We start from the raw sequence: 49690 nt of genomic DNA, 5'->3' as shown, positions 1-49690 counted from the left end.
ATACCGGGAATCTCGTTCATTTGTTTGGTTTCGTTTCAATTCTCTGGAAATCGTACTCGGACTTCTTCCAAGTTGCTTCGCTATTTCACGAATCGATACGTCAGAAGAAGCAAGTAAAGATATGACTGTTCTCTCATTTATATTAAGATGGTTGTAGTTCATGGGATTCTCCTTGATAAATGTTTGTTTTGTCACTCACATTTTATCATTGAACCCATGGACTTTTTTATTCTTATAGGCTGTTGCACTTATTATGATAATTTATCTATGGATAAAGATTTAGAAGGTACTTTCTATATTCCAAGTTCTGAAGCAGAAATGAATGAACATTATCAATTGGTTTCTACCGATGGTAAGCCTCTGATTTATAAGATCAACTATCAAAAATCGACATTCACACCAAATAAAGTAACGATCATCATGGATCTGGATCTTTCCAAGATGACTGCTTTGGCGAATGCGTATTCATCTGCCGATGCCAGTCATAAACAAATATATGGTGAAGGCAATACGATTGAAAATTTCAATCATACAGAAGATGAATATGGTGTAGCTTATCAAACCAGCGTGTTTGGTAATTTGAAAAATTTGATCAACAACAGTGCACAAAGTATGGCTATGTTCATCAAAGATATTGTGATCAATGATGCACATCGAGCTACCGATGATGCCAAAGTTCGAAATGGGTCATTCTATGGAACTTTGACTGGATATTTTAAAGCTCAAGCGGGTCATGGTTTGTTGAAGACACCAGTATCCTTTGTTTGGGGTGCTATGCATATGGCTGATGGCAAAGATTCAACACAAAAAGAAGGCGATCATTCAATTTCGTTGACAGTTCATGTGAAAGATGAACCAAATCAACCAGAAAAACAAACAGCAGCTGCACAAACACCTAATCAAGTTGCAAGCCAACAAGTACAGAACCAAGGTGTACAAACAGGTGTAGAAGATGGACTCGTCAGTCCAGCAATCGCTATGATGGCAGCAAGTGCTGGTATTATGACTCTTCTAAAGAAACGAAAAGATCAAGAATAAATCAATAAAGAGGCGTACATGAGATGTAGCCTCTTTTTTCATTTATAAGTGATCGTGAATATGGAGCCAATAGGAATAGATACAAGGAATCAATGTCATCAAAAGAATCAGTCCAATCATAAGATATACATTATGCAAGCCTAAAAATGATTGCACTACAATGATAAGTCCACAAAGAATCCATACATAACCTGCCAAACGATGTGTACGATTCCAATTTTCTACATTATCCAAAGTCCAGGGAACTTTGATGCCAATGGTATAATTCTGTCTTGTCTTTGGCAAATAATTGCCAATGATCAGAAATAGGAAACCTAAAAATCCTTCTGTCCATGTTTTTACATGCAATGGATAGCCCATGTTGTATGAATAGATCAATAAACCCGTATATAAAGAAAGAATGGGTAATATCCAAAGAATAATAGTAAATATTTTTGGGCTGATATTTTGTTTGCGTGGATCAGCGGATATGATAAAGACACTGAACCAATGAATCGCCAATATAAAAAGGGGTAAAAACAAAATGGCAAAGGGTTTGGATGAAAAGCCATCCGCATCACCATGGATACCAAAATGTGTAGCCATGGTATCCGGTAGTTGATTCCATAGAACCAATCCAATACATAATGGCAATACAATGATTAGACTGGTAAGCAACAAGGTGCGTTTATTTGTTTTGATCATGGTCGTCTCCTTTTAAAATTGCAATCCAAAGCAAGATTTCTTCCAACACACTCGTGTTCAATTGATAGTAGATATAGTTTTTTTCATGCGTTTCAAAAATTAAATCCGCTTGTTTGAGAATTTTTAGATGATACGATACAGTCGCATTGGTCAAATGAAATTGGGAACTGATTTGACCAGCACACATTGGGCCATCTTTTAATATTTCTAGGATCTTCCTTCGAATAGGATCAGAAAGAGCTTTGAACGTTAAACTTTTCATAGGCTATCTATCTCTCTATTTGTATTATGGTCAATAAAATGAGTGGAGTCAACAACTATTTAGATAAATGTCTAAATAGTTGATGCTCCCAAGGATAGAGATATTGATGTATCTGCGTTATAATAAGAACCAATGGGGAGATGTAATATGTACGGAGCAAAAAAAATGAATGAATTCGGTACGTCGATCTTTACCGAATTGAAGATCATGAAGCAAGAATATACCAAAAAAACAGGGAAAGATACGATTGATTTTTCGATTGGATCACCGAATATTCCACCAGTTGATTCGATCGTTCAAAAAATGGTTGATACGATTCAGCAACCAGAAAATTTCAAATATGCGATTAGTGAATTACCAGAAATGTTGACCACCGTACAAACGTGGTATCACGATCGTTATGGTGTCAATTTGGATACGGATCAAATCATTTGTACATCGGGTTCGCAAGAAGCGTTGAGTACGATTTGTCTGGCATTATGTGATCCAGGTGATTTGGTCTTAGTACCCGATCCGTGTTATCCGGTCTTTCAAGATGGACCAAAAATTGCTTCTTGCCAAGTGGCGTATATGCCATTGAAAGAAGAAAAAGGCTTTGTGTTGGATTTCAATGATATTGATCCGGAAGTTGCGAAAAAAGCGAAGATGTTGGTGATTTCTTATCCGAACAATCCAACCTGTGCCATTGCGCCGGATTCTTTCTATCAAGAATTGATTGCTTTCGCAAAGAAATACGATTTGATCGTTTTACATGATAATGCTTATAGTGAATTGGTGTTTGATGGTAAAGTAGGTAAAAGCTTTTTAGCCTTTGATGGAGCCATGAATGTGGGAATTGAATTGAATTCTTTATCCAAAACGTTTGGTCTAGCTGGAGCACGTTTGGGCTTTGTGGTCGGAAACAAAAAAATTGTGGCTTTGTATCGTAAATTAAAATCCAATATGGACTATGGGGTTTTCTTACCGGTGCAATATGCAGGTATTGAAGCGTTGAGTCATTGTCAAGATTCCATTCCGGTTACGCGACAAGCTTATGAAGATCGTCGAAATGCGTTGGTGAAATACTTTGGGCAAGCGGGTTGGACCATTCCTGCATCGGCTGGAACGATGTTTGCGTGGGCTAGAATTCCGGATGCCTATGAAGATTCCAATGCGTTTGTGAAAGATTTGTTAAAGAAAACCGGTATTGTCGTAACACCGGGTCAATCGTTTGGTCAACAGGGATTGCGTTATGTACGACTGGCGTTGGTTGAAGATATTGATCGTATTCAAGAAGCAGGAAAACGTTTAGCGGCTTCTGGTATTTGGGGGTAATCATGAAAGAGTTATTGAAAGAAAATGTTTCCATTGAAACGGAACCTAAATCAAAAACGGTCATCATTCAGGAATTGGGAAATCGTCTATGCCAAAGTGGCTATACCGATTCAAGTTATACCGAAGCCATGTTGACAACCGAAAAGACGTATGAAACGGTTGTTGGTTTTGGCTTGGCCATTCCCCATGGACAGGCCGATTTGGTTCATCATTCTGGTATGGCCATCATGGCTTTTCCCCAGGGGACGATCTGGGATGATCAAATTGTGAAAATGGTCATTGCCCTAGCGGCCAAAGAGGAAGATCATTTGCGCATGTTGACCGATATTGCCCTGGTTTGTCCAGGTCAAGAAGAAGTCAATCGGTTGGCTTGCAGCTCGATCGATACGATCGCACAAGCATTTACGGCAAAAGAATGATATCATAAGCGTATGAAAGCGTATCCGAGTTGGCAAGCATTTCAAGATCATTTGCCCTTACGGAATCGAATGACTTCGGATATCCATTGCCAAGAAGAGTATATTTATTATCATGATGTCCATATGCATGTGGATATTTACCAACCCCGCTACTTTAAAGGAACGATCATTATCCTCCATGGCTTGATTGCGAATGGCCGGATGTTGTCTTTTTTAGCGGTCCCTTTTTATCGCCTGGGATATCGGGTGATTTGTCCGGATCTACCTTTTTTTGGTCAGTCCAATGTCAAACAAGCGACTTATGAAGACTGGTTGGCTTGTTGTCAAAAATTGATCGAACAGACAGAAATTGAAAATACCTTTTTGATGGGATTGGGTTTGTCCGGCATGTTGGCGTATCAATTGGGGACTCTTTGTCCTCAAATTCGAGGTGTCATCGTGACTCATTTGTTGGATCTCAATGATAAAAACGTAGAGAATGATGTCTGGCTCGATCCGGTTTTTGAAAATCATGCACGTCTATTGCGATGGCGAGCTTTGAAGATCAAACGCGTGATTGATACAAGAACGATTTCGAACAATCCCGCGGTTTGTCAGCTATTGAGTGAAGATGAACAATCTGCAGGTGCAAAAGTCACACAGGAATTCTTACACACTCTGGCGCATCCTACTTTGTGTCCGCCCGAAGACTATCGAGTACCGATCCTCTGGGTACAGCCAGAAATGGATCAATGGATCGATCCGGCGGATTCTATGTCCTTTTATGAACGGATCGGGGCCGACAAATATCATGTTCTTTTAGAAGGAGCTGGCCATTTGCCCATCGAGGTCATTGGTTTGAATCAACTTCAAAAGATGGTTGTCTTATTTATTCGAAAGTATAGGTTATAAAATGGAAATACGAAAATTTAAAAAAGCAGATACAAAAGCAGTCGTAGACATATGGAATGAAGTCGTCAAACAAGGCGTGGCCTTTCCCCAAAAAGATCTCTTGGATGAAAAAGAGGGCTATACTTTCTTTTCATCACAAAGCTATACGGGTGTAGCCGTTGATGATGGCCAAATTGTCGGTATGTATATTTTGCATCCGAATAATGTAGGGCGTTGTGGTCATATTTGTAACGCATCGTATGCGGTCAAGACAGATCAGCGAGGAAAACATATTGGTAAGCAATTGGTCCATGATTGTATGGACCAAGCCAAGCGACTGGGCTTTCGCATCTTACAATTCAATGCGGTTGTTGCCACCAATGCTGTCGCTTTGCACCTCTATCAGGAATTGGGCTTTGTCCAATTGGGTGTGATACCCTCCGGTTTTGCATTGGATGATGGGACCTATGAAGACATCATCGTCCACTATAAAACGTTATAGTTAGAAAAGAGGCCGTCATGATCATCAATACGGGCAATCGTACCGATATTCCGGCTTTCTATGCGTCTTGGTTCTATCATCGTATTGAGGCTGGCTATGTTTTGAGTCGTAGTCCCTATGATCCTCATAAAATTTATCGATATGACCTTCATCCCGAAGTGGTCGATCTGCTTTGTTTCTGTACCAAGAATCCGCGTCCCATGTTCCAACAGTTTGAAAAATTATCATCGTATCGCATGTATTGGATGGTGACTTTGACCCCTTATGGGAAAGAGATTGAACCGAATATTCAAAATAAACGATGGGTCTTACAATCGATGCGCGAATTATCGGATAGGATTGGAAGCGAGCATATGGCTTGGCGTTATGATCCCATCTTGTTGAATGAAACCTATACGGTGGAATTCCATATACGTTCGTTTGAACAGCTGTGTAAAGCCTTGTCGGGCTATACCCATCATGTGATCATTAGTTTTATTGATCTCTATGCGAAGACCAAACGCAATTTTCCCAATATTCAGGAAGTATCTCTGGATGATCAAAAAAGGATCAGCCAAGCTTTTGTATCCATCGCTTCCTCATACGATATGAAAGTATATGCTTGTATGGAAAAGGGATTATCGAAGTATGGCATTGATACATCCGGATGTATGAGTCAGGCTGTATTGGAGGATGCATTTCATATTGGTTTGAAACCGCCAACGACCTATGCACGGAAAGGCTGTCGGTGTCTGCTCCAAAATGATATTGGTGCCTATAATACATGTGGACATGGATGTTTATATTGTTATGCGAATGAAAATCAAACGTTGGTCAAACAAAATCGGGCTCTCCATGATTCGAATTCACCGTTATTGATTGGTCATGTACAATCAAATGATACGATTATTGAGGTGGATCCTCATTCGATCTTGTCCAATCAATTGCGTTTGTTTTGAAAGGGAAAGGTATGAAAGAATACAGTAAAGCCAAAAAAATGGGTGAAAAAAATCGGAAACAAGGGCAGTTGCCGGTTTTGGATGAAACGGTAGATCGTATCGATCGATTGGATCGGTCCTATTTGGGTTGTATCGATATTCCAACCAATCGAATCGTCGGTACGAAAACACGGGGTCGTGTCTCTGCTTTTGCCCCGGGCTTTATGCCTATTTTGTCAGAAGATAGCGAATTTGCGATGAAGTGGGAAAATCTCTATGATTCCCAATTGGCAGAAGGCATTCGTGATCCGATTCAGGTGTTTGAATATCGTCGGCTTTTTTATGTTCAGGAAGGGAATAAACGAGTCTCGATCGCAAAATATGTGGGTATGCCTTCCATGCGTGCTCATGTGACTCGTATCTTGCCGGAAAAGAAAGATGAAACTCAAATTGATCATGAATATGTTGATTTTTACGCTGTCACCCAGATCAATGATCTCTATTTTACTCAGGTTGGTAGTTATATCGCTTTTGCCAAGTGTTTGAATAAAGATCTTACACATCCATGGGATCTTGAAACCATTGCGCATGTGCGTAGTGCATTTCATCTCTTTTGTTCCTTGTATCCAGCTAGCTATGATGTGCAATCCGATGTCTTTTTATTGGCTTGTCAACTTTATGGTCTGGATGGGGCCAAAGACAAAGAAAAGATCCAGCGTCTACTTTCTGGGCAATCGGTCCAGCAAGAATGGATTGATAAACCGGAAATGCATCGAAAAGTCTCTTTATTTAATAAAAAGTATAGTGTGAGCTATCCATTACGGATTGCTTTTATTGCCGATTCGTCGATGGAATCATCCACTTGGATCCATGATCATGAATTGGGTCGATTGTATATGGAAACCTATTTTGGGGGCGTGGTCAAGACCCACATGTATGATGGAAAGATGGAAGATATTGTACCCACGATTGCCAAACAAATCGATATCGTGATCAGTATCAGTCCGCGACAATTACTTTCCACATATAAACTTTCTTTGGAGTATCCATCGATTCATTTTATGAATTGTTCCGTCTTGCTCCAAAAGACCAATGTGCATACTTTCTATTCTCGCTTGTATGAAGCCAAGTTCTTATTGGGCATGATTGCGGCTTCGATGTCCCAGACCCATTGTATTCTCTATCAATCGGAATATCCGATATATGGCGATATTCCAAACATCAATGCGTTTGCGATTGGAGCGGGCATGATCGATCCCCACGTCAAAGTGTACTTGGATTGGAACTATGCATCGAAGGAGGTCTTGGCGGATGTGATTTCGGGACCGGATTCCATTTGTTGGGACAATACATCCCGTGAATTTGGCATCTATCAAAAACAAGGCGATACGATCGTCAATTTGGCAATGCCAATCGTGCATTGGGGCAAATATTATGTTTTATTGATCCAACATATCTTGGATCGTGGTGAAAAAGCGGTGCGTGGCCACAACAATTGGTGGGGCATGGACAGTGGTATCATCGATTTGATCATTTCGGAGCATGTGCCATATCCTACGCAAAATCTAATTTATGATTTAAAACAAGCTATGATTAAAGGGGACATTCATCCCTTTGATGGGGAGATCCATAGTCAAAAGGGATTGATTCGTCATCGACAAGATGCGCGATGGAGTCAAGATGAAATCATTCAAATGCATTGGCTCAATGAAAATGTGATCGGAGGGATTCCACAATGACTCGTATTTTAGTGATTTCAGATATGGAGTCGCCTGCGTTGTGGAATGCCACATCCTTTCGTCAAACACATCCGATTGATTTGATTCTTTCTTGTGGGGATCTGCATGCATCCTATTTGGAATATTTGGTCACGATGTTTTCACGTCCATTGTATTATGTGCATGGCAACCATGATCTCGGAAAAGAACCAGAAGGTTGTATCTGTTTGGATGATGACATCATTCAAACACATGGTTTACGGATTGCTGGATTGGGTGGTGCTTTTGGCTTGTATGAACAGGAATGGTTGTTTGATGAAAAGGAAATGGAAAAGCGAATCAAAAAGCTGCGTCGAAAGATTCGTAAACAGAAAGGCATCGATATCTTTGTGAGTCATGCACCTTGTATGGGATATGGCGATTTGGAAGATATGATGCATCAAGGTTTTGCCTGTTTTAATGATTTTTTAGATCAATATCATCCGACTTATATGTTTTATGGACATTGTCATCTGGAATATGGTTCTTTTGAACGGGTTCGACATCATCCATCGGGAACGACATTGATCAATGGATATGGATATACGATCGTAGAAATTTAATTTTCTACGATTTTTTTTATTTTCTTATTGATTTTTGGAAACGTTTACAATACTATAGAGATAGAAAATGTAAACGTTAACGGAAACGATTACAGAAACGTAGAGAGTATGAGGAGGAAGATCATGAAAAACGTATTGAAAAAGTTTATGTGTGGAGCTCTTTCCGTTGCTATGTTTGCGGGTGCAAGTGCTGGAGTTTCAACGCCAGTACAAGCCAAATCATCTTCAAAAGGAGAAGTTTATTATTTGAACTTCAAACCGGAAGCTGATAAGCAATGGAAAGAATTAGCGAAGTTGTACACCAAAAAGACAGGTGTCAAAGTAACGGTGTTAACGGCAGCGAGTGGTCAGTATGAATCAACATTGAAGTCGGAAATGGCCAAAAAGAAGATGCCAACGTTATTCCAAGTCAATGGACCTGTTGGATTGGCTAGCTGGAAAGATTATTGTTACGACTTGAGTGGATCCAAGATTGCAAAACAATTGACCAGCAAAGATTATGCTTTGATGGATGGCGATAAGATGGCTGGTATTGGTTATGTAACCGAATCTTATGGCTTGATCGTCAATAAGAAATTGTTGAAAAAAGCAGGCTATTCTGTAAGTGATATCAAAGATTATGATTCTTTGAAAAAGGTTGCGGAAGATATCACAAAACATAAAAAGAAATTGGGATTCAGCGCCTTTACTTCAGCTGGTATGGATAAATCGAGTGATTGGCGTTTCAAGACACATTTAGCTAATTTACCTATTTACTATGAATACAAGCAAGATGGTATTTCCAATACAGATGCCATTAAGGGTACATATTTAGATAACTATCGTAATTTGTGGGATCTTTACATCAATAATGCCACTTGCAAGCCAACACAATTGTCAAGCAAGACGGGTGATGATGCAACGGCTGAATTCGTAACCAATAAAGCTGTATTCTATCAAAATGGTACTTGGGCTTATAACGATATCAAAGATATCGGGGATGAGAACTTAGCGATGATTCCTATTTACTTTGGTGTTGATGATAAGAACGAAGGATTATGTACAGGAACAGAAAACTACTGGTGTGTAAATAGTAAAGCAAGTCAAGAAGATATCGATGCAACGTTGGATTTCATGAATTGGTGTGTTACTTCTAAGACTGGTCTAAAAGCATTATGTGGTGGCGATAAAGCAATGCCAAGTGGAAAAGATGGCATGGGATTCAATATTCCATTCAAGAAGAACTTAAAATCTTCGAATTACTTGGTAAACTGTGCAGCTAAATATGACAAGAAAGGTAAGGCGCCTGTAACTTGGAACTTTACGACAATGCCTAGTGAAGAATGGAAAAATGGCGTTGGTTCTGCGTTGACAACGTATGCTGCTAAGCAAACGGATGAAAACTGGAACAAAGTCGTATCTGCTTTCGTTGATGGATGGAAGACAGAAGCTGCAGCTACAAAGGATAGCGAATAATAACACGATAGCGGTAAGTGATGTTCAATCGCTTGCCGCTTTTTAAAAAGAAAGGAGACACTATGGGAAGAAACATTAAAAAGTATTGGCCGATCTTTGTGTTACCAACCATGGCTGCTTTTGCGATTGGATTTGTGATTCCCTTTATCATGGGTATCTATTTGTCTTTTTGTAAGTTTACAACGGTGACAGATGCTAGATTCATTGGTTTAAGCAATTACGCAAAAGCATTTGGTGATAAGATCTTTCAACATTCCTTCTGGTTGACTTGTGCATTCGCCATTGTAACGTTGGTCATCATCAATGTGGTTGCTTTTGCGTTGGCCATGGCCTTGACCCAGAAATTGAAGGGAACCAATATTTTCCGTACGATATTTTTTATGCCAAACTTGATTGGTGGTATTGTTTTGGGTTATATTTGGCAATTGATTTTTGCAGGTATTTTATCGAAATATGATATGGCTTTGAATTTGGATGCACGTCTAGGCTTCTGGGGCTTGGTCATCTTGGTATGTTGGCAACAAATTGGATATATGATGATCATCTATATTGCTGGTTTGCAGTCGATTCCAGGGGATGTCTTGGAAGCAGCTGAAATTGATGGAGCAACCAATCGACAAAAATTGTTTAAAGTTACCATTCCTATGATGATGCCATCCATTACGATTTGTACGTTCTTATCGATCACCAATGGTTTCAAATTGTTTGATCAAAACTTAGCTTTGACAGCTGGTGAACCCGGCAAGATGAGTGAATTGATGGCTTTGAACATCTTCAATACATTCTATGGACGAAGTGGATTCGAAGGTGTAGGTCAAGCCAAAGCTGTGATCTTCTTTATCATTGTGGTTGGTATTGGTTTGATCCAATTGCGTGCAACCCGCAGCAAGGAGGTGCAACAATAATATGAGCAAGAAAGCCAAAAGTTATTTAGGTACGGGTATTCTTACTTTCATTTCGATTTGGTGGGTCATGCCAGTATTGATCGTCTTATTCAACTCGTTCAAGAATAAAGTATGGATCTCACAAGAACCATTTTCACTACCAAATGTGGATAACTTTATCGGTTTGGAAAACTATCAAGAAGCCATTACATCCTATGACTTACTCAAAGCTGTCGGTTGGACCGTGTTTATCACCGTAGGCAGTGTTCTTGTGATCCTGATTTGCACAAGTATGTGTGCTTGGTTCATTACGCGTGTAACCAATCGCATCACCAAATCTATTTATATTTTATGCGTATTCTCGATGGTCGTACCTTTCCAAATGGTCATGTTTACATTAAGTAAAATTGCCAATATTTTAGGTTTGGTTACGCCTTGGGGCATCATCATTATATATTTAGGTTTTGGCGCCGGTTTGGCTGTCTTTATGTTCTGTGGATTCGTAAAATCCATTCCTATCGAAATTGAAGAAGCCGCGATGATTGATGGATGCACGCCACTACAGACCTTCTTTAAGATCGTATTGCCAATCATGAAACCAACGTATATTTCGGTTGGCATTTTGGAAACGATGTGGATCTGGAATGATTTCCTATTACCATATTTGGTTTTGGATCTGAATCGATTCAAAACATTATCGATTGCGATTCAGTATATGAAGGGAAGTTATGGTCGAGTCGACATGGGAGCCATCATGGCATCGTTGATCTTGGCTGTTATTCCAGTGATTATTTTCTATTTGAGTGCACAGAAATATATTATTAAAGGCGTTGCCGCTGGTGCTGTTAAAGGTTAAAATGTACTTTTAAGGAGGCAGACATATGGCGACAATCAAAGATATTGCGAAATTAAGTGGTTACAGTATTGGCACGGTTTCTCGTGTAATCAATCATCATCCGGATGTTTCAGATAAAGCGAAAGATGCGATTAAAAAGGTGATCGAACAAGAAAAGTATCAACCCAATACGAACGCAAAATTAATGAAATTAAAATCGAGCAATATCATTGCCATCATCATTAAAGGATATGCGAACATGTTCTTTTCCGAGCTCTTAGAGCAACTGCAATCCAGCTTAGATGCGGCCGAACAAGAAGTTTCTATCTATTATTTGGATGAAGATGGCGACGAGGTCGAAACGGCCTATCGAGTGTATATCGAAAAAAAACCAAAAGGATTCATCTTTTTAGGAGGTAGTTTGGAGCATTATGATCAATATTTTAAAGATGCCGATGTCCCTTCGGTCTTATTGACCAATGATGCCAAACATGTTCAAAATCCTTATGTTTCTTCCTATACGACTGATAATTTAAGTGCAGGTGCTTTTGCAATCCAATATTTGATCGATCATGGCCACACCCAGATTGGTGTGATTGGTGGAAATCCACATTCACATACTGCCAATGATCGATTGGCCGGGGCGGCTAAGCAAATGCAGAAACAAAACATTTATTTTGATGAAACGTTCTATGAACCGGGGCGGTATTCGTTTGATGGTGGCTATACAGCCATGAACACTTTATTGACCCGTCATCCAGATATCACGGCCGTCTTTGCCTTGGCAGATACCATTGCGATTGGGGCTTTGCGATGCATCAAAGACCATCAATTGGATGTGCCAAAGGATATTTCGGTCATTGGTTTTGATGGTATTGATTTGGGTCAATATTGTATTCCCCGATTAACAACTATTTATCAAGATATCGAAAAAATGTCGAAAAATGCGGCAGAAAATATTTTATTGCGAATGAACTATCATAAAGCAGCTGAACATGAATGTATTCCCTTTGAGATCATTCAAGGAAAAACAGTTGCGAATCGAAAATAAACTTTCGTTAGAAAGGGGTGCTTATGAAACGAAGTGCTGGAATTTTATGTCCGATCTTCTCTTTACCAAGTCCTTATGGAATTGGTACGTTAGGACAAGCAGCCAGAGACTTCATTGATTTTTTAGAACAAACCAAACAATCCTATTGGCAAATCTTACCAATCGGACCTACAAGTTATGGAGATTCTCCTTATCAATCCTTTTCTTCTTATGCAGGCAATCCTTATTTCATCGATTTGGATACGTTGAAAGATCAGGGACTTTTGCTGCAAGAGGAATATGATTCGTTGGATTGGGGAAATGATCCACATCGAATCGAATATGCTAAATTATTTAATCATCGTTTTGAAGTTTTAAAAAAAGCCGTCACTCGATTGGATGATCCTGCCTTTGATGTTTTCTGCCAAGCAGAAGCGGCTTGGTTAGATGATTATGCCTTATTCATGACCATCAAAGATTTACATGAGGGAAGATCTTTTTTGACATGGCCAGCCAAGCTGCGTAATCGAGAGCCACAAGCGTTAGAACAAATCCAGAAAGAGCATACATCGGCCATTCGTACTTGGAAAGGCATTCAATATTTCTTTTTTCAACAATATGCCACAATGAAAGCCTATGCCAATCTGCATCATGTGCAGATCATTGGGGATATTCCGATTTATGTGTCAATGGATAGTGTCGATGTTTGGAGCCATCCGGAACAGTTCTTGTTGAATGAAACTGGCAAGCCCGATTTTGTTGCCGGCTGTCCACCCGATGCTTTTAGTGAAGATGGACAATTATGGGGTAACCCATTATTTGATTGGGAGCGAATGAAAAAAGATGGCTATCAATGGTGGATCGATCGCATTGCGCATCAAATGCGTTTTGTGGATGTCTTGCGCATTGATCATTTCCGTGGTTTTGCGGGCTATTATGCGATTCCCGCAAAGGATCAGACTGCACGCAATGGCCATTGGGAAAAAGGACCAGGTATTGGTTTATTTGATGCCATTCATGATGTGTTAGGTAATCTAAATATCATTGCCGAAGACCTCGGCTTTTTGACGCCAGATGTGTATGAACTGGTCCAACAAGTGGGATATCCAGGCATGAAGATCTTGCAGTTTGCGTTTGATGATCGCGATACAGGAAATGGATATTACCCTCATTCTTATACAAGGCATTGTGTTGTCTATCCGGGCACACACGATAATGATACCGTGCTGGGTTGGATGCATTCGGCAAGTTATGAAAATGTGCAACAAGCCATTGATTATCTCCATTTGGATGAAAAGGAAGGCTACAATTGGGGCATGATTCGTGGTTGTTTTGGAAGCGTAGCGGATTGGGCCATCATTCCCATGGCCGATATTTTAGGATTGGATAATCAAGGCCGAATCAATGTACCGAGTACATTGGGAAACAATTGGGTATGGCGGTTTGAAGAAAAAGAACTCAATGAATCTATTATAAAGAAGTTGAAAAAAATGACCAATTTATATGGTCGAAATAGAAAGTGGAAGGAAGAGTCACATGTCGACAGTGAATTTAAAACATATTGAAAAAGTATATCCTGCTGGAAAGAAGAGTAAGAAAAAACATAATTTAAAAGTGACCGATGAAGGGGTATTTGCGGTACAAGATTTTAACTTAGATATTGATGATCAAGAATTCATCGTTTTGGTTGGTCCTTCGGGATGTGGTAAATCTACGACCTTACGTATGGTTGCCGGTTTGGAAGAAATTACGCGTGGTGATTTATTTATCGATGGAAAACGTATGAATGATGTAGCTCCAAATGAACGTGATATTGCGATGGTGTTCCAAAGTTATGCGCTCTATCCTCATATGACCGTTCGTCAAAATCTAGAGTTTCCGTTAAAGATGCGTAAAATGGATCAAGCAAGCATCGATAAAAAAGTCAATGAAACGGCGGAGATCTTAGATATCACTCAATTTTTGGATCGGAAGCCCAAAGCTTTATCGGGTGGACAAAGACAACGTGTAGCGATTGGTCGTGCCATTGTCCGTGAGCCAAAGGTCTTATTGATGGATGAACCATTAAGTAATTTGGATGCGAAATTACGTAATCAAATGCGTGCAGAAATCATCAAATTAAGAAAACGAATCAAGACGACCTTTATTTATGTTACCCATGATCAGACCGAAGCCATGACTTTGGGTGATCGCATCGTCATTATGAAAGATGGAGTCATTCAACAAGTGGGTCGACCACAGGAAGTCTATGATAATCCATACAATTTATTTGTAGCTGGTTTTATTGGTGTTCCAGCCATGAATCAATACAACGGAAAGCTACTTTGTGATAAAGATACATACAGTGTGCAAGTGGGCGATATCATCATGCCATTATCGAAAGAGAAATCGGCGAATTTGGCACGCAACCATGTAACCGAACAAGATGTGATCGTTGGTGTTCGTCCGGAACATATCACCTTAGAAGGGGATCCATCCAAGATGATTCATGGAACGGTGGATGTTTCCGAGATGATGGGAAGTGCAATCCATTTACATGTCAATGCATTGGGAAAAGACAGTGTGATCATCGTGCCAACGATTGATTTGCAGGCAGGCAATGACTATAGTATGGGCAGTGACATTCAATTCACATTCTCAAGCCATGCGATCCATGTCTTTGATCCTGTCTCTACTTTAAATTTGGAATATAATAAATAATTACGATTACCTTCCACGGGCTCAGATAAGCCAATGCTTATCTGGGCTTTTTTACGCTTTCGCGTTCAATGATTGAGAAGGGAACAATGATCTTGGTTGCCACCAGAAAGGGATTATCAATATGTTTGATCAATTGACTGGCGGCTTCCATTCCCAATTGTTGGGCATGGATATCAATGGTAGTTAAAGGCGGAATGGATTGATTGCCAATTAATGAGTGATTGAAAGCAATCACAGATATATCTTCCGGAATTTGAAGGTGACATGTATGACAAAGATGCTCTAATTTTAAGGCAATCAAATCATCGCAACATACCCATGCGGTTGGATGTTCTGGATTTTTCATCAAAGCAAGAAGCGTCTCTTCTTGGAAGGTATCAAAGATATATTCGGGACGGGATTCGATTTGTTCCTGTAATAAAGCTTGCATATATCCTACTTTGCGTTCAATCGAAAAGATGGCTTCACTGCCTGCACCAATAAACCCAATTCGTTTGTGGTGATATTTTAATAGATATTGAGTGGCTACCTTTCCAGCTTCTACATTGTCGGTATCGACATACAAGGAGCTATTGTTGGAGTGACTAGGTTTGCCAATGATCACAAAAGGAGTCTTATGTTTTTGCATCATCGCAATAAGATGCTTACTATTTTCTGAATACAGAAAGATGTAACCTTGGGCATGGGAAATGTTGATGGCAGCTTCTAATTCGGCATCGTTCGATCCGGTGATGAGATGGATCCGAAAGTTTTGTTGGAGACAGATCTTGCCAATGCCTTGCACACTTTCTAGATAAAAGGGGTTTTCTAAAGAGTCTTGGCTTGTCTTTGGAAAAATGACACCAATGGATCGGACTTCGAGACGATTGGCATCGGTATAGCCCATTTCTTCCATCACTTTGCGTACTTTTTGCTTAGTTTGTTCACTGATCGAGTAATGATCATGCAGTGTCCGGGAAACGGTAGAAACGGATACACCGGCTTTTTGGGCAATGTCTTTTAAGGTATAACTCATATCTATACGATACTGTCTTATGCAAGGAAATGCAAATTTTTGCATACAAGTTTCTTTATTTTTGAGTAGAAAGGGCGGAAATAAAGGTATAATAAAGTTGCAAATGGAAACGTTTACAGGAGGAATGTATGCAAGTATCCGAACAATTAGAACATATTGTGGCTGCACAATATGAAAAGACATTGGATGAATGTACCAATGAAGAAATTTATGGGGCTTTACTACAATTAACCAAAGAGCGAATTCAGCATTGTTCGCATCCGCAATCGCAACGGAAGCTGTATTATATTTCAGCGGAATTCTTGATTGGCAAATTGTTGTCGAATAACTTGATCAATTTAGGCATCTATGAGGATGTTAAAACGTGTCTATCCAGCATAGGGAAACAATTAAGTGATATCGAAGAATTGGAATTCGAACCATCGTTAGGCAATGGTGGTCTGGGTCGTTTGGCAGCTTGCTTCATGGATAGTTTAGCGACTTTGGGCCTGAATGGAGATGGCATTGGCTTGAACTATCATTTTGGTTTATTTCACCAATTGTTCAAAAATCTCAAGCAATATGAAACCAAAGATCCATGGCTGAAACAACCCTCTTGGTTAGAAGATACCGGTATTTCTTTTTCGGTTGAGTTTGGGCATAGTCGCGTTACTTCCCATCTTTATGATCTAGATGTGGTAGGGTATGAAAGTGGTGTGAATACCTTGCATTTATTTGATCTCGATGGTGTGGATGAAAGCTTGGTCAAAGAAGGCATTGACTTTGATGAGAGCCTAGTTGATCGCAATTTGACGCTATTCTTATATCCGGATGATAGTACGGAGGCTGGACGTAGATTGCGGGTGTATCAAGAATATTTCATGGTATCCAATGCCGCTCAATATATATTATGGGAACAAAAGAAGTTAGGGCATGATCTTCATCATTTGGATCAATATGTATGTATCCAGATCAATGATACCCATCCTTCCATGATCATTCCGGAATTGATTCGGCGTTTGATGTTTGAAGGGGTGCGTCTAAAAGAAGCCATCAAAATTGTGTCTCATACGTGTGCGTATACCAATCATACGATTTTGGCGGAAGCCTTGGAAACATGGCCTTACGATACGTTGGCGGATATTGTACCGCAATTGATGCCAATCATTGAAGTCTTGCATATGGAAGCACCGCAAAAGGCAGGTACGGAAATTATCGATGCCAATCAAATGGTTCATATGGCAAGCATGGATATCCATTATGGATATAGTATCAATGGGGTAGCGGCGTTACATACGGAAATCTTAAAGACAAGTGAGTTGAAAAATTTTTATGAATTATATCCTGATAAATTTAACAATAAGACCAATGGCATCACGTTCCGTCGTTGGCTTCTATACACCAACCCAGACTTATCCGCATGGATCGAAAAACGTATTGGTCCTGGCTTTAAAAAGAATGCCGATGAATTAACCAAACTGGCTGCATTTGATCATGCAGAAGATCTGGCTGCATTGAAAGCCATCAAGGATCGGAATAAACAAAGATTGTGTGCGTATATGGAAAAGAGCCAAGGTATTCAAATGGATCCGCATAGTATCTTTGATATCCAGATCAAGCGGTTGCATGAATACAAACGCCAACAAATGAATCTGCTTTATATCATTTGGTTGATCGAACAGATTCGTGCAGGTTATCGTCCGGATCAGAAGGTCACGTTCATTTTTGGGGCCAAGGCAGCACCTGCCTATATTTTAGCCAAAGATATCATTCATGCGATCTTATGTGTAGAAACTATTATTGAACAGGATGACCTATTGAAGCAATATATCCAAGTGGTCATGGTAGAAAATTATAATGTCACAAAAGCCGAAAAGTTGATTCCGGCAGCGGATATTTCGGAACAAATTTCTTTGGCATCCAAAGAAGCAAGCGGTACTGGTAACATGAAACTGATGTTGAATGGAGCCGTTACGCTTGGTACGATGGATGGTGCCAATGTGGAAATTGCGAATTTAGTGGGCAAAGAGAACATCTATATTTTTGGTCAATCCAGTGAAACGGTCATTGCGCATTATGCCCATGGGGATTATCATCCGCAAGATTATATCGATGAAGAAGTCAAAACAATATTGGATTTCTTGGTTTCCGATGAAATGGTAACGATTGGCGATGCAACATGTCTGCAACGGTTGTATCAAGATCTGAATCATAAAGATTGGTTCATGGCATTGTTGGATCTGAAATCATATATTACGACCAAGAATCAGATGATCAAGGATTATCAAGATACGGAAAGTTGGATGAAAAAATCACTTGTGAATATTTCCAAGGCTGGTTTTTTCTCCAGTGATCGTACGATCGAGCAATACAATCACGATATTTGGAAATTGGATTAGTGCCATCTCTTTCTCCTATTTCATTCAAAAACTAATTCAATCCCATATAAGAAATATACAGGCGGCTGCCTGTATATTTTTATCCATTCGAGATTGATGGATAAGACATACAGTTGAGCTAATTTTTGGTATAATAAAACAAGAGACAGAAAGAGGAACAGTATGAAAAAATTTTTTAAGATCATCGGAATACTGCTTCTTTTGTGCATCGTCGTTGTACTTGGCTATTTTATTTATGTTTATGCAACGTATTATCGTGTGGCAGATCATCAACAATTATCCATTAGTCAGTTCGCAACAACCAAAACGTTGAAAACCGATACACAATATCGTATTTCGAGTGCCAATATTGGTTTTGGCGCGTATAGCGATGATTATTCATTCTTCATGGATGGGGGAAAGTATAGTCGTGCTCGTTCAAAAGAAGAGGTCAAGACCAATGTCGAAGGGGAGATTGCGACGATTCAATCGTTAAAACCAGATTTTGCGATGTTTCAAGAAGTAGATATCGATGGAACCCGAAGTTATCATGTGAATGAGTATCAAATGTTGGAAGTTGGACTAAAAGACGATACATCGGTGTTTGCCCAGAATTATGATAGTCCATATTTGTTGTATCCTTTGAATTCACCGCATGGAAAAAATAAAGCGGGCATGGCAACTTTTTCAGATGTGCAGTCAACGATGGCTACAAGACGTTCATTACCCATTGAAACTGGATTTAGTAAATTTATGGATCTGGATCGTTGTTACATCAAACAAGTGTTTGAGGTGGACAATGGCAAACGTTTTATTGTGTATAATATTCATTTATCCGCCTATACCACCAAAGGCGATACAGCTACAAAACAATTAAAGATGTTATTTACGGACATGGATCAAGAAGCACAAAAGGGTGCATATGTGATTGCGGGTGGTGATTTCAACAAGGATCTATTAAAAGATTCGTATGCCATTTTTAAACAAGGTGATAAAAATGTGGGGGATTGGGCCAAACCAATCGATACCTCTTTGATGCCAAGTTCGTTAGAATTGGTGGCCCCTTTTGATAAAACGAATCCGGTGCCTTCGTGTCGCAATGCGGATCGACCGTATTCAAAAGATGATTTTGTCTTGACCGTCGATGGTTTTATCGTATCGAAGAATGTCCAGGTCAAAGAAGCAAAGGTCGTGGATGCCAAATTCAAACATAGTGATCATAATCCAGTTTATTTGAATTTTTCATTGAATCAATAAGGGAGGAATGTCTATGTCAATCAAACAAGTTGTGATTCATTCGGATCTTCGTCGTCCGAATCAAATTTATCAAGCCAGTGATGAGGTGGAACAAAAATTGACGATTCAAAGAGATGGAACCGTACGATTGGATGCCATTAGTCATGAAGGCTATCCTTGTTGGAAAGAGGAAAAAGAAATTGATGAAGAACTGGCCATCGAGATCTTGGATCTGTTGGAGCAATATGCCAAACAACCAGCCGAACTCTCGCAGGCCGATGCCAGTGAATGGGAAATGCATATCGTTTATGATGATGATTCCCAACAAAAACTCAAAGGTCCTATGATTGGTAAGGTCTATGCAGGAGATGTCGATCTGACCGATTTTATTCGCAATCATCTGCCCTTCATGTCCTTGGGTGTCTTTGACAGAACCGATTCTCTATGATATAAAGGTCCATTTATATGAGTGGACCTTTTTAATATGTTTTTACTTATTTTTTTTATTCATTTTAAGCAATTTATTTTCGATCATGTGTTCAATCTATCCTGGATTGGACAGATTGACTGGAATGAAGGGTTTAGAACCCTTCTTTTTTGTTGTATAATCAAAAATATTATAAAAAGGAGGGAAATATTGAAAGCAGAAAAACGAAACTTGGTTCTGTTTATCATCAGCTATGTGATCAATAATTTAGCCAGTGGCGTTTTATACGATACGTATGTCAATTATCTTCAAGATGTGCAGCTATCGATAGCAACTTCATTTTGGGCCTTTTATGGCTATGCAACCTTTGTTGCGGCCGGCTTGTTGTTGCTGGCACCGAAACTTGGATATAAGAAGTTATTATATTTTTGTTCGTTGGGTACCGCCTTTGCGTTCTTTGGCGTTGTCTATGTAGGCAATCCAGCCATTTTGTATGTGGCCACGCTTTTGGCATTGACAGGAGTGCAACTGCACTTCATCATGTTGAGTCCATTTGTGGCAGCCAATACCGAAGATCTAAAAGACGATAGTATCCGGTGGTATACACGTACGTATTATATGGGCTATATTGGTTATTTGATTGCAACCTATGCTGGGGGTGCCTTGGTGGTGCAATTGTTTGCGATGTTGGAGCATATTTCTTTTGGTGCTGCACAAGAAGCAACACGCTATATCGTCCAAATGAGTCCATCGATGCATATGCTCTATCTACAAGCCAATCGTTTGGTATTGATCGTTGTTGGCATCATTGCTTTGGCATCCATTGTTCCGGTAGCGATGATCAAAGAGACTAAGTCAGTTCAACCAAAGAAGAAAGGCATTTCCATGAAAGAAAAGATGTCACAGGTACGAACGGTCTTTTTCAATCGATATGCACGAGCCTATTTGATCTATTGGGCCTTGATTTCCTTTGCGATGGGATTGTTCACATCGTATTATACGGTTTATTTAAATCGAAATCTGCATATTGATAAGGCCACCAGTTCTTTGATGGTTTCCATTTCGTATGTGGCCATTGTCTTATTTATGTTCTTTACGCCAAAATGTGTAAAGAAATTTGGAAAAGTCGGTACCATCTTTTTTACCGTGGTCTTGTCGGTTCCATTTATGTTGATCATTGGTCATGGTGATTTGTTTGGTGCTTGGGTCGTGCCTGTGGTAGGAACGGCGCTATTCATTCGGGCGGGCCTTGCCAATTTGTCCAGTCCAGCCGATAGTGCCTTATCAATGGATGTGGTGCCAAAGACCATGCGGCCTGTCTTTACTTCATTGGTGAATTTTATTGCTGGTATTGTCAGCATATTATCCGGTCGATTTACGGGTAGTTATTTATTTTTGCATCAATCGGGCTATCAAAGAGCCTATGACATTGCGGCGGTCTTATATTTGATTGCTGGATTTGTCTTGTATTTTGGTATACGCAAGTATAACCATAAGGAAGAAGAAATTGTGAGGGAAAATCTATGAATACATTTTTAAAGAAATTAGGTATGGGGCAGAAATTAGCGAAGAACTTCTGGGCCATCCTTATTGTTGCGTTTAGTGGAGCCATCATTTATGGCTTACCTTATTTTCGTTTTGATTATTATGATGCCTACTTAAAGACCTATCATTTGACCAATACCCAAATGGGTGTGTTTGGTAGTATCTTAGGTATCTTTGGTATGATCTCCTATTTGTTTGGTGGCGTGGTTGCGGACCGTTTCTCAACGCGTATGATCTTGACGGTATCCTTGATTGGTACGGGTTTGGGTGGCTTTGTACATCTATTGCCATTGAATTATTATCAGTTGGTTTGTCTCTATGCCTTCTGGGGTGTTTCGAGCTTATTTGCGTTCTGGCCAGCTTGTGTTAAAGCGGTACGTATCTTATCCGGATCGGATGATCAAGGAAAAGCCTATGGCTTCTTTGAGGGAGGTCGTGGTGTCGGTGCTGCCTTGATGGCCATGGGAGCTGTTGCCGCTTTCCGTTATGGCATTGGTCGCATCAATAATGAAGTAGCTGGTATGAAAGCCGTGATCTTATATTATTCCATCTTGACCATTGCGATGGGAATCTTCTGTTTCTTTACGGTCAAAGATGAAAAAATGGACCCAAGTGATCGTATTTCATTTAAAGGCATTGGGGAAGTCCTAAAGATGCCTGCTGTATGGATCATTGGATTTGTGACTTTCTGTAACTATGTATTTACGTTGTCTTTGTATTATTTTACGCCATATGCAACGAGTATTCTAGGTGCAACTGTTACGTTTGGTGCGATGTTAGCCGCCATGAAACGTTGGTTTAGTTTGTTTGGAAATATTGGTGGCGGTTATTTCTCCGATAAGTTTGGTACGAGCAAAGCTTTGCTGATCAGCTTTATCGTGATGATCGTTGGTACAGCTGCCATTTTGATCTTGCCTTTGAACAAATCCAGCATTGTGCCATTTACCATTTTGTTCATCGTGATCTATGTTTTCTATAATGTCAATTATGCCCAAACATGGGCGATGATGGATGAAGGTGCCGTTCCGGAAAAGTATTCTGGAACCGCTGCAGGTATCATTTCAACCATTGGCTATTTACCAGAAATCTTTGTTTCTTTATTGGCTGGTATCATGATTGATCAACATCCAGGTGTTGCAGGTTATCGACAATTCTTCGGTTTCTTGATTGTTATGTTGATTTTGGGTGCAATCTTTGTTGTGATCTGGAAAGCTTATTTGAAAAAACATGCCACAGCCAAAGCCAACTAAATTTGAAAAAGTCTATGTGGAAACGCCTGTAGATACCGATGGGGATGGGAAGCGGGATTTGATTGCGGTCTATATCAAACGACCGCTTGTATCCCATCCTGTACCCGCTGTGTATGTGGCCAATCCCTATATGCTTCATTGTAACGAAGATTGGTATACGCTTTATGATGTCAACACCAATATCAAAGCCTATCCCACCCAGGATATCGATGAAAAGGATATTCAATATATCTATGTTCCGAAAACCTTGGAGCATCGTCCGATTCATGGTCAAGCGGATGAAAACACCATGCCGGAACCGTCACCGAATCAATACGAATGCATTTCCGATCTATATGATCATTTGATCGATCGGGGCTATGCTGCCATATTTTGTGGCGGATTGGGAACCAAAGGCAGTGATGGCATCACTCTGACAGGATCACACGAAGAAATTCTTGCTTTTAAATCGGTCATTGATTGGTTGAATGGAAATGCTCTTGCCTTTACCAATCGTGAAGATGGAATCCAGATCAAGGCACATTGGTGCAGTGGGAATGTGGCCATGTCGGCTCGTTCCTATTTGGGAACCATGGCCATTGGGGTAGCCACAACGGGTGTACCTGGATTAAAGACCATCATTCCAGAAGCGGGTATTTCCAATTGGTATGAATATTATCGACACAATGGATTGACTTTGCCAGCCATGGATTGGCAAGGGGATGATTTAGATATCTTAGCGCGGTATTGTTTTTCACGCGCCTTGGATCCACAAGATTATCCCACCATTCAGTCACGCTTTGAAAAGAGCCAAAAACAATTACAGGAACAAGAAGATCGTGAAAGTGCCAACTACAATCGATTCTGGGATGAGCGCAATTATCTAAAACATGTTGAAAACATCCAGGCTTCAGTCTTTGTGATTCAGGGATTGAATGATTGGAATGTGAAACCCGATCAAGGCATTCGTTTGTTTGAAGCGATGCAAGCCCAAGGCAAAGAATGTATGATGCTTTTGCATCGTGGTCAACATATTTATACCTATCATTTAGAGGGAGCGCCCACTTTAGATTTAATTGATCGTTGGTTGGATCATTATTTGAAAGGGATCGACAATGGCATTGAAAAAGGTCCACGAATCTATGTGGAAAATAACTTGGATCAAAAACAATGGGATACCTATACGGTTTGGCCACCGGTCAAAGATCGATTCTTTGAATTCCATCATCCCGAAGCTACATTTATGGATGATCTCTCTTTAAGTGTATATGATCGAAAAGAAAAGAATACCCAGGCGTGGTTGGATCAATTGGTGACGGAAAAGAATGCCTTTTCCTATCGGTTGGATCTGCAATCGATCGAAAAGGAATCGCTTTTTTCAGGTCGTGCCAAGATTCGGTTTCGAGCCAAGATCAATCAGCCAACGGCTATCTTGAGTGCGATGTTGGTCGATGTCGGCAAACAATGCCGTTTGTTGGATACGTTGGATGGGGATGAAAATGTCCATTTTACTTTTCAACAAGAGAGTGAGTCTTCGGATTATTTTGTGATCAGTCGAGCATGGATGAATGCCCAAAATCGAACGTGCAATTATCGCAAAGAAGCCATTGATCCAAATACTTTCTATTCGTATGAGATGGAATTTGTTTCGAATGATTATCGCATCGAAGCTCATCATACCTTGGTTTTGATTCTCTATGGTATGGATGTGGATCAAACGCAATTGCCTTACACCAAAACGCAAATTACGATTGAAAAGGATTCAATTGAATTGTTTTTACCAATAAAGGCCACAGATTAGTCCGTGGCCTTTTTGCGTGGGGATACTTGTGAAAATACGATTGCAAGAAACATCAAAGAACAACCGGTAAGTTCTTGGATGTTGAGGGATTGACCTAGTAACAACCAGCCACCCAAAGCGGAAAAGACACTTTCTAAGCACATCACCAAAGAAGAAACGGTGGGATTTAGGCCTTTTTGACCAATGATTTGTAAGGTATAGGCCACTCCGGTTGAAAAGATGCCAGTGTACAACATAGGAATGAGGGCTTGTTTGAATGCCGGTAAAGTAATTGTTTCGGTTGTCATCATTAGTGTAGAAACAATGGCACAGAATAAGAACTGTCCACCAGATAATAAAATGGGATGACATTTGGTGACAAAATGATTCACCGCCAGGATTTGAAAGGTAAAGCCCAAAGCAGCAAAGAGCATCAAGAGATCGCCTTGATTGAAGGCAGCAATGGAACCATGGAAACAAAGGAGATAGAGACCCAACACGCTCATCAACACGGAGATCCAGATTTGTTTATGGATGGGTTTATGCAAAAACCAAGAGCAAATGGGAACAAAGATCATATATAGGGCCGTGATGAATCCGGCTTTTGCAGTGGTTGTATAGGCAATGCCAAATTGTTGCAGGATCGAACCAAAGAAAAGGCCTATTCCACAACAAACCGAACCGATAACTAGATCGCGATTTATACCGACTTTGCGAAGCGTATGGAGCAAGAGGGGAGCTAGTACAAAAAAGCCAAGCCAACTGCGAATGGCCATGAACGTAAAGGGACCGACCAAGTGGGAGCCAACGCTTTGGGCGACAAAGGCCATGCCCCAAATGATAGATGTTAATAATAAAATACCAATGTGTGTGATTTCTGTTTTATTCATGCTTGTAATTATATCATATCTTCTTACATATTTATTTGTTTCTTTACATTATAAGGTTATAACGATAGAATGAAGAAAAAAGGAGAAATGTATGTACGATTTACATCCAAGTAAACCATTAAATGGAAATGTCTATGATGGCTATCCAGCTATCATTGAAAAATTACAAGAAGCTTTAGCTGGTTATGATCATGCTGTATTGACACTTGATTTTTATCATGGGGTATCCAATGAAAATGTCTTGACCGAATTGATCGATGCATTAAGTCCCAATACGATTCTATTTGCGGATGCCGCTAAGAAAAGTGAAGAGGAGATCCAAGATATCTTGGGCCGACAAATTACCGATGATCGTGTGTTTGGAATCTTGACCACAGAAGTCTTAGATTCTTTATTTGATCCAAGTAAAGTAGAGGAATTACGCTCTCATATTGGCGATGGCTTAACAATTATCTATGGTGTGGGTGCTTCTTTGATCCATCCAGGAGATGTTCATGTGTATTTTGATATCACGCGATGGGAGATTCAATTGCGTTATCGTGCTGGTATGGATAACTGGGGTGCACAGAATTATGATGACGATATTTTAAGAAAGTATAAGCGTGGGTATTTTGTGGAATGGCGCATCTTTGATCGGTATAAATTCAAAGTGTTACCAGATTGCGATTTTTATGTGGATGCCTCTACTTTGGGTCATCCAAAAATGATCGATATGGATACCTATAAAAAAGGCATGAATTTATTTTCAACATCTCCATTTCGATTGGTTCCTTATTTTGATGAAGGTGTCTGGGGAGGTACCTGGATGCAGGAACATTTTGGTTTAGAGCCAAAAGAACATAATTATGCCTGGTGTTTTGATGGCGTACCAGAAGAAAACAGCATATGTCTAAAAATCAAGGATACATTGGTGGATATTCCCGCTATCAATTTGGTTCATGCCAAACCGAATCATTTGTTGGGAAGAAGAGTTCATGCTCGATTTGGGAAAGAATTTCCAATTCGATTTGATTTTTTGGATACCATCCATGGTGGGAACTTATCTTTACAAGTCCATCCATTGACCGAATATATCCAAGAGCATTTTGGCATGCATTATACCCAAGATGAAAGTTATTATATCTTGGATGCCCAACCCGATGCGCATGTCTATCTAGGCTTAAAGGAAGGCGTTGATTTTGATGCATTCATTGACGATTTACATACTTCCCAAGAAACAGGATGTCGGTTTCCAGATGAAAAATATATCAACAATATTCCTGTCAAAAAACATGATCATGTCTTGATTCCTGCTGGTACCATTCATTGTTCCGGAGCCGGAACGGTAGTGTTGGAAATTAGTGCCACGCCGTATATCTTTACGTTTAAATTGTATGATTGGGGTCGAGTCGGTTTGGATGGTAAGCCACGTCCTGTCAATATTGAGCGTGGAAAAGAAAACATCCAACAAGATCGAACGACATCTTGGATCATGCATAATTTGATTCATCGAGAAAAAGTGTTAGAAGAAAAGGACAACTATACCCTAGAACGTACGGGTTTGCACGAATTGGAATTTATCGATACTTTACGTTATTCATTTGATGAACGAGTAACGATCGAGATGGATGATAGTGTGAATATGTTGAATCTGGTAGAAGGAGAAGCCGTACAAGTGGTCTCACCAACCCAAGCGTTTGAACCGTATACCATTCATTATGCCGAAACCTTTATTGTACCGGCAGCAGTAGGAACGTATCAATTGGTAGCCATGAATGGACCGGTCAAAGTCATTCGTGCAAAGATTCGGAAATAAGAGGAGCAAGATGAAAACATATACGTTAGATCAACATGTGGGAGCAAAACCTTTATATGGGCAAGTACGGGATATTTTGTATCAAAAAATTGTGAATCAAGAATATGCACCGGGAGATTTTATTCCAACGGAGAAAGAATTGGAAAAAATGTTTGGGGTAAGCCGTATGACGATTCGTTTGGCTGTGGATGCATTAGTACGAGATGGCTTGGTTGTGAAAGAGCGGCCCAAAGGCACACGAGTCTTGGGACCTCGCATTGTCGAAAAACTGAATAAGGTCACCAGTTTTCATGAAGAAATGGAACGAAATAATGTGGATTATCGCGTACGAATCGCTCAAATGGATGTGATCCAAGCGGATGAAAGATTATCGAAGCATCTCCACGTTTCATTAAATGAAACAATATATCGGTTACATCGTGTATGTGAAATTTCACGAACGCCCTTTCTTTCCATGACGAGTTATCTACCGCGTTCCATTGATCTTCCGCTAGAAAACGAAATCTACAAAGGATCGTTATATGCGATTCTGGAACAAAAAGGCATCCATATCCAAAAGGTAGATGAGCAGATTTCAATTGCGTATGCCGATGAGCGTTTGGCCAATGAATTAGGAATTGATCAAGAGGCTCCGGTATTGAAGCGTATTCGTCTATCCTATGATCAAAAAGGTGAAATCGTGGAATATGTCGTGGTGTATTATCGACCGGATAAGTATGTGTATTCGGTATCGTATGGAGAATAAAATATGGCAAATCAAAAAATAGATCCTGGATTTTCCATCCAAGCGGATCTTTCAAATTTGGAATTTCAATATGGAGATGGCACATTTGGACCACAAACGGAAAAAAGACGATTGGATGCGATTCGTCAAAGTTTAAGTGATCCTGATGTAGATGGTCCAGACATTGTCTATGCGGTAGCGATGGATGTGGGCAAAGAAAAAGATCGAGAAGATCTAATAAAACGAAACTTATTGTATGGAGCCATGATCTTTGAAAAAGGAACGGTTGGCAAAGAACCCGTTCGTTCTCAAGGCCATGTGCATGCGAGTTCGCCTTCTTGTAACGATTCAACGTGTGAAGTGTATGAGATTTGGGCGGGTGCTGCTTATATTTATATGCAACAAACAACCGCAGATGATCCCGGTAAGTGTATGGCCGTATATGGAGAACCAGGCGATATCATCATTGTACCGCCACATTGGGCTCATTGTACGATCAATGCCGATCCAAGCGAGCCCATGTTGTTTGGTGCTTGGTGTGTAAGAGACTATGGTTTTGATTATACTGGTGTGCGTGCTCATCATGGTGTGGCATATTATCCAACCATAAAACAAGATACGATTGAATTTGTAGCCAATCCGATGTATCATGCCCAACCCATTGAAATACAAAAGGCTAGAAACTATCCAGAATTTGGATTAGAAAAAGGTGTACCTATCTATACACAATATGAACAGGATCCGAATCGATTTGAATTTGTCACAAATCCAACGAAATATGAAAAACTATGGAAAGAGTATGAAAAATAAAATCATAGAACCAAGATTAACAGAAGCTTGGAAATCCATCCCCATGGGCGAAGACATCACTAAAGCACAAACACATTTTGCCAATATTCAATCGATTTATGCCAATCCCGAAGGGTTCGATTCCGATACGTTGATGTATACGGTCTATGCCACTAAAGATGGGACTTTACTTTGGGGACAAACCATTTTAGAACCTGTATTCGTCAATGGAGAATGCAACATGACACGTGGCCATTTCCATGTTCGAAAAGATCGGGATGAATATTATTGGTGCCAACAAGGTGAAGGTTTATTGGCATTGATGGATGAAAGTGGCACTTGTTGGTTGGAGAAGATGCGATCGGGATCGTTGCATCATATTTCTGGACAATGGGCACATCGTTGCATCAATACTGGGAATACGCCTTTATCAATCATTGCGTGTTGGCCAGCCGATGCTGGTCATGATTATGGACGTACCTTTCCTATTCGTGTTTACAAGGAAAATGGTCAAATCCTTCTAAAGGAGCACAAGATAATGGATGGAAGGATAGGAGATAATATAGCCATAAAACATATATTATGAAAATTATTCCTATGGGTGATTTAAAAAACACCGTGCAAATTGAACGAATCTGTGCAGAAAAAAATGAATCTGTTTTTGTGACGAAAAATGGATATGGACGACTTGTAGTGATGGATATTAATTATTATGAGAAACCGATACAGAAAATGTGTGAGGCCGAAGCAATTTTAGATGGGGATACGGGAAACAAATATGGAATTTAAATGTTTTTGTATATCTTATGAAACTGCGTTTATTAGTGAGCGCAGTTTCATTCTTTTATATCTGAATAATGTTTTACAGATAGATCATGAACCAGACGTTCGGCGTCCAATATTGTCATGCTGGTTTCTTTGTTTGAAAAAAAGTTAAATTCTTATAATAATTGAATGAACCTTTCCTATTTCATTCTGGAAATTTAAATTCGCTAACTGAACTAAAATGATTGTGTACGGTTTCATTTGGCGAAATTTAGGATATGATGTAGAATATATAATATACATAAAACGTGCTATAGAGATTTGGGGTGTTTAAGATGGCAGAAGAGTATAAGAATTATAATGAAGAAGTCGATGATATGGATGCCGACATCGAAGAAAAAGAGGCTTTGATTCAAGAAGCAAAAGAAGTAGAAGCCAATGAAGAATTGACCGAAAACGAAAAGATTGATCGTGCTGAAGATTTACGTCGTCGTTTCCGTCGTATTCATTTTTCACAATCCGTTTATGAAGAACAACTTCATGATCAATTTGAAACCGTTCTCGATAAAATTTATGCGAAACGAGATGAACAAATTCAGAAGAGTGTTGCTTTAAAAGAAGATTTGATTAAACGTGCCAAAGAATTGGCCGATTCCGATCAATGGAAACAAACAACGGAAAAAATGAAAACCTTGATGGATGAATGGAAAGCGGCTGGTAATGCGGGTCGTAAAGATGATGAATTGTGGGAGCAATTCCATGATGCACGTCAAAAATTCTATGATCGTAAACACGAACATTGGGAAGAAATGAATCAGTCTTTTGAACAGGTTCGTCAAGTAAAAGAGTCTTTGATTGAAAAAGCTAAAGCTTTACAGAATTCAGAAGAATGGAAGAAAACATCACAGGCGTATCGTGATTTGATGGATGAATGGAAAGCCGCTGGTAGTGCCGGTCGTGAATACGAAGATGCATTATGGACTGCTTTCTGTGATGCACGACAAGTATTCTATGATCGTCGCAATGAATATTTTGATGCGTTGCATGAAAAACAAGATGAGAATTACGAAAAGAAGGAACAATTGGTTAAACAGGCACAGTTGATTGCGGAAACGGAATCGTATACGCGTGAGAATACGGAAACGATGAAGAATCTGAGTGTCGAATGGAAAGACATTGGTTCTTGTGGTCGTGAAAAGGAAAATAAGATTTGGTCGGAGTTCCGTAGTTTCATGGATAACTACTTTGAAGGTTTGCGTGCTTTCAATGAAAAGAAGCATCAAGACTGGGTAGAGCGTATGCATGATACGGTGGCGCATAAACAATCTTTGATTGATAATCAAAAGCGTCAGATCAAACAATTAAACGATGATATGAATGGTTTGTTGAGTGATAGTGAACGTGATCAAATTGAAGAAGATATCAAAGATAAAGAAAAATTCATTTCCGAATTGGAAGATGAAATTGCTGATATCGATGAAAAATTAAATGAAGAGAATTAGCAGATACCGTTGTATCTGCTTTTCTAAAGGAGACAAAAGATGATCAAAAAAACAGTGAATGTATCGGAATATGCACAAAATATTGTGGAAGCTTTACCAAAGGGTATTTTATTAACAACCAAAGATCAAAAAGTCAATACGATGGTTATTGGTTGGGGTCAATTGGGTGTAAATTGGGCATTGCCTATTTTTACTTGTTTCATTCGTGAACATCGTTTCACACGTGAACAATTGGATGCCACTGGTGAATTCACATTAAATATTCCATTAAATGGTGCCAATCCAACCATTACGAAGATTTGTGGAGCACAGAGCGGGCGAGATATCGATAAGATTGAAGCTGCTCATCTTCATTTAGTGGATGGAGAAGAAGTGAATGTACCGGCCATAGTGGAATATCCATTGACATTGGAATGTAAAGTCGTACAGAAACAAGCCATTGATTTGGGTGCTTTGGATGAATCCCTACAAAAATGGTATCCACAAGATGTAGATAGTTATGCGACGGGTTCCAATAAAGATACGCATATTGCGTATAGTGCCGAAATTGTCCATGCATACATCATTGAATCGTAAAAGCTTTGTAAAGATTATGTAAAGTCCAAGTGATTGGACTTTTTTTATTGTAAAGTGAAGGTAAAGATGAGATAGAGGAGAAAACTCTTTATGGAAATTGTGATAAACCTTATGGGTGGATTGGCATTGTTTCTGTATGGTATGCAGATGATGTCTGGTGGTCTGGAAGCTGCGGCTGGAGACCGGATGAAATCGATTTTGGAGAAATTAACGACCAATCGTTTTATAGGAATTTTATTGGGTTGTGTGGTCACTATGATCATTCAATCGTCATCAGCCACCACAGTCATGGTGGTTGGTTTTGTGAATGCGCAAATGATGGCATTGCGACAAGCTGTATGGGTCATCATGGGTGCCAATATTGGTACGACCATTACGGGTCAGTTGATTGCGTTGGATATTGGTGCCATTGCTCCATTGATTGCTTTTATTGGTGTGGCCATGGTGATTTTCTTAAAGGGAGAAACCAAGCGCCAAGTTGGGGAGATCATTGCCGGCTTGGGTATCTTATTTTTAGGTATGAATATGATGTCGAGTGCGATGATGCCATTGCGTCATAGCGATGCGTTTATTAATATGGTGTCTAACTTTTCCAATCCTTTGATTGGTATCTTGGTTGGGGCAGGTTTTACCGCTTTGATCCAGTCTTCATCGGCTTCGGTTGGTGTCATGCAGGCCTTGGCTTTAAGTGGAATCATTGATTTGCATACAGCGGTCTATGTTTTGTTTGGGCAAAACATTGGTACGTGTATTACGGCGGTCTTGGCTTCAATTGGTGCTGGTCGGGAAGCGAAACAAACGACCATCATTCATTTGAGTTTTAATATCATTGGTACGATCATCTTTACGATTATATGTATGAGTACACCATTAACGGATTGGGTCATTTCTTGGACGCCAACCAATGCACCAAAACAAATTGCGAACATGCATACGTTATTTAATGTTTGTACAACGATCATATTGATTCCATTTGGTTATAAATTGGCGGATTTTGCCGAAAAGATCTTACCAAGCGAACCAGAAAAGAAAAAAGATGGTTTATTATATCTGCAACCATTACCTAAATCCAATAAGTTGATTGGTGCCAATGCCATCAATGTTTATCAAGTGAGTGATGAGATCATCCATATGATGGATGTGGCTTATGAAAATGTGCAAGATGCATCCAAACAATTGATTTCCTATTCGAGTGATCGATGTGATGTGATCCTCAATCGCGAAAAAGAAGTCAACAAATTGAATGAAGCGATTTCGGAATATATCACAACGGCTTTATCCGCTCCAAACATCAATGCGAATGTGTCTCAAGCATTAGGCGCTTTCTATTTGTCTTTGGTGCATTTGGAACGAATCAGTGATTATTCCGTGAATATTTCCAAACAGGCTCAGAAACAAGCCGAAAATAAATTATCGACCAAAGATCTGGATATGATCTTGCATATGTCAGAGATGACCATGCATTCCAAAGATTATATATATGATCTAGATGCCATCAAGCAAAATACGAAAAAGCTCCATTCTTTGATCCATACATGGCGAAAGGAACAAATTGAAGAGATCAAAGACAATGTGATGGATTCCGAAACAGGTATCATGATGTCGCGGGTCTTCAATGATTTTTTACGTATCAATGATCATGCCGAAGACATTGCCGAACAATTTGATTCCATTGAAGTCGATCTGCATGAAAATGAAATTGAACAAGAACCAGTACCAGCTCAATAAGTTGGTACTTTTTATGCTATAATGAATCGGTATGAGAGAGAATAAGTTAGGGACTTGGCCCATTCCCAAGTTATTAGTCAATATGTCGGTGCCAATGATGATTTCTTTTTTCATCCAGGCTCTTTACAACATAGTGGATTCTATGTTTGTTGCTCAGATTTCCGAAAATGCCTTGACGGCGGTTTCTTTGGCATTCCCCATGCAACAAGTAGCGAATGCGATTGCGGTTGGTATTGGCGTTGGTATGAGTGCGTTGGTGCCCCATTATATCGGTCTAAAAAATGAAAAACGAGCCAATCAAGTGGCTCATACAGGAATCTTTTTGAACATATGTTTTGCGGGGTTGTTCATTGTTTTAGGTGCTTTATTTGCCCAAAAGATTTATTTGGTCCAAACCAATGTACCGGAAATCGTACAGGGGGGCACCATTTATTTACGCATTGTCTGGTGTGTAGGAATTGGTGTTTTCTTTTGCCAATATTTTGAAAAGATGTTGGTATGTACGGGAAATCCTTTATTAGCAATGATTTCTCAAGCTTCGGGTGCCCTCTTTAATATTGTATTTGATCCCTTATTGATTTTTGGGATTGGTCCTTTTCCACAATGGGGGATTGCTGGAGCCGCTATAGCGACGGTTGGCGGACAATTGTTTTCCACTTGTATTGGTTTTCTAATGAATCATCATAAGAATCATTGGATTCATTTTCAATGGTCTTTGATTCGATTTCAACCGGATGTTGCTAAGGAAATCTTTCATGTAGGTATACCTAGTATGGTCACAATTGGCTTGAATTCCGCAACGTCCTTTTGTGTCAATATGATCATTTTGAGTTATAGTACAACGGCAACGGCCGTTTATGGCATTTGGTTAAAGCTACAAAATTTCTGTTGTATGCCTTTATTTGGTTTGAACAATGGGATGATTCCTATTTTATCGTATAACTTGGCCCAGGATAAAAAAGATCGGGTGAAACAAACCAGTCAATTGGCTTTTCGTTTCGCGCTTGTCTTGATGGTATGTGTGATGATCATCTTGGAAGCTTTTCCACAACCATTCTTACAAATGTACAATGCTTCCGATCACATGTTAGATATTGGCATGGTTGCTTTGCGTATTTGTGTGGCTTCTTTACCCTTCGCATCGATCAGTTTGATTCGTTCGACGGCTATGCAAGCTCTGGAACATGCTCGCTATACCTTGATCGTTAATATACTTCGTCAATTTTTGATCATTGTGCCGGCTTTTTATCTGTTGTCGACCTTGTTTCATCAATTGCAGTATATTTGGTGGGCTGTACCAATCACTGAAGTCATTTGTGCGTATATTTCCATTTATTATTATCGGAAGATGGAAAAGGATCTCCAACTTTAGATCAAGAACCAAACCAAAAGACAACAAGCGAAGGCCACTTGAAATAAGGAAGCGCCCAGCCAGGATAAGACAATGCCAACGATCAAAGCTGCACTTCCTGCCATAGGATTATTGGTGGCATGAAGGATCGTTGGAAAGGTCATGACACTTAAGGTTACATAGGGCACGTAATACAAAAACGATTGGATGAATGTATTTTGTATGGGTTTGCGAATCAGGGTCAATGGTAGGGCGCGAATGATAAAGCTTGTCAATGCGGCCAAGGCAATATAAATAGGAATGCTCATGAGGTCTCCTTTCGAGGAAATAAGCAAGCAGCCAACGTGGAAATCAATAGAGTCAAAATAATGGTTTTGGTGCTATCAGAAGGCAGGAATTGATCCCAAAGCCAACTAGCGATAAAGGAAACAATGACCACATATCTGACGATGTGGTCTTTTTTTGTGGCCGGAATGATCACGGCAAGAAACATGCCATAAAGAGCAACACCTAAAGCCGTTACGATATGAGTAGGCAGAATATTGCCGGCAATAACACCAAACATGGTACCAAAAGCCCAGCCAGGCAGGGCAACGCTATAGGCCCCATACATATAAAAAGGCCCATAGGTATGGATCTTGGCAATGCCAATGCCAAAGAGTTCATCGGTAACGTCATACGCAATGAGCAAGCGATGGAATAAGGATGTATTGGCATCCAGTCGTTGGGCTAAAGAAGCACTCATTAAAAAATAACGGGCATTGGTGATCAAAGTGGCGATAACCATTTCCAAATAGGTGGCATGGGCAGCAATAACAGTAAAGGCTACGTATTCGCCGGCGGAGGCATTACAGAAAAAACTAATGAAAAAACCTTGTAGTGAGTTTAATCCTGCGTTCTTAGCAGCAATGCCCAAAGAGAAGCCCACGGCAAAATAACCCAACATGATGGGGATGGCATCAACCAGTCCGGTTTGAAAGGCAGTTCTTTTATTCATATCTTTAAGTATAGAACATAAACGGAAATCCGTAAAATGATAACGTTTTCTTAAGAACTTGCGTTGATTTAGTTAAGTTATGGTTGAAAAATAATTAATAAAACTATAATATATAGAAGCATGCAATATAATGCGTTAATAAATAAATTTAGAGAGAATGAAAGATTGGATCATGGGAAAAGAGAAGTCAAGAAGATATCGTTTTAAACATACAAGATGGATGTTAGTATTCTACGATTGTGTCGTATTAGCATTCGTTGTTTTTATATTGTTGGTTTTGTATCATGGCAACATGAAACTAGAGTTCAGTGATATACTTGCCCAAGTATGTCTTTTTGCTGTGTCGATTTTTCCCATTCGTTTAGTTGGTAAAGTCTATCGTCAAGTATGGCGTTTTGGTGGGATTGAAAGTTACATTCGTTTGTTGATCACGGATACATTGGCTTTTTTATTGTGCCTGTGTCTTGAATTTATCTTGCCAGTTCAACGGCTTGCCTTTGCACATTTATTATCGATCTTTAGTTGTAACCTATTGATCTGTATTGCGATGCGTATGGTGTATCGATATTCCTATAAGTTTAGTAATCAGGATACCGCGTTGGGTAAATTTTTATCGTTGTTGCTGCATGTGTTTTCAAATGTTGAAACCACCGATGAAAAAGAAAACAAGAAGATCAAAGTTGCCATCGTGGGTGCGGGCAATGCCGGTGTGAATTTAGCGAATGATTTAATGAACAATGAAGAATCTTCGTATGTGCCTCGTTGTTTTATTGATGTGAATCAAGATAAGGTGGGTCGTGAAATCAATGGTATTCCAGTGTGGAGCGAAGATGAAACGACTTTAAAACAATTGGATATCTATGAAGTGCAAGAAATCTTTTTTGCGATTCCTTCGATGCCACAAAAACGCAAAAAAGAATTGTATAACTATTATAAAAATGCGGGATATAAATTAAAGGTTTATGATTATCCTGTTGCGTATTCGCCTGGAAACAAGCGACAATTGCGTGAATTTGATATTGAAGAGTTGTTGTTTCGAAAACCCATCGTGGTCATGGATGAAAAAACCTATGTTTATTATAAAGATAAAGTCGTATTGATCACGGGTGGCGGTGGATCGATTGGTTCGGAATTGTGTCGTCAATTAGCGAAGATGGAACCAAAACAAATCATCATTTTCGATATCTATGAAAATGGAGCGTATGAGGTCCAACAGGAATTGAAGTTTGTGTATAAAAATCAATTGGATCTTCGTATCGAGATTGGTTCGATCACGCATAAAAAAACACTAAAAAAAGTGTTTGAAAAATATCATCCGCAAATTGTGATCAATGCAGCTGCTCATAAACATGTGCCATTGATGGAAAGCAATTGTGTGGAAGCTATTTATAATAATGTCTTTGGTACAAAGAACTTGATCGAAGTGTGCGAAGAACAACATGTAGAACGTTTCATGATGGTCTCGACCGATAAGGCAGTCAATCCAACCAATGTGATGGGTGCGACCAAACGCATGTGTGAAATGATGATTCAAAGTGCGAGTACTTGGGGAACGGTCAAATACAGTGCTACCCGATTTGGGAATGTATTGGGCAGTGCCGGTTCAGTCATTCCTTTGTTTAAACGACAAATTGCCAATGGTGGTCCGGTAACGGTCACCGATAAACGTATCATTCGTTATTTTATGACCATTCCTGAAGCGAGTCAGCTTGTCTTACAAAGTGGTGCCCTAGCCAAGAATGGGGAATTATTTGTATTGGATATGGGCAAACCGGTGAAGATCTGGGATCTAGCCGAAAGTATGATTCGCTTATCTGGTGTTCAAAATGTGCAAATCATTGAGACCGGATTGCGACCAGGGGAAAAATTGTATGAAGAACTTTTGGTAAAAACAGAAGAATTAGATCGAACGGAAAACAGCTTGATCTTTATCGAAAGGGATAAACCACTTTCAAAAGATCAAATCAATGACAAGTTAGAAATCCTACAACAAGCCATTGAAAATGAAGATGATGACAAGGCAAGAGAAGCACTCAGAAGTGTAGTACCTACCTTTAAAAGACCGGATGAAGTGAATGCGAGTGTGTAGTTATATGCATGCATTATTGATTATTGGTGCTGGTGGGCATGGTCAAGTAGTAGCTGAAGTGGCATCGGCTTGTGGTTATGACAAAATTGATTTTTTGGATGATCAAAACAAATGTGCCATTGGAAAAATAGAAGAATTAGATAAATATTTGGATCAATACAAAGAAGCTTTTGTAGGTATTGGCAACAATACTTTACGAGCGCAGTTATTACAGCAATTGCGTGATACCGGATATAAAATTCCAACTTTGATTCATCATACAGCATATGTGAGTAAATCAGCAAAGATTCAAGAAGATGTCATTGTGGAACCCAAAGCAATTGTAAATACACATTCTAGTATCGATGCTGGTTCTATTATTAGTGTAGGTGCTATCATTGATCATGATGTATGTATTGGAACGTGTTGTCATATCAATGCAGGTGCAATCATAATGGCCGGAAGTTGTATTGAATCTTATCAGAAATTAGATGCTGGTGAAGTGGCAAAAATAAAGGAGGAAGTAGCACATGGATAAAAGAAAGAAAAAAAAGATCATTGGTATTACTACAGTAGCTATGGGTGCTACTTTCGTTGGTCTGACGTATTTTGCGAAAAAGCAGAAACCAGACTCTATATTTGAGAATGATCCGAATCAAAAAAATCCACTCGAAGGAAAACGAGTTATTTTTGTGGAAGATGAAAAGGATAAAGAAAATGCGGATGGAATAAAAGGTCACTTAATTGAAATTGGTGATTCTTTATACCGTCCTTCTTTTTATGAAAAATATATCAAACGTGGAATGGATGTCCTTCTTTCCTTTGGTGGTTTAGTTGTATTGAGTCCGATCATGGGAACGATTGCACTAGCTATCAAATTGGAAGATCCAGGTCCTGTATTATTTACCCAAAAACGATTGGGACAGAATAAACAATATTTTAAGTTGCATAAATTCCGTTCCATGAAAATGTCTACACCGCATGATGTACCAACGCATATGTTGGATAATCCAGATCAATATATCACAAAAGTTGGAAAATTTATTCGTGCCCATTCCTTAGATGAATTACCACAAATCTGGGATATATTTATTGGGAATATGTCCGTCATTGGACCTAGACCAGGATTATGGAATCAAGATTTATTAACAGCAGAAAGAGATAAATGTAGTGCCAATGATGTTAAACCAGGATTAACAGGTTGGGCACAAATCAATGGAAGAGATGAATTGGAAATTCCCGATAAAGCAAAATTAGATGGGGAATATGTCAAACATCTAGGGCCAAAAATGGATACGAAGATCTTCTTAGATTCATTGCATGTATTTAGTAATGATGAGAGTGTAGTGGAAGGCGGAACAGGAGAGATGAAGAAAACTTCTGTTGGTCGTCATTATACCGATGAAAAGTCAAAAGAAGATTTAATTGGTCCTATTGGTTTTGGGCAACCGGTTGAAGTGGATACAACACAACATAAAAAGATATTGATTACTGGAAAAGGATCCTATATTGGTGAGACATTTAAAGAATATGCCAACCATCATTATCCAGATAATTTTGAGATTGATACATTAGATATGCTGGATCCAACATGGAAAGAGACTGATTTTTCTAATTACGATGTTGTGTATCATGTAGCAGGTATTGCCCATGCAGATGTTGGAAATGTATCGGATGAAACAAAAGAAAAATACTATAAAGTCAATACAGATCTAGCCATTAAAGTTTGTCAAAAAGCTAAATTAGAACATGTTAAAGAATTTATCTTTATGTCATCAATGATTGTATATGGTGATTCAGCTCCTTATGGACAAGAAAAGATCATTGATAAAGATACAGTTCCAAATCCAGCTAATTTTTATGGAGACAGTAAACTACAAGCTGATGTAGCAGTAAGAGAATTGGCCGATGATGATTTTAAAGTATTGGTATTAAGACCACCAATGATCTATGGAAAAGGATCAAAAGGAAATTATCCTACTTTAGCTAAATTAGCAAAGAAATTACCAATATTCCCGGATGTGAACAATGAACGTTCAATATTACATATTGATAATTTATGCGAATTCTTATGCCAAATTATGCTTATAAAAGAGCAAAAAGAAAATGCAGTTGTTCTTATTCCACAGAATCCAGAATGGACAAAGACCAGTGAAATGGTAAAAGAAATAGGAAATGTAACAGATGAGCGTGTTAAGTTATTAAAAATTCTGAATCTAGCTGTCTTTGTAGGTGGCAAAGTACCAGGCAAGATTGGTGAATTGGTAAATAAAGCATTTGGGAATAGTTGTTACAAACAAAGTATAAGTCATTATAAAGGCATTGATTATCAGAAGGTAAATCTAAAAGAAAGTGTCATGAGAACAGAAGGGAATAAAAAAAAGAAAGTTTTATTCTTAGTCAATCACGATGTGGTTATTTATAATTTCAGACTTGAGATTGTTGAGCGTTTACTTGCTGACGGTTATGATGTTTCTATCTCTTCTCCATACGGTGAAAGAATAGATGACTTAAAAGCATTAGGGTGCCATTTCTATGAGATAGATGTTGAACGACATGGAATGAATCCTATTCACGAAGCTAAAATGCTTCAGTCTTATAGAAAACTACTAGTTGAAGTTAAACCTGATATTGTTCTAGGTTTTACTATTAAGCCCAATATCTATGGAGCAATGGCTGCGGCAGAGAAGAATATACCTTTTGTTGCGAACATTACTGGATTAGGCACAGCTGTAGAGAATCCTGGAATCGCTCAAAAGGTTTCAATTATCCTTTATAAAATTGCATTTAGAAAAATTCAACGCGTTTTCTTTCAGAATACAGAAAACCAGCAATTTTTCATTGACCATAATATTGCTATAGATAAACAAAAGCTTATACCTGGTTCTGGAGTAAATCTTGATCGTTTTCCTGTAAAGGAATATCCATCTGATGAAATAATCAGATTTGCTTTTATTTCTCGCATAATGAAAGAAAAAGGTATTGATCAATATCTTGAAGCAGCAAAAGTGATAAAGGCAGAATACCCTAACACAGAATTTCATATTTGTGGTTTTTGTGAAACTGAATATGAAGGGAAACTAAATGAATATAACGATAATGGAATAGTTATTTATCATGGTATGATTCGTGATGTATCTAGTTTTCTAGAAAATATACATTGTGTTATCCATCCTACGTATTATCCTGAAGGCCTTTCCAATGTACTTTTAGAAGCAAGTGCATCTGGTCGACCAATTATTGCTACAGATCGATCTGGCTGTAGAGAAGTTATTGATGATGGAATTAATGGCTATATGATTCCGCTGAAGAATAGTCAAGCCCTTATTAAAGCTATTAATAAGTTCATGAAACTTGATAATGAAAAACGTAAAGCAATGGGTCTTGCTGGAAGAGTAAAAGTCGAAAAAGAATTTGATAGGCAGATCGTTGTGGAAGCCTATATGAGAGAAATTCAAAATAAAGTATAAGAGGTAGTCTATATTAGTATGAAAAAAAAACTGTGCGTATTTACTCTTTATGCCGAAAAAGGAGCTTCATCTCAATATCGGGCCTATATTTTTCGGGAAGAGATAGAGAATAACTTTGAAGTAAAATGGTTTAGTTTTTGGGATAACAAGTATGTGACAACATATATGCATAATAAGAAAAAATTTATTCCCCAAATTATTGTTCAATATGTGCTCAATTCTATAAAAAGAATATACGAGCTATTATTTATTGCTCCAAAGAGTGATGTTATTTTTATTCAAAAAGCAATTGTCCCTCGGTGCAAATATACTTTTTTGAAAAAAATTAAGAAAAATAATAAAAAAATAATATTTGATATTGATGATGCCGTTTATACATTGAAAGGAGATAATTCTTCTGCTATAGCTTCACAAGCTAATGTTGTAATTTGTGGTAATAAAACCTTAAAGGAGTATTATCAAAAATATAATAGCAATTGCCAGATTATTCCTACAATTGAAAATACAAAAAAATATATACCTTATTGGTCAAATACATTTGATTCTAAAATTATTGGATGGATCGGTAGTCAAACAACTATAAATAATCTTGAATTAATTGTTGATTCATTGAATCGTGTAATCGAAAAACATCCAGAGATAAAAGTATCTATTATAAGTAACACGCCACTGGATTATACAAAAAAAATAAAAAATTCTTATTTTGTAAAATGGAACAAAAACACTTATATCAATGAAATTAGCAAGTTCACAATAGGCATTATGCCTTTAAAAGATAATAAATTTAATAGTGGGAAATGCGGGTTTAAATTAATTCAATATTTAAATATGAAGAAACCTGTAATTGGTAGCGGTGTAGGAGTAAATACCGATATAATTCAGGGAAATGGAATTATAGCTGATACAAGAGATGAATGGGAAAATGCTTTTGAAAAATTACTATATGATAAAGATTTTTATGATTTTTGCGTTAAACATATAGAAAGGGATTTTTTTAATAAGTATCGTTTTGAAAATGTAAGTCAAAAATTGGTAGATATATTGAATGAATAAAAGGGATTGGTAGATAATGGAAAAAATATGCGCTGGAATTGTTACATTCAATCCAGACAAAGAGATATTAATAAGTAATATTGCTTCAATTATTGATCAAGTTGATGCAGTTATTGTTCTTGATAACGGTTCTACGAATATTAAAATGATTGATGAATTGTGTAAGCAAAATGAAGTCATTTTATTAAAAAACTCGAAAAATCAGGGAATTGCAAGAGCATTAAACCAATTATGTCAATATGCGATAGACAATGACTTTAGTTGGATTATAACTTTAGATCAAGATTCTATAACTGAAGATAATCTTATCAAAGAATTAACTAGATACGTTTCTAATGATGTTGCGATTTTAGCACCAAATGTTATTTATAGACACAATGAAAAATTTGCTGATGAAATAAAAAAAGGCATCAGAGAGGAACAATGGGTGATAACAAGTGCCTCTCTAACAAACTTGAATGTTTGGAGGAAAATTGGTGGATTTGATGAGAACCTATTTATTGATGGGGTTGATAGAGATTTCTGCATTCGAGCAAATCAAGCAGGGTATAAGGTTTTAAAAGATTACAATGTCAGTATTTGGCATGATCTTGGTAACCTAAAATGTAGAAAAATGTTTGGAAGAACCATATATGTTACAAATCATTCACCTAAAAGAAAATACTATATGGTCAGAAATGCAATTTATCTTGATAAAAAACTCGAACTAAATACAAGTAAGTTGTATATAATAAAAATTTTAATAAAGACCTTACTTTATGAAGATGATAGGATAAAAAAGATAAAGGATATAAAAAAAGGAATATCTGACGGAAAGAAAATGGTACATTGATATGATAATATTGGTTATTTCAATCTTGCTAATAATGGTATGCTTCATTTTGAAAAGATCTGATTTCTTTGGAGGACTCCTTTTGGTATGGCTTTGGATTCTTTTTGGATGGAGTTATGGTAATGCAGATTATGCTAATTATTTGTACAAATATTCTCATATTGATAGTCTCGGTAATAACTTTGAAATTTTGTATGTGGGAGTTACAAAATTATCAAACTTAGTTGGATTGGACTATAAGCATTTTCTGATATTATTTTCAGCTATATTTATAATAGCTATATTTTATTTTACAAAAAAAAATACAGAAAATTGGTGCTTTGTTATTGCACTTTATACAATTTCTCCATTTATGCTGGATGTTGTGCAAATCAGAAATAGTATGGCCTTGATTTTTATATGGTTAGGGTTAGATGCACTTATAAATTACAAAAGAAAGATTGATTTGGTAAGATTCGTCTCTTGTGTAATTGTAGCTAGTATGTTTCATTCTGCTAGTATTATTTTTCTACTGATACTATTCCCTTTTTTCTTAGAAAGACATGATGTAATCGTAGTAACATCAATTATTATTACTGTGGGGATTTTGGCTACACGCTTTTTAGGAAATATTCTTTTTCATATATCAACTTTTCTTAATATGTCAGAAAGATATTCAATGTATGCTTATCAAGGGGTTGAAATAAATGCTAGAAAAGTGCTAATAATTATAACTCTGTTTATTACATTTGAGATAGGCATACTAATAATAAGAAACAGTCAGGAGCTTTCTCGAAATGCAGATTTGAACTTTACGAATTTTGTTGAAAAAATGAATATTATTATGCTTGTAGTTATTCCAATTACTTCAATTCTTCCTGATGCATATCGAATGATGGAGAGTTTGATGTTGGTGAATTTTATTTTACTCGGGAGAGCTATGGATACAATGCATAGTAAGTATGTATTAAGTATTAATGAAGGCAGACTCCGTTTATGTGGTGCTGTAACTGCTATGCTTAATATAACAATTTTAGTTTTTTCTAGTGTAAATATTAATACGGTTTTCTATCCTCTTATATATCATAATCTATTATTTTAAATCAAAGCAGGATTAATAGAGAAAAAGCTAGTTTAATGTAGGTATTCTGCGATTACAAAGATTTCAAATTAGATGAGAGCTACCGCATTCTCCGTAATGATATCAATGTAGACACATTAAAAAATTCAAATGTATCTTGGCTAAATTTCATTGAATTCTTTTATTAACTGCATTGTTGTGTGTGCATCGTTAAGGAATTCACGGTTGTGGCAAGTAAAATAGTCAATTGGTCATGTGATATGCTATTGTGAAAATTAGTATCCAAAGCATGGAATGGAATGTTCACTAAATTCAATATTTTTGTTGTAAAACACAAGTTTAATCCATATGTAGCAATTTTTGAGATGGATGTGCTACTTTTGTATACATCTAAAGTTGTTTATTATACGGATGAGACAAGATGCTCGTAGAATATCAAAAATACTCCGTTGCTTTTAACATCGTAACAGATAATAATTGTTGCCTTATTTTTTTGAAACAAAAGTTTTTATTTTTGCCATACAATTGTATGATTTGACGAAAGAAAGAGTGTAGTGTAATTATGCAGAACAACCTTAAAAAAGGGATGATGGAGATTCTTCTGGCAAACATCATTAATATGGTGTTTAATCTACTAACCAATTTTCTTCTTCCAAAATATTTATCTGTAGATTCATATGCAGCAATAAAGACATTTCAACTTTATACAACTTATGTGGGTATATTTGCCTTGGGATATGCAGATGGTATGTATCTTAGATATGGAGGCAAAGAAATAGATAAGATTGATCGGAAAGAACTCAAAACTGGAATGGTTTCGTTTCGAACAATGATGTTGATCGAGAGTGCTATTCTTATTCCCTTAGCATTATTATTTAGAGATCGGATAATCATAGCCTTTGCTATGACAATTATGTCGGCAAATATGGCTAGCTACTTTAAAAATCTTTATCAAGCTGTTGGTGAATTTAAGTCTTATAGCAAAATTCTTAATCTCACTACGATTTTCACATTCATCGCAAACATGGCATTGCTTTTTATTGTGAGAACAGATGACTATTTTTTATATTTGATTTCATATGTAATTGTTGATACTATCATTTGGTTTGCTTTAGAAATCAATATTTCAAAAATATTAGAAGGTGTAGAACCTGGACATGTTTCGATAAAACTGTTATGGGAGGACATCAAAGCAGGTTTTCTCTTAATGATCGGCAACTTTTCGAATATACTTCTTTCAAGTATGGATCGATGGTTCGTTAAGGTAATGATGGATTCAGCGCAGTTTGCATACTATTCTTTTGCGGTAAGTATGGAAGGCTTTCTAAACGTTGCGATTACTCCTATTACCACGACTCTGTACAATTATTTTTGTAATCATTCAGAGCATGATGATGTTATCAGAATTCGTAGATATGTCATGCTTTTTGGCACTGTTATTGTAGCGGCGGCATTTCCGGCAAGATTTATTATCGAGATTCTGTTGCAGAATTATACGGGAGCCATCAATGTTTTGTTCATTTTATTTGGAACACAAATGGTCTATATAATAATTAAAGGTGTTTATGTCAATTTATATAAAGCATTCAAAAAACAGAACCTTTATTTCATACGTTTAATATTGATTTTAATTATCGGTGCTATTCTTAATTGGTCGTTTGTTCAAATATATCCATATAAAGAGGCTTTTTCATATGGAACTCTTGTTTCTGCTTATATTTGGCTTATTTTCTCTATTTGGGATTTTAAAGAGTATAAGTTCGAATTTAGAGAGTGGTTATATCTTTTCATTGAGGTAACTGTATTTATCACATGTGGCATATTATTTAACTCAATCACCGGATTGTTGATTTATGTTACAGCAAGCATGCTTTGTATGAACCTTTTCATGAAAGAAGAAACCAAAATGGCACTTCGATTAGTAAAAGGAAATATTAATAGGAAAAAGTAATTTATCTAATAATAACAATATTTTGTTTGCTTATGAGGCATTGTTATGCTGCCAAGATAGGGGTGTATTTGTCAACTGATTCGGAACTCCATCCGATATGTACCAACTAAGGACTACAAAAAATTCACATCCGATCTTAAAAAAGTATATGGAGCCTCTTCACTAAAAGCAGCTAAGACTGCGTTCGACACATTCTGCGACAACTGGAAACAATATCCTGGAGCGATCGAAGTATGGAAAAGGAATTTTCTTCATGTAGAACAGCTGTTTGATTATGGATCTGCTGTTCGAAAAGTCATGTATACGACAAATGCGATCGAATCGGTAAATTCTTCCTTTCGAAAAGTGACGAAAAAAGGGTCATTTCCAAATCATGAAGCCGTATTCAAACTGCTCTATTTACGTGTGAAAGAACTACAGAAAAAATGGGACAAAGGACATCTGAATAATTGGTCGATGGTATTGAATCAATTGTTGGTCAACGATCAGTTTAAGGATCGTATCGAAAAGTACATTCAATACTGAATCTTGAAATGATATTTATTCCAATTTCCTTGTTTACAATGTAAGCGTCAGATAAACCCGTGTCGATGATGTCAGATTAAAACCCGTTGTGATCAAACAGTAATTCGTATCATAACGGGTTTATTTACATATAGTCTGTATATCATTGTTCCATGGTAAGTAATCATCCAGTAATGATGGTGCCGATATAAAGTCCAGGCCGGGTAATGAATTAAATAGAAAATTCAGATATTTATATGGATCAATTTTATTGGCTTTTGCCGTTTCGATGATGCTGTATATTGCTGCACTGGCTCTTGCTCCTCCTGGACCCCCCCATTAAATAACCAGTTTTTTCTACCAATCGTGAATGGCCGTATCGCTCTTTCGGCTATACTGTTAGTCATTGGTATATTTCCATCTTCCAGATATTTTATAAGACCTGCTTTCTGGTTTAGAGCATAATTAAAAGCCTTTCCGCATTTTGATGCTCCAAGTACTTTATCCTTATTTATATCTATCCACGCAAAAAAATCTTCAACCATTGGTGCCTGTATCTCGTTCCGTTTCTTTTGTCGTTTTTCTGTATCAAGATTCTCTAATAATGCTTCTTCATGGAAGATCTTCTGCAGTTTCTCGATTGCCTGTCTTGGATAGGTTGCATGCTTCGAATCAAGATCTTTTGGTAAGGCATCAGCAAAATATCTTCTCAGATGTGCCCAGCAGTAACAGCGGTCTACTCCTGGAATCTGATCATATCCTGCATACGCATCAGTGATCAATATTCCACTGAATCCTTTCAGGTATTCCTTTGCCTGCGCTCCTTTCCGGTTCGGCTGATAATCGAACAATCGTATCGGTGTCTTCGAATATTTATGCGTCGCATATACCCACATATACGATTTTGAAGTGTTCTTCTTTCCTTCTTCTTTAAGTACCTGGACCGTTGTTTCATCTGCATGGATATACGTCTGATTGATCAATATAGAGTGCATCCTTTGAACCAGGGGATACAGCCATTCTCTGGCAGCTATGACCATCCAGCTTGACATGGTGGCACGGCTCAATTCGACTCCCAAATGTTTCCATTCTCGCTCCTGTCTGTAAAGGGTTACTGCATTCACATATTTCTGTACCATGATATATGCCACACTGTCTGCCGATGCATAGCTATGTGGTATCACATTAGCTGGTACTTCGGCTTTGATCATATTTGGCTTGCCATGTTTCCTGCAATTCCGGCATTCATATGTGGCCCGATATACTTCGACCAGTTCCAGTTTTGGCGGTGTGAACTTCAATTCATTACGTACAAATTCTTCACCAACACGGACCATATCAGATCCACATTGTTCGCAATAACGATCTTCTTTAGGTATATCCAATAATCGTTTGATTTTTGGCAGATTCTTGAATTTTGCACTGATCTCACCAGGTACTTTTTTATGCTTCTTCTTGCGTTTATAGGTGACATCCACATATCCAGGATTTTCTTCCAATATCGATTCGGCCTCATCAAATAAAGAAAGCTGCTCAAAACCAAGTGACTTTGCCGTTTCACTTTTGGTTCCGAACAGTTTTTTTCGGTAATATTCATTCGATTCTTTCAATAGGAAATTTTCCTGCTGAAGCAATTCTACCTGTTTCTTCAATCCATCACACATAGTCGCCATATCTGCATATAATTGCTGGACCTGAAGATATAATTTTTGGTAGTCTTTATCATTGATTTGACCTGTTTTTATCTTCTATATTATACCATAATATGCTTTATATATCGCGGTTTTGGCTATATTATATCACACTTTTTGGACTTACTTTTTTGATGACCTTTGGCTAATCGATTTCTAATCCTTCCAACAGCCATCGAAGCTGTTGATGCGTAAGATCTTTGACTTCCTTTTGTTTTCTAGGCCATCTGAATCGGCCATCTTCCAGTCTTTTGTACATCAGAAGAAAACCATCACCATCCCAATACAACACTTTATACAACACTTTGATTCGATCATTCTTCCTTCCGCAGAAAAGAAACAGACTGTTTGAATACAGATCCAATTGAAATTCTTCCTGTACAATAGCAGAAAGGCCGTCAATTGACTTTCGCATATCGGTCTGAGAGCAAGCCAAATAGATATGATCTAGTTTGTTCAGATCTAACATTTCGATGCCGCTTTAAATAATTTGATCAGGAATTCTTCCGATACATCCTCAGACATTCCAACATCCACATTACCGATATGAATCGTGATAGGATCCGTATGCGCAGCAGGAAATGAAGATACCGATATTTCTTCAAAGCAGGTGCTCTCATAGGCAGCCGAAAGGTTTGATTTTTTTATGGGAATATCTTCAATAGCCATCTTTCGAATCTTGGCCAGGTAATAGTAATAGCTTTTTTCATTGATATTGTTCTGTTTACAAAATTCAGTATTTGTGAGGCCATTGGCCCTGCACTTATGGATCACATCAAGCCAGTATTTAATCTTCACCTGTTTTACAGGAGATACTTCAACCTTCATACAATTTAGACTCCAATCTAGAATTTATTAAAGTTTTTGGATCAACTCTAAAAACTTTAATTCTATTCACCAAAATTATTGAAAATTTATTGATGAATTGGAATCCACTATTTTATCTGACGCTTACAATTATAATACAAATTATTATAGCTTGAATGATAGCATAAAATATTTTGTGTAAACGTTAGAGTTCCGTTTGCATAGAAAAAGGAAGTCAATCCTTGTAGAATAATTGTGTCCAAAAAAATTCGAAAGGAGACTTCCCATGTCTAATTTTAACACAGAACTCTACAAAGC

General features: G+C 38.1%; 45 protein-coding genes and 2 pseudogenes. 37 read left to right on the top strand and 10 right to left on the bottom strand.

From position 1 onward, the window contains the following. Nucleotides 1-162 (bottom strand): helix-turn-helix domain-containing protein (locus tag SOS22_RS03790; protein ID WP_320596363.1); only part of this gene is annotated, 162 nt, incomplete at its 3' end. Between the two features lie 105 nt (nt 163-267). On the opposite strand from SOS22_RS03790, the gene SOS22_RS03785 reads away from it, so the two are divergent. Further along, nucleotides 268-1038, top strand: coding sequence for a hypothetical protein (locus SOS22_RS03785; protein ID WP_320596362.1), 771 nt, complete (start codon nt 268-270; stop codon nt 1036-1038). A gap of 42 nt (nt 1039-1080) precedes the next feature. Here SOS22_RS03785 and SOS22_RS03780 read toward each other — a convergent pair whose 3' ends face one another. Further along, nucleotides 1081-1722 (bottom strand): SdpI family protein, encoded by a 642-nt coding sequence (locus SOS22_RS03780; RefSeq protein ID WP_317313475.1) that lies wholly within the window; start codon nt 1720-1722, stop codon nt 1081-1083. After that, complete coding sequence (locus tag SOS22_RS03775) at nt 1706-1984, bottom strand: autorepressor SdpR family transcription factor (RefSeq protein WP_173446885.1); 279 nt, start codon at nt 1982-1984, stop codon at nt 1706-1708. The genes SOS22_RS03780 and SOS22_RS03775 overlap by 17 nt, the downstream gene beginning before the upstream one ends. Before the next feature lie 147 nt (nt 1985-2131). Between SOS22_RS03775 and SOS22_RS03770 the strand changes: the two genes are divergently transcribed. From SOS22_RS03770 to SOS22_RS03710, 13 genes are all read left to right on the top strand, one after another. Then, entirely contained in the window at nt 2132-3298 is a 1167-nt protein-coding gene (locus tag SOS22_RS03770; RefSeq protein ID WP_320596361.1) for a pyridoxal phosphate-dependent aminotransferase, read from the top strand. A 2-nt stretch (nt 3299-3300) separates the two neighbouring features. After that, nucleotides 3301-3717, top strand: a complete 417-nt coding sequence (locus SOS22_RS03765) for a PTS sugar transporter subunit IIA (RefSeq protein WP_173446887.1) — start codon at nt 3301-3303, stop codon at nt 3715-3717. A 12-nt stretch (nt 3718-3729) separates the two neighbouring features. Beyond that, complete coding sequence (locus SOS22_RS03760) at nt 3730-4608, top strand: alpha/beta hydrolase (RefSeq protein ID WP_317313472.1); 879 nt, start codon at nt 3730-3732, stop codon at nt 4606-4608. 1 nt (nt 4609) lies between these two features. After that, nucleotides 4610-5089 carry a GNAT family N-acetyltransferase gene (locus SOS22_RS03755; RefSeq protein WP_320596360.1) on the top strand — a complete coding sequence of 160 codons (480 nt, stop codon included), beginning with the start codon at nt 4610-4612 and terminating at the stop codon, nt 5087-5089. Nucleotides 5090-5106: 17 nt separating this feature from the next. Further along, nucleotides 5107-6027 (top strand): DUF1848 domain-containing protein, encoded by a 921-nt coding sequence (locus SOS22_RS03750; protein ID WP_320596359.1) that lies wholly within the window; start codon nt 5107-5109, stop codon nt 6025-6027. 11 nt (nt 6028-6038) lie between these two features. Then, nucleotides 6039-7745 carry a BMP family ABC transporter substrate-binding protein gene (locus tag SOS22_RS03745; RefSeq protein ID WP_320596358.1) on the top strand — a complete coding sequence of 569 codons (1707 nt, stop codon included), beginning with the start codon at nt 6039-6041 and terminating at the stop codon, nt 7743-7745. After that, complete coding sequence (locus tag SOS22_RS03740; RefSeq protein ID WP_320596357.1) at nt 7742-8326, top strand: metallophosphoesterase family protein; 585 nt, start codon at nt 7742-7744, stop codon at nt 8324-8326. The genes SOS22_RS03745 and SOS22_RS03740 overlap by 4 nt, the downstream gene beginning before the upstream one ends. Nucleotides 8327-8449: 123 nt before the next feature. Beyond that, on the top strand, nt 8450-9781 hold the full coding sequence (locus SOS22_RS03735) for an ABC transporter substrate-binding protein (protein ID WP_320596356.1): 1332 nt from the start codon (nt 8450-8452) through the stop codon (nt 9779-9781). 62 nt (nt 9782-9843) lie between these two features. Continuing rightward, complete coding sequence (locus tag SOS22_RS03730) at nt 9844-10686, top strand: carbohydrate ABC transporter permease (protein ID WP_128520957.1); 843 nt, start codon at nt 9844-9846, stop codon at nt 10684-10686. Nucleotide 10687: 1 nt separating this feature from the next. Beyond that, a complete protein-coding gene (locus SOS22_RS03725) occupies nt 10688-11521 on the top strand; it encodes a carbohydrate ABC transporter permease (protein ID WP_173446895.1) in 834 nt (277 codons plus the stop codon). A 25-nt stretch (nt 11522-11546) separates the two neighbouring features. Further along, complete coding sequence (locus SOS22_RS03720) at nt 11547-12551, top strand: LacI family DNA-binding transcriptional regulator (RefSeq protein ID WP_320596355.1); 1005 nt, start codon at nt 11547-11549, stop codon at nt 12549-12551. Nucleotides 12552-12574: 23 nt separating this feature from the next. Continuing rightward, nucleotides 12575-14095, top strand: coding sequence for a 4-alpha-glucanotransferase (gene malQ / locus SOS22_RS03715; protein ID WP_320596354.1), 1521 nt, complete (start codon nt 12575-12577; stop codon nt 14093-14095). After that, complete coding sequence (locus SOS22_RS03710) at nt 14067-15230, top strand: ABC transporter ATP-binding protein (RefSeq protein ID WP_320596353.1); 1164 nt, start codon at nt 14067-14069, stop codon at nt 15228-15230. Before malQ ends, SOS22_RS03710 begins: the two co-directional genes overlap by 29 nt. A gap of 37 nt (nt 15231-15267) precedes the next feature. On the opposite strand, the gene SOS22_RS03705 is transcribed toward SOS22_RS03710, so the two are convergent. After that, entirely contained in the window at nt 15268-16245 is a 978-nt protein-coding gene (locus tag SOS22_RS03705) for a LacI family DNA-binding transcriptional regulator (protein WP_320596352.1), read from the bottom strand. 128 nt (nt 16246-16373) lie between these two features. On the opposite strand from SOS22_RS03705, the gene SOS22_RS03700 reads away from it, so the two are divergent. From SOS22_RS03700 to SOS22_RS03675, 6 genes are all read left to right on the top strand, one after another. Next, nucleotides 16374-18623: a glycogen/starch/alpha-glucan phosphorylase gene (locus SOS22_RS03700; RefSeq protein ID WP_320596351.1), complete on the top strand. Its 2250-nt coding sequence runs from the start codon at nt 16374-16376 to the stop codon at nt 18621-18623. Between the two features lie 162 nt (nt 18624-18785). Further along, complete coding sequence (locus SOS22_RS03695; RefSeq protein WP_320596350.1) at nt 18786-19859, top strand: endonuclease/exonuclease/phosphatase family protein; 1074 nt, start codon at nt 18786-18788, stop codon at nt 19857-19859. A 13-nt stretch (nt 19860-19872) separates the two neighbouring features. After that, nucleotides 19873-20286 carry a hypothetical protein gene (locus SOS22_RS03690; protein ID WP_320596349.1) on the top strand — a complete coding sequence of 138 codons (414 nt, stop codon included), beginning with the start codon at nt 19873-19875 and terminating at the stop codon, nt 20284-20286. 189 nt (nt 20287-20475) lie between these two features. Further along, nucleotides 20476-21792: an MFS transporter gene (locus SOS22_RS03685; protein ID WP_277633593.1), complete on the top strand. Its 1317-nt coding sequence runs from the start codon at nt 20476-20478 to the stop codon at nt 21790-21792. Then, complete coding sequence (locus SOS22_RS03680) at nt 21789-23060, top strand: MFS transporter (RefSeq protein WP_320596348.1); 1272 nt, start codon at nt 21789-21791, stop codon at nt 23058-23060. The genes SOS22_RS03685 and SOS22_RS03680 overlap by 4 nt, the downstream gene beginning before the upstream one ends. Beyond that, entirely contained in the window at nt 23038-24840 is a 1803-nt protein-coding gene (locus tag SOS22_RS03675) for a CocE/NonD family hydrolase (protein WP_320596347.1), read from the top strand. Before SOS22_RS03680 ends, SOS22_RS03675 begins: the two co-directional genes overlap by 23 nt. Here the strand turns inward: SOS22_RS03675 and SOS22_RS03670 are convergent. Then, complete coding sequence (locus tag SOS22_RS03670; protein ID WP_320596346.1) at nt 24837-25709, bottom strand: DMT family transporter; 873 nt, start codon at nt 25707-25709, stop codon at nt 24837-24839. The two genes, SOS22_RS03675 and SOS22_RS03670, sit on opposite strands and share 4 nt — an antisense overlap. A gap of 91 nt (nt 25710-25800) precedes the next feature. On the opposite strand from SOS22_RS03670, the gene SOS22_RS03665 reads away from it, so the two are divergent. From SOS22_RS03665 to SOS22_RS03625, 9 genes are all read left to right on the top strand, one after another. Then, on the top strand, nt 25801-27504 hold the full coding sequence (locus SOS22_RS03665) for a class I mannose-6-phosphate isomerase (RefSeq protein ID WP_320596345.1): 1704 nt from the start codon (nt 25801-25803) through the stop codon (nt 27502-27504). A gap of 10 nt (nt 27505-27514) precedes the next feature. Next, nucleotides 27515-28249, top strand: a complete 735-nt coding sequence (locus SOS22_RS03660) for a GntR family transcriptional regulator (RefSeq protein ID WP_320596344.1) — start codon at nt 27515-27517, stop codon at nt 28247-28249. A gap of 3 nt (nt 28250-28252) precedes the next feature. Then, nucleotides 28253-29038 carry a glucose-6-phosphate isomerase family protein gene (locus SOS22_RS03655; protein WP_173446909.1) on the top strand — a complete coding sequence of 262 codons (786 nt, stop codon included), beginning with the start codon at nt 28253-28255 and terminating at the stop codon, nt 29036-29038. Continuing rightward, nucleotides 29028-29603, top strand: a complete 576-nt coding sequence (locus SOS22_RS03650; RefSeq protein ID WP_173446910.1) for a glucose-6-phosphate isomerase family protein — start codon at nt 29028-29030, stop codon at nt 29601-29603. Before SOS22_RS03655 ends, SOS22_RS03650 begins: the two co-directional genes overlap by 11 nt. A gap of 11 nt (nt 29604-29614) precedes the next feature. After that, complete coding sequence (locus tag SOS22_RS03645; protein ID WP_320596343.1) at nt 29615-29806, top strand: type II toxin-antitoxin system Phd/YefM family antitoxin; 192 nt, start codon at nt 29615-29617, stop codon at nt 29804-29806. Nucleotides 29807-30117: 311 nt separating this feature from the next. Then, complete coding sequence (locus SOS22_RS03640; protein ID WP_277634227.1) at nt 30118-31284, top strand: DUF349 domain-containing protein; 1167 nt, start codon at nt 30118-30120, stop codon at nt 31282-31284. 39 nt (nt 31285-31323) lie between these two features. Beyond that, complete coding sequence (locus tag SOS22_RS03635; protein ID WP_173446140.1) at nt 31324-31860, top strand: flavin reductase family protein; 537 nt, start codon at nt 31324-31326, stop codon at nt 31858-31860. Between the two features lie 90 nt (nt 31861-31950). Further along, a complete protein-coding gene (locus SOS22_RS03630; RefSeq protein WP_320596342.1) occupies nt 31951-33588 on the top strand; it encodes a Na/Pi cotransporter family protein in 1638 nt (545 codons plus the stop codon). A gap of 31 nt (nt 33589-33619) precedes the next feature. Next, nucleotides 33620-34960, top strand: coding sequence for an MATE family efflux transporter (locus SOS22_RS03625; protein WP_320596341.1), 1341 nt, complete (start codon nt 33620-33622; stop codon nt 34958-34960). Here the strand turns inward: SOS22_RS03625 and SOS22_RS03620 are convergent. Both SOS22_RS03620 and SOS22_RS03615 read right to left on the bottom strand, forming a co-directional pair. Then, on the bottom strand, nt 34957-35247 hold the full coding sequence (locus SOS22_RS03620; RefSeq protein WP_320596340.1) for an AzlD domain-containing protein: 291 nt from the start codon (nt 35245-35247) through the stop codon (nt 34957-34959). The two genes, SOS22_RS03625 and SOS22_RS03620, sit on opposite strands and share 4 nt — an antisense overlap. Next, nucleotides 35244-35936 (bottom strand): AzlC family ABC transporter permease, encoded by a 693-nt coding sequence (locus tag SOS22_RS03615; protein WP_320596339.1) that lies wholly within the window; start codon nt 35934-35936, stop codon nt 35244-35246. Before SOS22_RS03615 ends, SOS22_RS03620 begins: the two co-directional genes overlap by 4 nt. 292 nt (nt 35937-36228) lie before the next feature. On the opposite strand from SOS22_RS03615, the gene SOS22_RS03610 reads away from it, so the two are divergent. The 8 genes and pseudogenes from SOS22_RS03610 to SOS22_RS03575 form a co-directional block, all read left to right on the top strand. Beyond that, nucleotides 36229-38025 (top strand): nucleoside-diphosphate sugar epimerase/dehydratase, encoded by a 1797-nt coding sequence (locus tag SOS22_RS03610; protein WP_320596338.1) that lies wholly within the window; start codon nt 36229-36231, stop codon nt 38023-38025. Further along, on the top strand, nt 38012-38542 hold the full coding sequence (locus SOS22_RS03605) for a hypothetical protein (protein ID WP_320596337.1): 531 nt from the start codon (nt 38012-38014) through the stop codon (nt 38540-38542). The genes SOS22_RS03610 and SOS22_RS03605 overlap by 14 nt, the downstream gene beginning before the upstream one ends. Further along, nucleotides 38535-41474, top strand: coding sequence for a sugar transferase (locus SOS22_RS03600; RefSeq protein ID WP_320596336.1), 2940 nt, complete (start codon nt 38535-38537; stop codon nt 41472-41474). Before SOS22_RS03605 ends, SOS22_RS03600 begins: the two co-directional genes overlap by 8 nt. 18 nt (nt 41475-41492) lie before the next feature. After that, nucleotides 41493-42527 carry a glycosyltransferase gene (locus SOS22_RS03595; RefSeq protein ID WP_320596335.1) on the top strand — a complete coding sequence of 345 codons (1035 nt, stop codon included), beginning with the start codon at nt 41493-41495 and terminating at the stop codon, nt 42525-42527. 16 nt (nt 42528-42543) lie between these two features. Further along, nucleotides 42544-43359, top strand: a complete 816-nt coding sequence (locus tag SOS22_RS03590; protein ID WP_320596334.1) for a glycosyltransferase family 2 protein — start codon at nt 42544-42546, stop codon at nt 43357-43359. Between the two features lie 82 nt (nt 43360-43441). Beyond that, a complete protein-coding gene (locus tag SOS22_RS03585; RefSeq protein ID WP_320596333.1) occupies nt 43442-44440 on the top strand; it encodes an EpsG family protein in 999 nt (332 codons plus the stop codon). 541 nt (nt 44441-44981) lie between these two features. After that, entirely contained in the window at nt 44982-46370 is a 1389-nt protein-coding gene (locus SOS22_RS03580) for a hypothetical protein (RefSeq protein ID WP_320596332.1), read from the top strand. A gap of 63 nt (nt 46371-46433) precedes the next feature. After that, nucleotides 46434-46895 (top strand): annotated as a pseudogene (locus SOS22_RS03575) (transposase); the annotation flags it as partial. A 120-nt stretch (nt 46896-47015) separates the two neighbouring features. Here the strand turns inward: SOS22_RS03575 and tnpC are convergent. The 3 genes and pseudogenes from tnpC to tnpA form a co-directional block, all read right to left on the bottom strand. Beyond that, nucleotides 47016-48547: pseudogene (gene tnpC / locus SOS22_RS03570) on the bottom strand (IS66 family transposase). A gap of 163 nt (nt 48548-48710) precedes the next feature. Next, nucleotides 48711-49034 carry an IS66 family insertion sequence element accessory protein TnpB gene (tnpB, locus tag SOS22_RS03565; protein WP_320596331.1) on the bottom strand — a complete coding sequence of 108 codons (324 nt, stop codon included), beginning with the start codon at nt 49032-49034 and terminating at the stop codon, nt 48711-48713. Then, nucleotides 49028-49393 carry an IS66 family insertion sequence element accessory protein TnpA gene (gene tnpA / locus SOS22_RS03560; RefSeq protein WP_320596330.1) on the bottom strand — a complete coding sequence of 122 codons (366 nt, stop codon included), beginning with the start codon at nt 49391-49393 and terminating at the stop codon, nt 49028-49030. Before tnpA ends, tnpB begins: the two co-directional genes overlap by 7 nt. Between the last annotated feature and the right edge of the window lie 297 nt (nt 49394-49690).

Source organism: Absicoccus sp., from assembly GCF_034090965.1.
Lineage (GTDB): Bacteria > Bacillota_I > Bacilli_A > Erysipelotrichales > Erysipelotrichaceae > Absicoccus > Absicoccus intestinalis.
The sequence above is the reverse complement of the archived record's forward strand: the minus strand, read 5'-3'. Positions and strand labels throughout refer to the sequence as shown.

Excerpts from the sequence above, each read along its gene's own strand:
- SOS22_RS03785 (WP_320596362.1), top strand. The coding sequence starts at position 268 with ATGGATAAAGATTTAGAAGGTACTTTCTATATTCCAAGTTCTGAAGCA.
- SOS22_RS03780 (WP_317313475.1), bottom strand. The coding sequence starts at position 1,722 with ATGATCAAAACAAATAAACGCACCTTGTTGCTTACCAGTCTAATCATT.
- SOS22_RS03775 (WP_173446885.1), bottom strand. The coding sequence starts at position 1,984 with ATGAAAAGTTTAACGTTCAAAGCTCTTTCTGATCCTATTCGAAGGAAG.
- SOS22_RS03770 (WP_320596361.1), top strand. The coding sequence starts at position 2,132 with ATGTACGGAGCAAAAAAAATGAATGAATTCGGTACGTCGATCTTTACC.
- SOS22_RS03765 (WP_173446887.1), top strand. The coding sequence starts at position 3,301 with ATGAAAGAGTTATTGAAAGAAAATGTTTCCATTGAAACGGAACCTAAA.
- SOS22_RS03760 (WP_317313472.1), top strand. The coding sequence starts at position 3,730 with ATGAAAGCGTATCCGAGTTGGCAAGCATTTCAAGATCATTTGCCCTTA.
- SOS22_RS03755 (WP_320596360.1), top strand. The coding sequence starts at position 4,610 with ATGGAAATACGAAAATTTAAAAAAGCAGATACAAAAGCAGTCGTAGAC.
- SOS22_RS03750 (WP_320596359.1), top strand. The coding sequence starts at position 5,107 with ATGATCATCAATACGGGCAATCGTACCGATATTCCGGCTTTCTATGCG.
- SOS22_RS03745 (WP_320596358.1), top strand. The coding sequence starts at position 6,039 with ATGAAAGAATACAGTAAAGCCAAAAAAATGGGTGAAAAAAATCGGAAA.
- SOS22_RS03740 (WP_320596357.1), top strand. The coding sequence starts at position 7,742 with ATGACTCGTATTTTAGTGATTTCAGATATGGAGTCGCCTGCGTTGTGG.
- SOS22_RS03735 (WP_320596356.1), top strand. The coding sequence starts at position 8,450 with ATGAAAAACGTATTGAAAAAGTTTATGTGTGGAGCTCTTTCCGTTGCT.
- SOS22_RS03730 (WP_128520957.1), top strand. The coding sequence starts at position 9,844 with ATGGGAAGAAACATTAAAAAGTATTGGCCGATCTTTGTGTTACCAACC.
- SOS22_RS03725 (WP_173446895.1), top strand. The coding sequence starts at position 10,688 with ATGAGCAAGAAAGCCAAAAGTTATTTAGGTACGGGTATTCTTACTTTC.
- SOS22_RS03720 (WP_320596355.1), top strand. The coding sequence starts at position 11,547 with ATGGCGACAATCAAAGATATTGCGAAATTAAGTGGTTACAGTATTGGC.
- malQ (WP_320596354.1), top strand. The coding sequence starts at position 12,575 with ATGAAACGAAGTGCTGGAATTTTATGTCCGATCTTCTCTTTACCAAGT.
- SOS22_RS03710 (WP_320596353.1), top strand. The coding sequence starts at position 14,067 with ATGTCGACAGTGAATTTAAAACATATTGAAAAAGTATATCCTGCTGGA.
- SOS22_RS03705 (WP_320596352.1), bottom strand. The coding sequence starts at position 16,245 with ATGAGTTATACCTTAAAAGACATTGCCCAAAAAGCCGGTGTATCCGTT.
- SOS22_RS03700 (WP_320596351.1), top strand. The coding sequence starts at position 16,374 with ATGCAAGTATCCGAACAATTAGAACATATTGTGGCTGCACAATATGAA.
- SOS22_RS03695 (WP_320596350.1), top strand. The coding sequence starts at position 18,786 with ATGAAAAAATTTTTTAAGATCATCGGAATACTGCTTCTTTTGTGCATC.
- SOS22_RS03690 (WP_320596349.1), top strand. The coding sequence starts at position 19,873 with ATGTCAATCAAACAAGTTGTGATTCATTCGGATCTTCGTCGTCCGAAT.
- SOS22_RS03680 (WP_320596348.1), top strand. The coding sequence starts at position 21,789 with ATGAATACATTTTTAAAGAAATTAGGTATGGGGCAGAAATTAGCGAAG.
- SOS22_RS03675 (WP_320596347.1), top strand. The coding sequence starts at position 23,038 with ATGCCACAGCCAAAGCCAACTAAATTTGAAAAAGTCTATGTGGAAACG.
- SOS22_RS03670 (WP_320596346.1), bottom strand. The coding sequence starts at position 25,709 with ATGAATAAAACAGAAATCACACACATTGGTATTTTATTATTAACATCT.
- SOS22_RS03665 (WP_320596345.1), top strand. The coding sequence starts at position 25,801 with ATGTACGATTTACATCCAAGTAAACCATTAAATGGAAATGTCTATGAT.
- SOS22_RS03660 (WP_320596344.1), top strand. The coding sequence starts at position 27,515 with ATGAAAACATATACGTTAGATCAACATGTGGGAGCAAAACCTTTATAT.
- SOS22_RS03655 (WP_173446909.1), top strand. The coding sequence starts at position 28,253 with ATGGCAAATCAAAAAATAGATCCTGGATTTTCCATCCAAGCGGATCTT.
- SOS22_RS03650 (WP_173446910.1), top strand. The coding sequence starts at position 29,028 with ATGAAAAATAAAATCATAGAACCAAGATTAACAGAAGCTTGGAAATCC.
- SOS22_RS03645 (WP_320596343.1), top strand. The coding sequence starts at position 29,615 with ATGGGTGATTTAAAAAACACCGTGCAAATTGAACGAATCTGTGCAGAA.
- SOS22_RS03640 (WP_277634227.1), top strand. The coding sequence starts at position 30,118 with ATGGCAGAAGAGTATAAGAATTATAATGAAGAAGTCGATGATATGGAT.
- SOS22_RS03635 (WP_173446140.1), top strand. The coding sequence starts at position 31,324 with ATGATCAAAAAAACAGTGAATGTATCGGAATATGCACAAAATATTGTG.
- SOS22_RS03630 (WP_320596342.1), top strand. The coding sequence starts at position 31,951 with ATGGAAATTGTGATAAACCTTATGGGTGGATTGGCATTGTTTCTGTAT.
- SOS22_RS03625 (WP_320596341.1), top strand. The coding sequence starts at position 33,620 with ATGAGAGAGAATAAGTTAGGGACTTGGCCCATTCCCAAGTTATTAGTC.
- SOS22_RS03620 (WP_320596340.1), bottom strand. The coding sequence starts at position 35,247 with ATGAGCATTCCTATTTATATTGCCTTGGCCGCATTGACAAGCTTTATC.
- SOS22_RS03615 (WP_320596339.1), bottom strand. The coding sequence starts at position 35,936 with ATGAATAAAAGAACTGCCTTTCAAACCGGACTGGTTGATGCCATCCCC.
- SOS22_RS03610 (WP_320596338.1), top strand. The coding sequence starts at position 36,229 with ATGAAACTAGAGTTCAGTGATATACTTGCCCAAGTATGTCTTTTTGCT.
- SOS22_RS03605 (WP_320596337.1), top strand. The coding sequence starts at position 38,012 with ATGCGAGTGTGTAGTTATATGCATGCATTATTGATTATTGGTGCTGGT.
- SOS22_RS03600 (WP_320596336.1), top strand. The coding sequence starts at position 38,535 with ATGGATAAAAGAAAGAAAAAAAAGATCATTGGTATTACTACAGTAGCT.
- SOS22_RS03595 (WP_320596335.1), top strand. The coding sequence starts at position 41,493 with ATGAAAAAAAAACTGTGCGTATTTACTCTTTATGCCGAAAAAGGAGCT.
- SOS22_RS03590 (WP_320596334.1), top strand. The coding sequence starts at position 42,544 with ATGGAAAAAATATGCGCTGGAATTGTTACATTCAATCCAGACAAAGAG.
- SOS22_RS03580 (WP_320596332.1), top strand. The coding sequence starts at position 44,982 with ATGCAGAACAACCTTAAAAAAGGGATGATGGAGATTCTTCTGGCAAAC.
- tnpB (WP_320596331.1), bottom strand. The coding sequence starts at position 49,034 with ATGTTAGATCTGAACAAACTAGATCATATCTATTTGGCTTGCTCTCAG.
- tnpA (WP_320596330.1), bottom strand. The coding sequence starts at position 49,393 with ATGAAGGTTGAAGTATCTCCTGTAAAACAGGTGAAGATTAAATACTGG.